This window comes from Bradyrhizobium sp. CCBAU 45394, assembly GCF_028128655.1.
Taxonomy (GTDB): Bacteria; Pseudomonadota; Alphaproteobacteria; order Rhizobiales; family Xanthobacteraceae; genus Bradyrhizobium; species Bradyrhizobium diazoefficiens.
In genome coordinates this window covers 39,629-94,621 of the sequence record NZ_LBIX01000008.1, presented here as the reverse complement: position 1 = coordinate 94,621, position 54,993 = coordinate 39,629, and the positions used below count along the sequence as shown (strand labels likewise).

At 64.9% G+C, this 54,993-nt stretch carries 59 protein-coding genes, 3 tRNA genes and 1 pseudogene (1 of these 63 running past the window's edge); 40 read left to right on the top strand and 23 right to left on the bottom strand.

Going from position 1 to position 54,993, the window contains the following annotated elements:
- Positions 1-395, top strand: the end of a protein-coding gene (locus WN73_RS04660; RefSeq protein ID WP_028175874.1) for a hypothetical protein. Its footprint begins 505 nt before the window's first position; only the last 395 of its 900 coding nucleotides appear in the window; its start codon lies beyond the left edge, outside the window; the stop codon is at positions 393-395.
- 117 nt (positions 396-512) lie between these two features.
- Here WN73_RS04660 and WN73_RS04655 read toward each other — a convergent pair whose 3' ends face one another.
- Positions 513-968: an iron-sulfur cluster assembly scaffold protein gene (locus WN73_RS04655; protein WP_011088271.1), complete on the bottom strand. Its 456-nt coding sequence runs from the start codon at positions 966-968 to the stop codon at positions 513-515.
- A 241-nt stretch (positions 969-1,209) separates the two neighbouring features.
- Here WN73_RS04655 and folE point away from each other — a divergent pair, with 241 nt between their 5' ends.
- From folE to WN73_RS04635, 4 genes are all read left to right on the top strand, one after another.
- Positions 1,210-1,899 carry a GTP cyclohydrolase I FolE gene (folE, locus tag WN73_RS04650; RefSeq protein WP_011088270.1) on the top strand — a complete coding sequence of 230 codons (690 nt, stop codon included), beginning with the start codon at positions 1,210-1,212 and terminating at the stop codon, positions 1,897-1,899.
- Positions 1,900-1,926: 27 nt separating this feature from the next.
- Positions 1,927-2,349: a phosphoribosyl-AMP cyclohydrolase gene (hisI, locus tag WN73_RS04645; RefSeq protein ID WP_271551812.1), complete on the top strand. Its 423-nt coding sequence runs from the start codon at positions 1,927-1,929 to the stop codon at positions 2,347-2,349.
- Positions 2,350-2,534: 185 nt separating this feature from the next.
- Entirely contained in the window at positions 2,535-3,614 is a 1,080-nt protein-coding gene (locus tag WN73_RS04640; RefSeq protein ID WP_271551810.1) for a lytic transglycosylase domain-containing protein, read from the top strand.
- A 171-nt stretch (positions 3,615-3,785) separates the two neighbouring features.
- The gene (locus WN73_RS04635) at positions 3,786-4,961 is read left to right on the top strand and encodes a DUF2336 domain-containing protein (protein WP_271551808.1); all 1,176 of its coding nucleotides are present in this window, start codon (positions 3,786-3,788) and stop codon (positions 4,959-4,961) included.
- 180 nt (positions 4,962-5,141) lie between these two features.
- On the opposite strand, the gene WN73_RS04630 is transcribed toward WN73_RS04635, so the two are convergent.
- From WN73_RS04630 to WN73_RS04620, 3 genes are all read right to left on the bottom strand, one after another.
- The gene (locus tag WN73_RS04630) at positions 5,142-5,720 is read right to left on the bottom strand and encodes an Hpt domain-containing protein (protein WP_011088266.1); all 579 of its coding nucleotides are present in this window, start codon (positions 5,718-5,720) and stop codon (positions 5,142-5,144) included.
- A 27-nt stretch (positions 5,721-5,747) separates the two neighbouring features.
- On the bottom strand, positions 5,748-6,293 hold the full coding sequence (locus tag WN73_RS04625) for a response regulator (RefSeq protein ID WP_008549760.1): 546 nt from the start codon (positions 6,291-6,293) through the stop codon (positions 5,748-5,750).
- 109 nt (positions 6,294-6,402) lie between these two features.
- Positions 6,403-7,182 (bottom strand): NAD kinase, encoded by a 780-nt coding sequence (locus WN73_RS04620; protein WP_038967522.1) that lies wholly within the window; start codon positions 7,180-7,182, stop codon positions 6,403-6,405.
- Between the two features lie 247 nt (positions 7,183-7,429).
- Here WN73_RS04620 and WN73_RS04615 point away from each other — a divergent pair, with 247 nt between their 5' ends.
- Positions 7,430-8,992 carry a S10 family peptidase gene (locus WN73_RS04615; protein WP_271551802.1) on the top strand — a complete coding sequence of 521 codons (1,563 nt, stop codon included), beginning with the start codon at positions 7,430-7,432 and terminating at the stop codon, positions 8,990-8,992.
- On the opposite strand, the gene WN73_RS04610 is transcribed toward WN73_RS04615, so the two are convergent.
- Both WN73_RS04610 and WN73_RS04605 read right to left on the bottom strand, forming a co-directional pair.
- Positions 8,982-10,367 carry a serine hydrolase domain-containing protein gene (locus WN73_RS04610; RefSeq protein ID WP_271551800.1) on the bottom strand — a complete coding sequence of 462 codons (1,386 nt, stop codon included), beginning with the start codon at positions 10,365-10,367 and terminating at the stop codon, positions 8,982-8,984. The genes WN73_RS04615 and WN73_RS04610 overlap by 11 nt on opposite strands.
- A 108-nt stretch (positions 10,368-10,475) precedes the next feature.
- Positions 10,476-11,018, bottom strand: coding sequence for a tetratricopeptide repeat protein (locus tag WN73_RS04605; RefSeq protein ID WP_028175881.1), 543 nt, complete (start codon positions 11,016-11,018; stop codon positions 10,476-10,478).
- Positions 11,019-11,269: 251 nt separating this feature from the next.
- On the opposite strand from WN73_RS04605, the gene WN73_RS04600 reads away from it, so the two are divergent.
- The 4 genes from WN73_RS04600 to WN73_RS04585 all read left to right on the top strand — a co-directional run bounded on the left by WN73_RS04600 (position 11,270) and on the right by WN73_RS04585 (position 13,758).
- Entirely contained in the window at positions 11,270-11,638 is a 369-nt protein-coding gene (locus WN73_RS04600) for a His-rich protein BRANT (RefSeq protein ID WP_028175882.1), read from the top strand.
- Positions 11,639-11,834: 196 nt separating this feature from the next.
- Complete coding sequence (locus WN73_RS04595; protein WP_186363043.1) at positions 11,835-12,269, top strand: hypothetical protein; 435 nt, start codon at positions 11,835-11,837, stop codon at positions 12,267-12,269.
- Between the two features lie 286 nt (positions 12,270-12,555).
- Positions 12,556-13,263, top strand: coding sequence for an outer membrane protein (locus WN73_RS04590; RefSeq protein WP_028175884.1), 708 nt, complete (start codon positions 12,556-12,558; stop codon positions 13,261-13,263).
- A gap of 252 nt (positions 13,264-13,515) precedes the next feature.
- Positions 13,516-13,758, top strand: coding sequence for a DUF6719 family protein (locus WN73_RS04585; protein ID WP_011088257.1), 243 nt, complete (start codon positions 13,516-13,518; stop codon positions 13,756-13,758).
- Between the two features lie 21 nt (positions 13,759-13,779).
- Here WN73_RS04585 and WN73_RS04580 read toward each other — a convergent pair whose 3' ends face one another.
- Together WN73_RS04580 and WN73_RS04575 are read right to left on the bottom strand one after the other, a co-directional pair.
- Positions 13,780-14,034, bottom strand: coding sequence for a hypothetical protein (locus WN73_RS04580; RefSeq protein WP_011088256.1), 255 nt, complete (start codon positions 14,032-14,034; stop codon positions 13,780-13,782).
- Between the two features lie 305 nt (positions 14,035-14,339).
- The gene (locus tag WN73_RS04575) at positions 14,340-14,729 is read right to left on the bottom strand and encodes a hypothetical protein (RefSeq protein WP_028175885.1); all 390 of its coding nucleotides are present in this window, start codon (positions 14,727-14,729) and stop codon (positions 14,340-14,342) included.
- A 103-nt stretch (positions 14,730-14,832) separates the two neighbouring features.
- On the opposite strand from WN73_RS04575, the gene WN73_RS04570 reads away from it, so the two are divergent.
- The 6 genes and pseudogenes from WN73_RS04570 to WN73_RS04540 all read left to right on the top strand — a co-directional run bounded on the left by WN73_RS04570 (position 14,833) and on the right by WN73_RS04540 (position 20,183).
- The gene (locus tag WN73_RS04570; protein WP_028175886.1) at positions 14,833-15,012 is read left to right on the top strand and encodes a hypothetical protein; all 180 of its coding nucleotides are present in this window, start codon (positions 14,833-14,835) and stop codon (positions 15,010-15,012) included.
- Between the two features lie 261 nt (positions 15,013-15,273).
- Positions 15,274-15,793: pseudogene (locus WN73_RS04560) on the top strand (methyl-accepting chemotaxis protein); the annotation flags it as partial.
- Between the two features lie 245 nt (positions 15,794-16,038).
- The gene (locus tag WN73_RS04555; RefSeq protein WP_011088254.1) at positions 16,039-16,758 is read left to right on the top strand and encodes a class I SAM-dependent methyltransferase; all 720 of its coding nucleotides are present in this window, start codon (positions 16,039-16,041) and stop codon (positions 16,756-16,758) included.
- An 80-nt stretch (positions 16,759-16,838) separates the two neighbouring features.
- The gene (locus WN73_RS04550) at positions 16,839-17,552 is read left to right on the top strand and encodes a class I SAM-dependent methyltransferase (RefSeq protein WP_028175889.1); all 714 of its coding nucleotides are present in this window, start codon (positions 16,839-16,841) and stop codon (positions 17,550-17,552) included.
- A 102-nt stretch (positions 17,553-17,654) separates the two neighbouring features.
- Positions 17,655-19,493: an outer membrane protein assembly factor BamB family protein gene (locus WN73_RS04545; protein ID WP_028175890.1), complete on the top strand. Its 1,839-nt coding sequence runs from the start codon at positions 17,655-17,657 to the stop codon at positions 19,491-19,493.
- Positions 19,494-19,769: 276 nt separating this feature from the next.
- Complete coding sequence (locus WN73_RS04540; RefSeq protein ID WP_028175891.1) at positions 19,770-20,183, top strand: GFA family protein; 414 nt, start codon at positions 19,770-19,772, stop codon at positions 20,181-20,183.
- A 19-nt stretch (positions 20,184-20,202) separates the two neighbouring features.
- Here the strand turns inward: WN73_RS04540 and WN73_RS04535 are convergent.
- Positions 20,203-20,277, bottom strand: a tRNA-Thr gene (locus tag WN73_RS04535).
- A gap of 163 nt (positions 20,278-20,440) precedes the next feature.
- Entirely contained in the window at positions 20,441-20,893 is a 453-nt protein-coding gene (locus WN73_RS04530) for a hypothetical protein (RefSeq protein WP_011088250.1), read from the bottom strand.
- A 306-nt stretch (positions 20,894-21,199) separates the two neighbouring features.
- Between WN73_RS04530 and WN73_RS04525 the strand changes: the two genes are divergently transcribed.
- Entirely contained in the window at positions 21,200-21,685 is a 486-nt protein-coding gene (locus WN73_RS04525) for a hypothetical protein (protein ID WP_011088249.1), read from the top strand.
- A gap of 44 nt (positions 21,686-21,729) precedes the next feature.
- A complete protein-coding gene (locus WN73_RS04520) occupies positions 21,730-22,209 on the top strand; it encodes a hypothetical protein (RefSeq protein WP_028175994.1) in 480 nt (159 codons plus the stop codon).
- A gap of 109 nt (positions 22,210-22,318) precedes the next feature.
- Here WN73_RS04520 and rlmB read toward each other — a convergent pair whose 3' ends face one another.
- Positions 22,319-23,149, bottom strand: coding sequence for a 23S rRNA (guanosine(2251)-2'-O)-methyltransferase RlmB (gene rlmB / locus WN73_RS04515; protein ID WP_028175995.1), 831 nt, complete (start codon positions 23,147-23,149; stop codon positions 22,319-22,321).
- Positions 23,150-23,355: 206 nt separating this feature from the next.
- Here rlmB and WN73_RS04510 point away from each other — a divergent pair.
- Positions 23,356-23,441: transfer RNA gene (locus tag WN73_RS04510), tRNA-Tyr, on the top strand.
- A gap of 121 nt (positions 23,442-23,562) precedes the next feature.
- On the opposite strand, the gene WN73_RS04505 is transcribed toward WN73_RS04510, so the two are convergent.
- Both WN73_RS04505 and WN73_RS04500 read right to left on the bottom strand, forming a co-directional pair.
- Positions 23,563-24,594, bottom strand: coding sequence for an LLM class flavin-dependent oxidoreductase (locus WN73_RS04505; protein ID WP_271551784.1), 1,032 nt, complete (start codon positions 24,592-24,594; stop codon positions 23,563-23,565).
- Positions 24,595-24,734: 140 nt separating this feature from the next.
- A complete protein-coding gene (locus WN73_RS04500) occupies positions 24,735-25,658 on the bottom strand; it encodes a LysR family transcriptional regulator (RefSeq protein WP_011088245.1) in 924 nt (307 codons plus the stop codon).
- Between the two features lie 113 nt (positions 25,659-25,771).
- Between WN73_RS04500 and WN73_RS04495 the strand changes: the two genes are divergently transcribed.
- The 3 genes from WN73_RS04495 to WN73_RS04485 are packed head-to-tail and all read left to right on the top strand — an operon-like array spanning position 25,772 to position 28,891.
- Positions 25,772-27,130: an MFS transporter gene (locus WN73_RS04495; RefSeq protein ID WP_161534519.1), complete on the top strand. Its 1,359-nt coding sequence runs from the start codon at positions 25,772-25,774 to the stop codon at positions 27,128-27,130.
- Positions 27,127-27,630: a GAF domain-containing protein gene (locus WN73_RS04490; protein WP_161534520.1), complete on the top strand. Its 504-nt coding sequence runs from the start codon at positions 27,127-27,129 to the stop codon at positions 27,628-27,630. Before WN73_RS04495 ends, WN73_RS04490 begins: the two co-directional genes overlap by 4 nt.
- Positions 27,631-27,643: 13 nt before the next feature.
- Positions 27,644-28,891, top strand: coding sequence for a metal-dependent hydrolase family protein (locus WN73_RS04485; protein ID WP_110116418.1), 1,248 nt, complete (start codon positions 27,644-27,646; stop codon positions 28,889-28,891).
- Positions 28,892-28,897: 6 nt separating this feature from the next.
- Here WN73_RS04485 and WN73_RS04480 read toward each other — a convergent pair whose 3' ends face one another.
- Positions 28,898-30,955 carry an ATP-dependent helicase gene (locus tag WN73_RS04480; RefSeq protein ID WP_038967509.1) on the bottom strand — a complete coding sequence of 686 codons (2,058 nt, stop codon included), beginning with the start codon at positions 30,953-30,955 and terminating at the stop codon, positions 28,898-28,900.
- A gap of 128 nt (positions 30,956-31,083) precedes the next feature.
- Between WN73_RS04480 and WN73_RS04475 the strand changes: the two genes are divergently transcribed.
- Positions 31,084-31,674, top strand: a complete 591-nt coding sequence (locus WN73_RS04475) for a TMEM175 family protein (protein WP_028176002.1) — start codon at positions 31,084-31,086, stop codon at positions 31,672-31,674.
- Between the two features lie 14 nt (positions 31,675-31,688).
- On the opposite strand, the gene WN73_RS04470 is transcribed toward WN73_RS04475, so the two are convergent.
- A complete protein-coding gene (locus tag WN73_RS04470) occupies positions 31,689-32,063 on the bottom strand; it encodes a YciI family protein (RefSeq protein ID WP_028176003.1) in 375 nt (124 codons plus the stop codon).
- A gap of 201 nt (positions 32,064-32,264) precedes the next feature.
- Between WN73_RS04470 and WN73_RS04465 the strand changes: the two genes are divergently transcribed.
- Both WN73_RS04465 and WN73_RS04460 read left to right on the top strand, forming a co-directional pair.
- Complete coding sequence (locus tag WN73_RS04465; RefSeq protein WP_182871992.1) at positions 32,265-32,450, top strand: hypothetical protein; 186 nt, start codon at positions 32,265-32,267, stop codon at positions 32,448-32,450.
- A 39-nt stretch (positions 32,451-32,489) separates the two neighbouring features.
- Positions 32,490-32,693 (top strand): hypothetical protein, encoded by a 204-nt coding sequence (locus WN73_RS04460; RefSeq protein ID WP_011088238.1) that lies wholly within the window; start codon positions 32,490-32,492, stop codon positions 32,691-32,693.
- Between the two features lie 9 nt (positions 32,694-32,702).
- Here WN73_RS04460 and WN73_RS04455 read toward each other — a convergent pair whose 3' ends face one another.
- On the bottom strand, positions 32,703-33,416 hold the full coding sequence (locus WN73_RS04455) for a substrate-binding periplasmic protein (RefSeq protein WP_162603600.1): 714 nt from the start codon (positions 33,414-33,416) through the stop codon (positions 32,703-32,705).
- 334 nt (positions 33,417-33,750) lie between these two features.
- Here WN73_RS04455 and WN73_RS04450 point away from each other — a divergent pair, with 334 nt between their 5' ends.
- Together WN73_RS04450 and WN73_RS04445 are read left to right on the top strand one after the other, a co-directional pair.
- Positions 33,751-36,156, top strand: coding sequence for an ATP-binding protein (locus WN73_RS04450; protein ID WP_271551767.1), 2,406 nt, complete (start codon positions 33,751-33,753; stop codon positions 36,154-36,156).
- Between the two features lie 317 nt (positions 36,157-36,473).
- Positions 36,474-36,547, top strand: a tRNA-Gly gene (locus WN73_RS04445).
- Positions 36,548-37,261: 714 nt separating this feature from the next.
- On the opposite strand, the gene WN73_RS04440 is transcribed toward WN73_RS04445, so the two are convergent.
- Entirely contained in the window at positions 37,262-37,501 is a 240-nt protein-coding gene (locus WN73_RS04440) for a hypothetical protein (RefSeq protein WP_271551765.1), read from the bottom strand.
- Between the two features lie 295 nt (positions 37,502-37,796).
- Here WN73_RS04440 and WN73_RS04435 point away from each other — a divergent pair, with 295 nt between their 5' ends.
- Complete coding sequence (locus WN73_RS04435) at positions 37,797-39,089, top strand: c-type cytochrome (protein ID WP_271552082.1); 1,293 nt, start codon at positions 37,797-37,799, stop codon at positions 39,087-39,089.
- A 59-nt stretch (positions 39,090-39,148) separates the two neighbouring features.
- Here the strand turns inward: WN73_RS04435 and WN73_RS04430 are convergent, their stop codons facing one another.
- Positions 39,149-39,442, bottom strand: a complete 294-nt coding sequence (locus tag WN73_RS04430) for a hypothetical protein (RefSeq protein WP_244647574.1) — start codon at positions 39,440-39,442, stop codon at positions 39,149-39,151.
- Positions 39,443-39,446: 4 nt separating this feature from the next.
- Positions 39,447-41,417, bottom strand: a complete 1,971-nt coding sequence (locus WN73_RS04425) for a 4Fe-4S binding protein (RefSeq protein ID WP_271551763.1) — start codon at positions 41,415-41,417, stop codon at positions 39,447-39,449.
- A 151-nt stretch (positions 41,418-41,568) separates the two neighbouring features.
- Between WN73_RS04425 and WN73_RS04420 the strand changes: the two genes are divergently transcribed.
- From WN73_RS04420 to WN73_RS04375, 10 genes are all read left to right on the top strand, one after another.
- Positions 41,569-42,324 carry a biotin/lipoate--protein ligase family protein gene (locus WN73_RS04420; RefSeq protein ID WP_244651784.1) on the top strand — a complete coding sequence of 252 codons (756 nt, stop codon included), beginning with the start codon at positions 41,569-41,571 and terminating at the stop codon, positions 42,322-42,324.
- Positions 42,325-42,326: 2 nt separating this feature from the next.
- Positions 42,327-42,866 (top strand): DUF6505 family protein, encoded by a 540-nt coding sequence (locus WN73_RS04415; protein WP_028176011.1) that lies wholly within the window; start codon positions 42,327-42,329, stop codon positions 42,864-42,866.
- A complete protein-coding gene (locus tag WN73_RS04410; RefSeq protein WP_271551758.1) occupies positions 42,863-43,870 on the top strand; it encodes a DUF6352 family protein in 1,008 nt (335 codons plus the stop codon). Before WN73_RS04415 ends, WN73_RS04410 begins: the two co-directional genes overlap by 4 nt.
- On the top strand, positions 43,867-44,385 hold the full coding sequence (locus WN73_RS04405; protein ID WP_271551756.1) for a DUF3305 domain-containing protein: 519 nt from the start codon (positions 43,867-43,869) through the stop codon (positions 44,383-44,385). The genes WN73_RS04410 and WN73_RS04405 overlap by 4 nt, the downstream gene beginning before the upstream one ends.
- On the top strand, positions 44,382-45,008 hold the full coding sequence (locus tag WN73_RS04400) for a DUF3306 domain-containing protein (RefSeq protein ID WP_011088229.1): 627 nt from the start codon (positions 44,382-44,384) through the stop codon (positions 45,006-45,008). Before WN73_RS04405 ends, WN73_RS04400 begins: the two co-directional genes overlap by 4 nt.
- A 132-nt stretch (positions 45,009-45,140) precedes the next feature.
- A complete protein-coding gene (locus WN73_RS04395; RefSeq protein ID WP_011088228.1) occupies positions 45,141-45,920 on the top strand; it encodes a molecular chaperone TorD family protein in 780 nt (259 codons plus the stop codon).
- A gap of 29 nt (positions 45,921-45,949) precedes the next feature.
- Positions 45,950-46,168, top strand: coding sequence for a twin-arginine translocation signal domain-containing protein (locus WN73_RS04390; protein ID WP_011088227.1), 219 nt, complete (start codon positions 45,950-45,952; stop codon positions 46,166-46,168).
- Between the two features lie 2 nt (positions 46,169-46,170).
- Positions 46,171-49,113 (top strand): formate dehydrogenase subunit alpha, encoded by a 2,943-nt coding sequence (locus tag WN73_RS04385; RefSeq protein WP_161534527.1) that lies wholly within the window; start codon positions 46,171-46,173, stop codon positions 49,111-49,113.
- Positions 49,114-49,125: 12 nt separating this feature from the next.
- Complete coding sequence (fdh3B, locus tag WN73_RS04380) at positions 49,126-49,722, top strand: formate dehydrogenase FDH3 subunit beta (RefSeq protein ID WP_011088224.1); 597 nt, start codon at positions 49,126-49,128, stop codon at positions 49,720-49,722.
- Between the two features lie 43 nt (positions 49,723-49,765).
- A complete protein-coding gene (locus WN73_RS04375) occupies positions 49,766-50,779 on the top strand; it encodes a formate dehydrogenase subunit gamma (protein ID WP_097532314.1) in 1,014 nt (337 codons plus the stop codon).
- Between the two features lie 17 nt (positions 50,780-50,796).
- Here the strand turns inward: WN73_RS04375 and WN73_RS04370 are convergent, their stop codons facing one another.
- Both WN73_RS04370 and WN73_RS04365 read right to left on the bottom strand, forming a co-directional pair.
- Positions 50,797-50,919, bottom strand: coding sequence for a hypothetical protein (locus tag WN73_RS04370; protein WP_256380430.1), 123 nt, complete (start codon positions 50,917-50,919; stop codon positions 50,797-50,799).
- A gap of 114 nt (positions 50,920-51,033) precedes the next feature.
- The gene (locus WN73_RS04365; protein WP_028176016.1) at positions 51,034-51,348 is read right to left on the bottom strand and encodes a hypothetical protein; all 315 of its coding nucleotides are present in this window, start codon (positions 51,346-51,348) and stop codon (positions 51,034-51,036) included.
- Between the two features lie 238 nt (positions 51,349-51,586).
- On the opposite strand from WN73_RS04365, the gene WN73_RS04360 reads away from it, so the two are divergent.
- Positions 51,587-51,841 (top strand): hypothetical protein, encoded by a 255-nt coding sequence (locus WN73_RS04360; protein WP_271551738.1) that lies wholly within the window; start codon positions 51,587-51,589, stop codon positions 51,839-51,841.
- Between the two features lie 52 nt (positions 51,842-51,893).
- On the opposite strand, the gene WN73_RS04355 is transcribed toward WN73_RS04360, so the two are convergent.
- The gene (locus WN73_RS04355) at positions 51,894-52,274 is read right to left on the bottom strand and encodes a hypothetical protein (protein WP_244651782.1); all 381 of its coding nucleotides are present in this window, start codon (positions 52,272-52,274) and stop codon (positions 51,894-51,896) included.
- 105 nt (positions 52,275-52,379) lie between these two features.
- The gene (locus tag WN73_RS04350) at positions 52,380-53,471 is read right to left on the bottom strand and encodes a helix-turn-helix domain-containing protein (protein ID WP_271551733.1); all 1,092 of its coding nucleotides are present in this window, start codon (positions 53,469-53,471) and stop codon (positions 52,380-52,382) included.
- Between the two features lie 513 nt (positions 53,472-53,984).
- Between WN73_RS04350 and WN73_RS04345 the strand changes: the two genes are divergently transcribed.
- Positions 53,985-54,993: cadherin-like domain-containing protein (locus tag WN73_RS04345; RefSeq protein WP_271551731.1), on the top strand; the 1,009-nt coding region annotated here is incomplete at its 3' end.

The window sequence follows — 54,993 nt, the reverse complement described above, 5'->3', positions numbered from 1 at the left end:
GGATGGGCGATCGCGCCGACGATGCCAAGGCGGCGAGCTACAGCGCGCAGGACCTGATGATCGTGGAACGCGACATCGGCCGGCTCGCCAAATACACCTTCGACATGGGCGGCGCCGGCGATCTTTTGTCGCTCGCGCTCAGCGTCCCGCCCTGGGAAGATCTGCATGAGCTGGACACCGGAGAGCTCAAGCTCACCAATCTCGTGACGACGGATCTGGTGGCCGACGTGCTGCCGCATGTGGACGTCACAGCGCCGGCCATGGCGGAGCTGGCGCCGAAGACGCAGGCCAGGTTCGGTGTGGAACCGGAGCAGCCGGCCAAGTCGACCAAGACGGCGGAAGCCGTGGTGCCGACGGGTGGGGTGGCGACGCCGAGCGCGGCCTCGCCGAAGTAGGATCTTAAATCTTGGCAGTCATTCCGGGGCGCGCGTAGCGCGAACCCGGAATCTCGCGCTGTAATCTCCGGATTCCGGGATCGTCGCTTTGCGACGCCCCGGAATGACGCGGGCGGTTCAGCCCTGCGCCGTTGCCGGCTGCTTCGCCTTGGCCTCGATCTGACCGATGGCATCGACGACGGCATCGAAGGTCAGGAGCGTCGAGGCATGTCGCGCCTTGTAGTCGCGCACCGGCTCGAGGAACTTGATCTCTTCCCATTTGCCTTCAGGAGGCGCGCCGTTCTCCTTGAGCATCTTGCGAACGGTTTCGCGTAACTCACGGAGTTCGCTCGCAGTCGAGCCGACGACGTGACTTGCCATGATGGATGAGGAGGCCTGTCCGAGCGCACAGGCCTTCACGTCATGGGCGAAGTCGGTGACGGTGTCGCCGTCCATCTTGAGATCGACCTTCACGGTCGAGCCGCACAATTTGGAGTGGGCAGTCGCGGTGGCATCGGGGGCGGACAGCCGCCCGAGGCGCGGAATATTCCCGGCCAACTCGATGATCCGCTTGTTATAAATGTCGTTCAGCATGTGATGGAGTCCAACACTTCCGCACCGGATCGGCCTTGGCGGGCGCCGTCCAGGGTCCTATATAGGGTCGGAACGGGTGGAAAAACAGTCCAGCGGCCCGGCAGTGGTGATCCAGGACCACGCGGGCGACGCCAGAGATTGCGGACCTTTTTCGCCAAAACTGTAGTCTTCAGGCGTCCGGCGGCTTGCCGCCCCGTCTGCCGGTGACACTCCGGCCGCAAGGCCGTCGAACGGAGTCGATATGGACGCTACGATCAAATCCATCCGCCCGAGCAAGCCCTCCGACCGGCAGCCCGAGAGCCGCCCGGCCGAGCTTGACCCTGCCGAATTCCTCGCGGCCGCCGTCCGCGCCGACCAGCCGCGCCCCGCGCGCGCGCAGGCGGAAGCGGCGGTGAAGACGCTGCTCGCCTATATCGGCGAGAACACCGAGCGCGAGGGTCTCTTGGACACGCCGCGCCGCGTGGTCGAGGCCTTCGACGAGCTCTATCAGGGCTACCACCAATGCCCGGCCGAGGTGCTCGACCGCACCTTTGGCGAGACCGCCGGCTATGACGACTTCGTGCTGGTGCGCGATATCGAGTTCACCTCGCAGTGCGAGCACCACATGATGCCGTTCTACGGCAAGGCGCACATCGCCTATACGCCGGTGGAGCGCGTCGTCGGCCTGTCGAAGCTTGCCCGCCTGACGGATATCTTCGCCCGCAGGCTCCAGACCCAGGAGCATCTGACGGCGCAGATTGCCGCGGCCATCGACGAGGTCTTGAAACCCCGCGGCGTTGCCGTGCTGATCGAGGCCGAGCATACCTGCATGTCGGTGCGCGGCGTTGCCAAGCATGGCGCTTCCACGTTCACCAGCCGCTTTACCGGCATGTTCCGCGACAATCCGGCGGAGCAGGCCCGTTTCCTGTCCCTGGTGCGAGGCACGCGCTGACCTCGCGAGTTGACTGGCGAGGTTCCTGTGTCCGCTCACTCCCATGAGATCGAGGAAGGGCTGTCCTTCCAGCCGCGCTTCGACGCAAGCGGCCTCGTGACCTGCGTGGCGACCGACGTTGCCACCGGCGACGTGCTCATGGTCGCCCACATGAACGACGAGGCGCTGCGCAGGACGATTGCGACCGGCGAGGCCTGGTACTTCAGCCGCTCGCGCAATGCCTTGTGGCGAAAAGGTGAGACATCGGATCAGACCCAGCGCGTGGTCGAGATGCGCACCGATTGCGACCAGGACGCGGTCTGGATCCGCGTCGAGCAGATCGGCGCGGCCTGCCACACCGGCCGCCGGTCCTGCTTCTACCGCAAGGTCGAGGCCGAGGACGGGGGAGCGAAACTGGTCTTTGTCGACGCCGACAGGCTGTTCGATCCGGACGCGGTCTACAAGAAGTAGCTCCTCTTTCATTCCGGGGCGTGCGCAGCACGAGCCCGGAATCGATCGTGCGGCATCACGCGGGGGTGGATGGATTCCGGGCTCATCGCTTAGCGATGCCCCGGAATGACTCGGGGAGGGGGCGATCCCGGAATTAACCCCGCATTAACCATACCTGTCTCACGGTGAGACGACAGGACGCCGAATTGCCGGCGTCGCTCAACGCCGCGCGGGGCGGGCACTTCATCATGTCGGTCGACAATTCCAGTGCCTCTCAGACGGCGGTTCTCGATCCGTCGCGGGCGCGTGTCGCCGGTGCGATCAAGCAGGCCTCGAACATCAGTGGTGTCAGCTTCCAATACATGCTGACCACCGCGAAGATGGAATCGGATTTCGATCCGACGGCGGGGGCCACGACCTCGTCCGCGCACGGGCTCTACCAGTTCATCGACCAGACCTGGCTCGGCACGGTGAAGGAGGCGGGGACGCAGCTCGGCTATGGCAACTACGCCGACGCCATCACCAGGACCTCGTCGGGCACCTACACCGTCGATGATCCCATGATGAAGCGGTCGATCATGAAGCTGCGCGACGACCCGGAGGCTGCCTCGAACATGGCGGCGGCGCTGACGCAGTCGAACAGCTTCAAGCTCACCGGCCTGCTCGGCCGCAGGCCGTCCGACAGCGAGCTCTACATGGCGCATTTCATGGGCGTCGGCGGCGCCGCAAAACTGATCGCCAATGCCGAGGACAATCCGCAAGCGGTCGGCGCGCGGCTGTTTCCCAACGCGGCATCCGCCAACCGTTCGATCTTCTACGCCAGGGATGGCCGCGCCCGCAGCGTCTCCGAAGTCTATTCGGTGCTGGACGCGCGCTATGCGAGCGCTGCAAATTCGAAGACCACGCGCAGCGCGATGGCGATGTATGGCGGCACGCCGTCGACGACGCAGGTCGCGAGTGCAAATGCCGTGCTGCCCGCCACGCCGGTGATCGACAACGCCGCTTATCTCCAGACCTTTCCGGATGCGCGCGGCGTGACGCCGGTGAGCGCGACATCCTCGACGACGGTCGCGGACAATGCACCGGTCGCGCCGGCCTTCCGTTCAATCTATCAGCCCGGCGATGCCACGCAGCCGGTCTCGACGACGGTGCAGAAATTGTGGGGCAACAACGCCTCGCTCACCTCGGTCGCGCCCGCGACCTCGGTCGCATCCGCGACGCCGGATGTGCGGCCGCCGCAGCCGCTCGATCTCTTCAGCGATCGCAGCGGCACGTTCTCGAGCTGACATTTCGCCTTTCGCGTCCGGGGCACGTCAACAGGCCGCCTTGGTTCCCTTAACAAAACGTCAATAAAACCAGCCAGTTATGGTGAACGCTTTGTTAAGCGTCGTGGTTTATTTTGTGTTGCAGGTGACGAGCCGTCACCATTTTCGTTTGTTGTGTAAGCCGGAAGCAGCATGATTGTTCGGCAGTTCATCAATTGGATCAGGACGGCGCCCGCCGGTGAGCGGGCCGAGGCAACACGGGCACTGGCCCGGGCCTGGCTGATCTCAGACTTGTCCCATGACGATCGCGTCGCCGCCGAAGGCGCGCTTCTGATGCTGCTCGACGATCCCTCGCCGCTGGTGCGGCAGGCGATGGCGGAGGCCTTTGCGCGCAGCACGGATGCCCCGGCGGCAATCGTGCGGGCGCTGTCGGCGGACCAGCCGACCGTCGCGCTGCCCGTGCTCGAACATTCTCCGCTGCTGATCGATGCCGATCTCGTCGACATCGTCGCAACCGGCAACGACGAGGTGCAGTGCGCGGTCGCGCGCCGGATCGCGCTGCCGGTGTCGGTCTGCGCTGCCATCGCCGAAGTCGGCTGTGCAGCGGCAGCGCTCGAGCTGATCGAGAATCCCCACGCCGAGCTCGCGCCGTTCTCCTGGAACCGCATCGTCGAGCGTCACGGCCATCTCGCCGCGATCCGCGAGGCGATGCTGGTGCTGGAGGATCTGCCGGCCGTAACGCGCGCGGCGCTGGTGGCAAAGCTCTCCGAGACGCTGGCGCAATTCGTCGTCGCGCGGAACTGGCTGAGTGCCGATCGCGCCGACCGCATCACCATCGAGGCGCGCGACCGCTCCACCATCAACATCGCGGCGCGCTCGCGCGGCGAGGACATGCAGGGGCTGGTACATCACATGCGCGTCACCGGCCAGCTGACCGCGGGCCTGATCCTGCGCGCGCTGCTGTCGAGCAATCTCGACCTGTTCGACGCCGCGCTGGCTGAACTCGCCGATTTGCCGCTGGCGCGCGTCACCGCGCTGCTGCACGACCGCGGCGGCAACAGCCTGCACGCGCTGCTCCGCCGCGCCGGGCTTCCCGAGGCGACGTTTGCGGCGTTCCAGGTGGCGCTCGATGCCTGCCACGAGCAGGGCTTCGTCGACAGCGACGACGGCGCGGTGCGGCTGCGCCGGCGCATGGTCGAGCGCGTGCTCACCCATTGCGAGACCGACCGCGGCGCCACCGAGCCGCTGATGGTTCTGCTCCGCCGCTTCGCCACCGAGTCTGCGCGCGAAGAGGCAAGGCTGTTCTGCGACGAGCTGGTCGCGGACGACACGGTCGATCCGGTTTACGACGATCTGATCGCCGCGTAACGAGACGCCGCAGGGTGGGCAAAAGGCGCGTAGCGCCGTGCCCACCATCTCTCCACGCAGCTCATGTTGATTGGTGGGCACGCTTCGCTTTGCCCATCCTTCGTTCTGGTCGTGTCGATGGAGCAGCCTGAGGCCCCGTCATTGCTTCGCTGAGCTCGCAATGACAAGACGCGAGAGTGTTTACTCCGCCGGCACGATGCTCGGCGCCAGGATCACCTCAAGGTGCTCGGGGCGGTCGCGGTTGACGTCGGCGAGGTAGTCGTCGGCGACCTTGCGCAGGCGCCGGCTGAGCTCGGCGGAGACGCTGATGCTGTCGAGCTTGGTGTTCTCGTGCACGATGGCCAGGATGGCGTTGATATGGTGCGTGAACAGCTCGGCCGGCACCCTTTCGAGATCGGGCGCGTGCTCGATGACGCGGCACAGGCTCTCGGCGACGCCCGCCGCGGCCGGATAGCCGAATGTCGCAGCGTCGCCCTTGATGTCGTGCGCGGCGCGGAACAGCTCGTCGCGCCTGTCCTTGGTGAAGCCGTCATGGCGGATAGCGACGTAGGCGGCGGACAGGCGGTTGACCTCTGTCGTCATCCAGTCCTTGAACTCGCCGGCGAGGCCGGCGAGCGCCTGCTCGGCGCGGCTGACCGGATCGTCCAGGTCCTTTTCTTCGACACGACGCAGAACTCTGCGCAGCGGATTGGGCTGCGTGATGATTTGATGCGTGGCGAAGGCCGTGACCTCGATGTCCTTTGCGCTGTTCTTCGCCATGATACCTGCCTCGCGTGAGACGTTGCGCTAGATGGAGGAGCGGGCCTTGTCGAGCAGCGAGGGCTGCTGCAGCACCTCGTGCTTTTCGCCGACACGGCGCTCGGGGCCCATATAGGCGGAGTTCGTGTTGCGGCGCCGGTCCGGACCGAAATAGGTCTTGGTCTTGATGAAGGGCCGGGGATTGGCGACCACGTTGAGGATGCGCTGATAGAGCCCCTTGGCCGAGATCGGCTTGGCCAGGAATTCGGTGACTCCGGCATCGCGCGCGACCGTGACGCGGCGCTTCTCGGAATGGCCGGTCAGCATGATGATCGGCGCGTAAGGATTGCCCTTGGATTCCGGCTGCCGGATCATCTGCGCGAGCTCGAGCCCGTCGAAGATCGGCATCGCCCAGTCGGTGATGACGATGTCGGGCACGTAGTGGCTGTACATTTCCAGCGCCGTGGCGCCGTCCTCGGCCTCGTAGACTTCGCGCGCGCCGAAGGAATGCAGCAGCGTCCGCAGGATGCGGCGCATGTGCGGATTGTCGTCGCAGACGAGGAAGCGCAGCTTGTTGAAATCGATGCGGAACATGACGCCTGGGCCAGAGCGGTCAACCTTCGTTAACCATATCGTGGCGGGGGTTAACGAAGGGTTGCGACCGGGCGTCCCAAAGCGCCGGTCAAGGCGCCGGGCAGGGGGCTCAGTAGCCGAACTGCTCGCGCAAAATACGCTCTTCCAGGCTGTGGCCGGGGTCGAACAGCATGCGCATCGAGATGGTCTTGTCGGACAGCACCTCGACGCGGCGGACGTCGCGCACCTCATCGTGGTCGGCGACCGCGGCGACGGGGCGCTTGTCGCCCTCCAGCACCTCGATCACGACATAGGCCGTGTTGGGCAGCAGCGCGCCGCGCCAGCGGCGGGGGCGGAAGGCGCTGATCGGGGTCAGCGCCAGCAGCGCGGCGTTGATCGGCAGGATCGGTCCCTGGGCGGACAGGTTGTAGGCGGTCGAGCCTGCCGGCGTCGCCACCATGATGCCGTCGGCGATCAGCTCGGGCATCCGCTCGCGCTCGTCGATCAGGATCCGCAAGCGTGCCGCCTGGTAGGTCTGACGGAACAGCGCGACCTCGTTGATGGCGTGGTGCAGGTGGACGCGGTCGTTGACGTCGGTCGCGCGCATCAGCAGCGGATTGATCTCGGACTCCTGTGCCGCCTCGAGCCGCGCACGCAAATCGTGCGTCGAGTATTCGTTCATCAGGAAGCCGACCGTGCCGCGGTGCATGCCGTAGATCGGCTTTCCCGTGTGCATGTTCTGGTGCAGCGTCTGGAGCATCAACCCGTCGCCGCCGAGCGCGACCACGATGTCGGCTTCGTTCGGGTCGCAATTGCCATAGTCGCTGGTGAGCTGGCCGAAGGCGGCCTGCGCCTCGCTGCTCGGGCTGGCGACGAAGGCGATCCGGTCGTAGCGCGCTGGCTTGGTCATGGCTTCCGGGCAGGGCCGCTGGCTCGAGTAAGTTCCGCCGGGCTCGTCTATACACCCGGGCCTGCATTGTCGAGGATGACCGCCCTTCAAGGCAAACGGGCGGCTGCCGATTCGGGACGAAACCCGGTCGTTTCGAGCCCGATCGGCCTCCTTGGGCGCCCTCGAGTCCACAATCCCCCAAACCGTCGCAATTTTGCGCTAGGCTTTTGGCCTCGCCGGGCTCTCACAGCCGGCAGGGAGAACGATCATGACCACGAGTTTGCCGAGCCGCGCGATCCTGGTGCTGGCGGTGTCGGCCTTCGCGCTTGCGGGCCTTGCGCGTGCGGACGATCCGCCGCAGCCGCGATCTGAGACGGCGGCGCCGGCCGGACAGAAAGGCGGACGCGGCGGCGGCACGCAAAGCGCGCCGCAAGCTTCGCCGTCGGCCGCCGAGCCGCACCGTCTTCCCTCGGATTCGACCACGAAGCAGACGCTCGATCTGCCCGGTCGCACGCTCAACTTCGCCGCAACCGCCGGCTCGATCCGCGTGTTCGATGGCAAGGGCGAGCCGCTGGCCGACATCGCCTACACATCCTATGAGCTCGACGGTTCAGACCGCGCGACGCGTCCCGTGACGTTCCTGTTCAACGGCGGACCCGGCGCGTCCTCGGCATGGCTGCAGTTCGGCGCTGCGGGCCCGTGGCGGCTGCCGCTCGATGGCGAAGCCCTTTCGCCATCGGCCTCGCCCGACGTGAAGCCGAACGCGGAGACCTGGCTTGATTTCACCGATCTGGTCTTCATCGATCCCGTCGGCACCGGCTACAGCCGGTTCGTTGCGACCGGCGAGGACGCGCGCAAGTCCTTCTATTCCGTCGACGGTGACGTCAATGCGATCGCGCTGGTGATCCGCCGCTGGCTCGAGAGGCATGACCGGCTGGTCTCGCCGAAATACGTTGCAGGCGAGAGTTATGGCGGCATTCGCGGGCCGAAGGTGGTGCGCCAGTTGCAGGTCCAGCACGGCGTCGGCGTCAGGGGATTGATCCTGGTGTCGCCGCTGCTCGACTTCCGCGAGTTCACCGGCACCAGCCTCCTGCAATATGTCGCAACGCTGCCGAGCTATGTGGCGGTGGCGCGCGAGGCCAAAGGACCGGTCAAGCGCGCCGATCTCGCCGACGTCGAGGCTTACGCGCGCGGCGAATTCCTGGCCGACCTCGTCAAGGGCGAGGCCGACAGGGAGGCCACCAATCGCCTTGCCGACAAGGTCGCCGAGCTCACCGGCATCGACCGGGCGGTGAGCCGCAGGCTCGCCGGCCGCTTCGACATCGGTGAATTCCGCCGCGAGTTCGACCGCAAGAACGGCAAGGTGACGGGACGCTACGATGCCTCGGTCCGCGGCCTCGATCCCTACCCGGATTCGGGCAATTCGCGTTTCGGCGATCCCTCGGGCGACGCGCTCCAGGCGCCGTTGACGAGCGCCGCGGTGGACGTCCTGACACGCAAGCTCAACTGGCGGCCGGACGGCTCCTATGAAGTCCTCAACGGCGCCGTCGAGGGGCAGTGGGATTTCGGCCGCGGCATCAACCCGCCGCAGTCGGTGTCGGATCTGCGGCAGGTCCTCGCCGCCGACGCGAAGCTGAACGTGCTGGTCGCGCATGGCCTGTTCGATCTCGCCACGCCCTATTTCGGATCCAAGCGGGTGCTCGACCAGTTGCCGGCCTTCGCGACGCAGCGGATCAAGTTCGTCGTCTATCCCGGCGGCCACATGTTCTATTCGCGCGACGGCTCGCGGCAGGCGCTTCGTGGCGAGGTCGAGGGATTGATCAGGGAGTAGGCCGACGCTTGCGCGGTGGATATTGGCGCGCGATCTCGCGGGCGACGACGCTCGCAGGCTTGACGTTGGCGCCGGCGAGCCAGATGTCGCTGACCTTGCCGCGAGCATCGCGGACGCGGCGCACCGGCTCGCCATGACTTGAATGGCCGGCGGCGGCGGCAATCCTGCCGGTATCGCGGCCGGTCACCTCGATCTCGCCGGCATCCATGAACGGATTGTTGAACTGCGGGTTGGCGATGAGCACACGGTCGCCCATCGGCACGAGGTCAGTCGCGCCCCAGATCGTCCACCAGCGGCCGGTCCAGTCGCGTACGCGCCGGTCGGGTGCGCCGCGGGTCTTGAACGTTCGCAGGATCTGCATCGCGCCGTCCATCCAGAACGGCGCAGCGCCGTCGATGGAGTTGCTGATGATGCTGATCGCGAGCTCGCAGGCGGGAATGGCGCAGGTCCGCGAGATATAGCCCTGGAAGTGACCGCCATGGCCGAGCCAGTCCCAGCCGTCGAGCTTGCCGGCGCCGATGCCCAAGCCGTAATAGGCCTCGAAACTCTGCGGGATACGCCAATGATGTCGTGTCATCTCGCGGCGGCTGGCGACCGACAGCACGCTCTTTCTTGCGTTGGGCGCGAGCTGCGCGAAGAAACGCGCCGTATCGGCGGCGGTGGCGGCGAAGCCCGTGGCGGACGCCATCGCGTGTGTGGGATTGTCGCCGGGGATCACGCAGCGCTCGCCCAGCGGCACTTTTCGCGTGTGACCGCGTGCGAACGCCGCACCTTTGGGGAGCGGCGCGTCCGGCTCGGTCTCGCGCAAACCCGCGGGTTCGATGATCTCGCGCTTGATCCAGGCGGTGTAGGGCTGCTTCGTCACCGCTTCGATCACGAGACCGAGCAGGCCAAAGCCGTGATTGGAATATTTGAAGCGCGTGCCGGGCTCGATCGCGGTCGGTAGCTTCAGCTCCGCGAGCAACTCGTCCGCGTTCAGATACGGACGACGATCGATGAACTGGCCGGAATCGGCGCCGTCGCGCGTCAGCCCGGCGCTGTGCGAGAGCAGTTGCGCGATCGTGGTCTCGGCGACGCGCGGATGCAGGCCGCCGACATACTGCCCAACGGAATCGTCGAGTCGGAGCTTGCGCTGCTCGCGCAGCTTCATGATGCCAGCCGAGGTAAAACTCTTGGAGTGCGAGGCGATGCGGCAGCGGTGGCGCGGCGTGAGCTTCTCGCCGGTGTCGAGATTGGCGAGGCCGAAGGCGTGCTCGGCAACGACATCGCCGCGATAGACGAAGGCGACGATCACACCAGGCTGCTGGATTGTCGTCTGCTGGAATTCGATCCAGGAGCTGATGTAGTCGATCGCGGATCGCAGCCACGTGTCCATTGCGCACCGATTTGCGAGGGAAGGATTGGTGCGCGAGGCTAGCCGAGAAAGCAGAACCGGCACAACCCCTAGGTTGTGCCGGTTCGCGTCGTTCGGAAACGGGATGGCTTAGTAGACGAGCGTCGCGCCGGTCGGCTTGTCCAGCGCCGCGGCAAGCGAGCGATACTCGGAGCTGTCGGTGCCGGCGAGCGAGGCGATCTTGTTCAGGTGATACTGCGCCTGCTCGCGGTTGCCCTGCTCGAGCTGCCAGAGGCCGTAATACTGCCAGGTGCGGACGTGGTTCGGATCGTCCTTCAGCGCCAGCTCGTAATAGACCTTCGACGACTGGTAGTCGCCGAGCTTGCGATAGGAATAGCCGATCAGATTGGCAACGTCGGCGACGTCGTCGCGCTTGAGCGACTTCAACTGATCGATCGCGCCGGTGTAGTCATGATTGTCGTAGATCGTGGTGTAGGCGGTGCGATAGGCAGCAAGGAATTTCGGATCGCTGACGGACGAGCTCTTCTTCTTGCCCTTCTTGGTCGAAGTGTCCGACTTCGGCGGCGACGAGGGCTCGTCGCTCCCCGCGGCATAGGCGCTGGTCAGCACCGGCCCGGCTGCGAGCGTCATGGAAACGAGCCCCGGCAGCAGAAGCATTGAGAGTTTGCGCATCTAAGTTCTCCCGTATGGAACGTGGCGATCCTACACGATTGCCCGAAGACCGGAACACCCAACGGGCGAAAACATTCCCGCTTCGCACGATCTATTCGCCCTGGGCAGATGACAAACTTGTCATCCAGATGAACGGAAGCCTGCAACCGGCTTCAGACTGGGTTCAGCGCGCGAGGCCTAGGCTCCCACCTACGATCGAAGGGTTGGCGAGAGGGCGCCCGCCTGAAGATCCTTCCAAGAGGAGACCAACCATGTTGAAGACCATTTCCGCAGCCTTGCTCGCAGCTTCCGTGATCGCAGCCCCGGCCTTCGCCGCCGAGGCCGGCAAGACCACCACGACCGCGCCGGTGATCAAGGCGGACCAGAGCCAGACCAAGGTGTCGAACACCGCCGCGAAACCGGATGCCGGCGTCAAGGCCGACACCAAGGCCGCCGACGTCAAGGCGGACGCCAAGGTCGACACCAAGTCGAAGACGATGAATGCGAACGCCGCGGTCACGCCTGACGAGCACAAGACCGTGCGGACGCATCGCCATCACCACAAGCATCTGTCGGCCAAGAAGTCGCTGAAGGCGCAGCCGGACGCGACCAAGCCGGTGACGACCGAGAAGCGCAGCTAACGACTGATCCCGCGCGGCGGCATCCCTGGCATTGCCCCGCCGCCGCGTGCGGAATTCAGGCCCGGTCCGCTGTCTCGGTGCCTTGCGCGAAAGCGCAAGGCACCGGCGGCGGGCCGGTGCGCCTGCAAGCGAATTCCCTTCGTGCAACCTTGGGGCTAGAACATCTCCGAGTCTGAGCGAGCGGAGAGCGTGACCTGTGGGGCGATTGGCGAAACGTGCGGTGAGCCTGCTATTGATCCTGGCATTGCCGCTGGCGCTCGCAGCGTGTTTCGGCAGCGACGGTGACCGTCCAACCCTGATGGATGGGACCCAGGCTGGAGGTCCTCAGCCTTTTCCCGACAATTTCCGCGGTGACACGCTCGCCCTGATGCGCGCCTATCTGAACAATCCGGTCGGCGTGCGCGAGGCCAGCATGGCCGAGCCGGTGTTGCGCGAGCTCGGCGGCCGGCAGTTCTACGTGAGCTGCCTGCGCTTCACGCCCCGCGAGACCGACGGCAGCTACAAGGGCATGCGCGAGCGCGCCGTCGTCTTCGTCAACGGACGGGCCGACCGTGTTCTCGATCGCGCCAGCGAGCTCTGTACCGGTGCGGTTTACGCACCCTTTCCGGAACTGGAAAAGATGATGCGGTAGCGCAAAGCCCGTCTTCATCGGCTGGTGCTAGGACTGCAGTCGCCGGAGCCGCTGGATCACATTTTGGCGAGCTTTGAACGGGGCGGGTTCGCCTTGCGACAGATTGTTACGGCAAGCCTTGCGCAGGCGACAAAACAGCCGGTGCAGGGCAACGTGACGGAACAAAATCGCGATGTTGCCACCCCGTCACAGTAGCGAACGATCAACGTTCCGGCATCGCCGCGAAGCAACCTAATTCACGCCACGTTGTTTCCTGAGTGTCGAATTTGAAAGAACGGGGATGATCATGAAAACGATCTTGCTGGGCGCAGTCGCTCTGCTTGCGCTGGCCGCGCCGGCCGCAGCGGCCGACATGCAGCCGCGCGCCTATACCAAGGCACCGGCCTATACGCCGCCGCAGGTGATCTACAACTGGACCGGGTTCTACATCGGCGGCCATGTTGGCGGCGCGTTCGCCGGCGACAGCAGCTTCCAGTCGAGCGACGCCCGCTTCCTCGGCGGTGTGCAGGGTGGCTTCGACTACCAGTTCGCGCCCAATTGGGTCGTCGGTGTCGAGGCCCAGTATTCCTGGCTGCCGACCAACAACAACGGTGTCACGTTCCCACTGGGAACGCAGGTGACGTCCAATACCGACCAGCTCGGGTCGGTGACAGGCCGGATCGGCTACACTTGGGGTCCGGCGCTGGTCTACGCCAAGGGTGGTTACGCCTGGCGCAATGGCGGCCTTGGCGTCAACGTCGCCGGCGTGCCGCAGGGCTTCACCGCCACCGGTAACAACAAGGACGGCTACACCGTCGGTGCCGGCCTCGAATACATGTTCGCGCCGAGCTGGTCGGCCAAGGCCGAGTACCAGTACTACAATTTCGGTAGCACCACCTTCACCTCCGGGCCGGCCGACATCGTCGGCGTCCGCGGCCGGGAGGACGAGCATACCGTCAAGGTCGGTGTGAACTACCGCTTCGGCTGGGGTGGTCCGTCAGCCTCGCGCTACTGACCCGCCAGCGGCAATCGCAGTTCCGACAAAGGCCGGCTCCCGCCGGCCTTTTCGTATGCCGGCCCGTGCTGGCGGCCGGTTCTTTGCTTTGCGTGAACCATCTGGCGCGTCATTTGCAAGCAAACATTCCGGCGCGCGCCTTCTCACGCGTGTCATGGGGCTGGCGTAAAGCAAAAATAATTTTTGCCGCTTACGGAACTCGCGCTCCGGAACGCGTTATATGAGAATTATCGGGCTGGTGGGACGACGGTCATGCGTATCTTGGTGTCGGCAGCGGTGCTCGTGTGCTTCGTCGGCGGGCCGTGCACTGCTCAAACAATCCTCAAATCCGAGCCTCTGATGCTGGCACCTTACGAGGTGGCCTTCGTCAAGGACGCGTCCTGTCCGTCCGGCAAGGTGTTGAAGGTCACCGGCGCGATCCGCGGGCTGCACCGCCGCAAGGCCTGCGTGGCGCTGGCCGGCGAGCAGGCATCGCTGGCGACCGCGACGCCCTGAACCCCGGCTTCCGGCCAGACCTCACAAATTCAACTGAAGCTCTATCCTGGACTGGCGCTCGGCCTCCGCCTTGTTCGTGGCGGGGTCCTCGCCCTGCGCTGCCCGGCAGGGCTTAATCTCGTAGTCGTTGTCGAGCACACGCCGCGGCCCGGCACGGTTGTCGTCGGCGCTGACATCCACGACGAGACCGCTCCGCTGCGCCAATTTCCAGACGTCGGACTCATCAGGATAGGCCTTGCTGATCTGGGCATCGTTGCAAAACAGGGCGTAGGGCATTCTTCCCGCTCCCGGAAAGCGCGTTAACGACTTCAATGGCGAGGGGTTCCGGCCGGCGGCTGATCACGGCGCCGTGATCGCGGTGCCCGGGGTCCTTGAGTCGTAAACGAGTCCTGAATCTCCAAAAAAAGAATCCCTGGGACTCTCCGGCCGGAATCAGCGGATGTTTTCGGCCATGACGAGCGACCTGAAAACCTCCTGCGGGCACATGCTCCTGCCGCTGACAGTGGCGCTGCTCGGCGCCTGCGCAGCCAATCTCTGGCTGGTTTGGTCCTGGCTGTAGGTCGCCAGACGGACGGCCTGCCTTACTTGGCGGCCGGTGGAGGAGGGCCGCCGTCGCGGATGGCGGCGCGGACTTTTGTCAGGGTCGCCGCGCAATATTCCTCGCGCTCGCGCTCGAACCGCTCCTGATGCTTGCGGAAATTTGCGATCCTGGCCTGCATCTCGGTACGGAAATCGCCACCCGTGCGGGGCGGCGGGACCTGGACGGGCCGAGCTTGAGGGGCGGGCGGAGATACGGCCGGTGGCGGGTCGGTTTCGATCGCGATGGCCTGCACGGTCACGATTTCCGTGGTCACCGCGAATGCAGCAGGCGGGCTTTCCGGCGGATGGAGGTCATCCTTCTTGCCGGTTACCGATTGGACGAAGGCCAGTGTCTGCGCGATCAATGCGTCGCGCTCTCGGATCCACTTCATGGGCCACCCCCGTTAGGGGTACTCCACCAAAGCTCGAGGGACGAATCAAGAAGATATCCTCCGAGGGATTGCATATTTTTCCCGGTCGCCCGACAGTGGGCGCATGGATGCCGGAAAAGAGCAGGCGGATGAAGCCGAAGGATTGAGGCTCGTTCGCGCGTTCCTGTCGCTGCCGCCCGACAAGCGGGCGGAGGTGATCGCGTTCGCCGAGGAATTGGCGCGGGCCCATGGCCAGCCCGGGGAGGGCGAGGGCACGTCTCCGAAGGGCACATCCCAGAGGTGAGTGCTATCGCTCGCGCGGGTTGACGTTGGGCACGAAGGGCGCACCGACCACCCGGACCGCCGCCGGGGCTGCGGCCTCGACCGGCCTGCTGTCGGCGACCTGCCTCTCCGGAGCCTGTCCAAAGACGGGCTCGTACAGCGCAAGAGCGCCGGCTACGACGACGCAGCACAGCGTCACCGCCCCCCGGCAAGAATATGTCTCGATGGTCTGCCCTGATCCGCATGGGGCAAGAACGAGCGACGTACGTGCTTGGTTCCGCACCAGATCGGCGACGTGGCCAGGACGGTCGAAGAGTTCAAGTCCAACGGACTCGAAGTGGAGCGGCTCAAGGCGGCGCAGGCCGAAGCCGAGAAGCAGGCGGCCGAGCAGCGTCGCCGCGACATGGTCCGTGCAGTCGGTTGCTACCGCCACGGAAGAGCTGTCCTCCTCGGTCAACGAGATCAGCCTGCAGATTTCCGGCATCCAGACCGCGACCCAGGAATCGGTGAACGCGATCCGCGACATCTCCGCGACGATCGAGCGGCTCTCGGAAGCGTCCTCGACCATTCCCGCGGCGGTCGAGGAGCAGGGCGCCGCGACCCAGGAGATCTCGCGCAACGTGCAGCAGGCCGCCCACGGCACCCAGCAGGTCTCCTCGAACGTCACCGACGTGCAGCGCGGCGCGGCCGAAACCGGCTCGGCCTCCTTGCAGGTGCTCTCGACCGCAAAGATGCTGGCGACCGACAGCAACCGGCTGAAGGACGAGGTCGGAAAATTCCTCCGGACGGTGCGTGCCGCCTGAGTCCGCGCGGCGGCATCCGCCGCGCCAAGAGTCTCTATTGCGGCAGCAGCAACGCTAGCGCGATGACGAACAGCATGGCCGTCATGACGACGGCCGTAATCGCGCCGGCGGCGATCCTGGCCTTCTCTTTGGGCGTGGTAGGGCGCATCGGGTGCGCATGCTACCTGATGTTGAATTCTGATCCAATCTGTGATCAGTAGCCGTCCCCGCGGCGTTCGGCGTCCGCGCCCCTTCGAAGGCAGCCCATGACCGACGATGTCGACGACGGCTGGGCCGCGTCCGCGGCCGCCTGGATCATCGAGCAGGGTGAGGACGGCGACTACGGCCGCCGCTTCGTGCTGGATGCGCCGATGCGCGCGCGGATCGAGGGCCGCGGTTTCCGCAATGCGCTCGACGTCGGCTGCGGGGAGGGACGCTTCTGCCGCATCATGCAGCGCGCCGGCATCCGCACCACCGGCATCGATCCGACCGAGGCGCTACTCGCGCGCGCTAGGGAGCTCGACCCCCGCGGGGATTATCGGCTCGGTCGTGCCGAGACGATGGATATCGATGCGTGTTTCGATCTGGTGGTCAGCTATCTCAGCCTGATTGACATTCCCGATCTCGGTACGGCGATCGCGAAGATGGTGGGGGCGCTCCGGCCGGGCGGCACGCTGCTCATCGCCAATCTGACCAGCTTCAACACCGCGGGCCAGCCCGACGGCTGGGCACGTGACCGCAAGGGCGAGATGCGCTTCGCCATCGATCACTACATGGACGAGCGCCCGATCTGGCTGAGCTGGCGCGGCATCCGGCTCCAGAACTGGCATCGTCCGCTCGGCACCTACATGACGCTGCTGCTCGACCACGGCCTCCAGCTGCGACTGTTTGTCGAACCGGAGCCCACAAGCGGCGACCCCCGCAGAAACGACCTTCATCGCCGGGTGCCCTACTTTCACATGATGGAGTGGCAGAAGCCGGCTTGAGTGGAAAGGCCTGTGATTTCTGACGCGACGTTTCGCGTGTAGACTGCGCTCGCGATGGAATCTGGATTTGGAAGCGTCCGATGATCCCCAACCGTCCGCCCGTGCTCGCCCACGAACGCTTTGCTGCCGATCGTGACAATTTCGCGGCCCTCGATCTCGCCGCGCGGTTCGAGCGGATCGAGAAGACGAACCTGTGGGGCGCGGCCGGCTCGGTCTCGGGCCTCGGCTCGGAGGATCCCGCCACGGCCGCGATCCGGGAGGCGCTTCCTGCACTGCTGCAACGGCTCGGCGCGCGCTCGCTGCTCGATGCGCCCTGCGGCGATGCGGGCTGGATCGGCCGCATGAAGCTCGATCTCGACTACACCGGCATCGACATCGTGCCGTCGCTGATCGAGGCCAATAGCGAGCGCGCGGCACGAGGTGAACTGGCCGGCCGCTTCCGCGTCGCGGACATCACGCGCGATACGCTGCCGGCGGCCGACTTGATCCTGTGCCGCGACTGCCTGGTTCATTTGAGCTTCGACAACATCGCTCGCGCCGTCACGAACTTTCGTGCGAGCGGCGCGCGCTTCCTGCTGGTCACGACGTTTCCCGAATGGGATGCAAATCGCGACTGCGAGGACGGCGACTGGCGCGCGCTGAACATGGCGACGGCGCCGTTCAACTGGCCGGCGCCGCGCGAACTGATCAACGAGCGCTGCGAGGAGGGCGGCGGTGGCTGGCGCGACAAGAGCCTCGGGCTCTGGCGGCTGGATGAATTGCCCGATCGCATCCGCATTGCCACGGGGATGTGACGGACGCACGCGGGACGCCCGTTGCCTCCGCGAATGCCGTCGCGCTACACTTTGGGTTGCATGAAGCCATCTCGCGTTGCGGTGACGATGCCGGAGCACGCCATGAGACCGAGTGTTGCGATTGCCGCCATGCTGATCTGGTACTGCGCGCCGGCGCTGGCGCAGCAGGAGGGCGCTGCGCTCTACGCAAGCCACTGCGCGCAATGTCACGATGGCGGCGATGGCCAAAGCCGTGTGCCGGGCCGTAGCGCCATGCAAGGAATGTCGTTCGATCATGTGCTGGGGACACTGACCACCGGCAGCATGGCAGCGATGGCGAAGGAGCGCAGCGACGAGGAACGCCGCGCGATTGCTTCCTTCGTCACTGGCAAGACTGCGACCGGCGGCGTCGCAGCCGACGCAGAAGGACGCTGCGCGCAGCAGGTCCGTGGCTTTCCAGAGCCGCTTGACGGTCCACGCTGGAACGGGTGGGGCGTCGACGCTGGCAACAGCCGCTTCCAGCCGGCCGACATGGCGGGGCTGACCGCGGAAGAGGTGCCGCGCCTGCGGCTGAAATGGGCTTACGCCTTTCCCGGCGCCTCGGTGTCCTTTGCGCCGCCGACGATCATGGGCGGCCTGCTGTTCATCGGCGGCACCGACCGCAAGGTGCACGCGCTCGATGCGCGAAGCGGCTGCACGCTGTGGACATTCGCGACCGATGCCGCGGTGCGCGCAGCGATCAGCTTCGCGCCGCTTCCCGGCACCGATCAGTTCGTGATCTTCTTCGGTGACTTGCGCGCCAATGCCTATGCCGTGAACGCGCTGACCGGTGCACTGATCTGGAAAACGAAGGTCGAGGAGCATCCGGCCGCGCGCATCACAGGCGCGCCGACGCTGCACTCCGGCGTGCTCTACGTCCCGGTGTCCTCGCTCGAGGAGGCCGCCGGCTCGCAAGCCAGTTACGAATGCTGCACATTCCGCGGCAGCGTGGTGGCGCTGGAGGCTGTGACCGGCAAGCCGGTGTGGCAGGCCTACACGATCCCGGAAGTGCCGCATCCGACCGGCAAGAATACGAAAGGTACGCAGCTGTTCGGCCCGTCCGGCGCCGCGGTGTGGTCGGCACCGACGGTCGATCCGAAGCGCAACGCCGTCTACGTCGCGACCAGCAATTCCTATTCGAATCCGCCGGCCGCAACCGCCGACGCGATCCTCGCGTTCGAGCTTGCGACCGGAAAGCTGCTCTGGAAGCAGCAGGCGACCCCGAAGGACGCCTTCATCGTGGCATGCTACGGCGCGGACAGGACCAATTGTCCTGACGAGCACGGCCCCGATCACGATTTCGGCCAGTCGCCGATCCTCGTGACCTTGCGCGACGGCAGGCGTGTTCTTGCCATCGCGCAGAAGTCCGGTGTCGTGCATGCGCTCGACCCGGATGATGGCGGCAAGATCCTGTGGCAGACGCGGATCGGGAAGGGCGGTGCGCTCGGCGGCAGCGAATGGGGCTCGGCCGCCGATCAGGACCGCATCTACGTCGCGAACTCCGACGTGCGTTTCCTGCACGATGGCACGCGGCGGCTGGATTCCACCCAAGGTGGAGGCCTGTTCGGTCTCGATCTCGCCAGCGGGAAAATTGCGATGGAAGTGCCTCCCGTCGCCTGCGGCGATCGCCTCCAATGCAGCCCCGCGCTGTCGGCGGCGGTCAGCCTGATCCCCGGCGTCGTGTTCTCCGGCGGCGTCAGCGGCGTCCTGCGCGCCTACGCCACAGCTGACGGCAAGCTGCTGTGGGAGTTCGATACCGCGCGAGACTATACGGCCGTGAACGGCGTCCCCGCCCATGGCGGCGCGATCGACGGCCCAGGGCCGGTCATCGCCGGCGGCATGCTCTACACCAATTCCGGCTACGGCCAGTGGAGCGGCGTGGCCGGCAACGTGCTGCTGGCGTTCGAGGTCGGGAAGGAGTGAGGGCGAGCATAGGTGCATCGCTCCACCAACTCGTCATCGCGAGCGTAGCGAAGCAACCGCAAAGTCTTTCCGCGATGACAGTCTGGATTGCTTCGCTGCGCTCGCAGTGACGGAGCAAGATGAGAAGTCATGGTCAATCCAACTCGCATCTCAAACACGGGCACAGCTCTTTCGTAGCGCGCTCCAAGCAGCGGAATGCGGGAACACCGTCCCGGATTGCGCTCCACTCCATCCGGGCCGCAGGACCCGTCGGCCAACCAAGAGGAAGGAACTTCGATGATCGACGCCCGATGTAATTGCGGCGCCCTTGCGCTGTCGCTTCCGGGGCCATCAAGCCTCGTCGCTGCCTGCCATTGCATTGACTGCCAGCGGCGAACAGGCGCGCCGTTCGGTGTCGGTGCCTTCTATCCGGCAGAGGCCGTCACGATCTCAGGCGCGTCGAAGGAATACGTCCGCACAGCCGCAAGCGGCGGCAAGGTCCGCAACTATTTTTGTCCCGACTGCGGTTCAACGGTCTGGTGGAAAGCCGACAAACTGCCTGCGATGATCGGCGTCGCCATCGGTGCCATCGCGGATCCAAACTATCCGGCACCGATCAGATCGGTTTTCGAGCAGTCGAAACATGCCTGGGTGGAAATCACCGGCGCCCAGCATTTCCAGCAGAGCAGCGCGCAGCAGAATTCGGACTGAGTGCTCCCGCCTCGAGCGCTGGTGCCGGCTGAGGGGATTGAACCCCCGACCTTCGGTTTACAAAACCGCTGCTCTACCGCTGAGCTAAGCCGGCGACGCGGGGCAGGGCTCGGCATGTGCCGGAGCTGTCCGCCCGCTCGGGCGTCGCAATATCAGACTTGGTCGGAAAGTGCCAGAACCTGGCAGTGGCGTTTCGCCGGCAAGAAACAGGCGGCCCGTCGGGCCGCCTGCAAGCTTTCAGCCTGATGGCCGGGGCCTTACTGGCAGAGGTGCCGCCGTCCGTCTTCGCCCTTGAACCATGTGCCGGGTCTGCACACGATGCCGTTGCGGGCTGCGTAGGCGTCCCAGTTGCCGTACCAGGCGGGGCCGCCGCTGTCATAGCGCGCGTAGGAATTGCCCCAGCCCTGGAACGGTGCAGCCGCAATCGTTGCGGCGGTGCCGACCGCCGCACCAGCCACCGCGCCCGCGGTGTCGAGCGGCCAGAAGCCCGATTGTGTTCCATCATTCGGATTCACTTGGCCGCGGGCCATGTGCCGGCGGCGATAGGCGCGGTCGGCGGTCGCATTGCCGGGACCGAGATTCTGGCAATTGGGATCCTGGAAGAGCCCCGTGCAGCGGCCCGAATTGTCGACTGTCGCTTGCGCGAAGGCCGGTGTTGCCAGCGTGGACGCGACGATCGCGGCCAAGCCAAGAAGCTTCAGGCTCGTCATGGCATTTTCTCCATGTTGTTGAGACCTGTGCTAAGTGCGGCATCTGGTAGTCGTTCCGCGGATTCTCGCACGCGGGGTCACATCGACGTGAGCCCGCCCAGGATGTGAAGTTTGTGCCACGCAACCTTGCGCGCTCCGGCACGTGCGGCGAGCTTGCGCCGCGTTAACGCTTCGCTAGCGCAGCTTGCGGCATTTGAGCGGCCCGCGCCCCTTGCGCGTTAGGCTTACCGGCATTTGGTGAGCCGGCCTTAACCCTCTGTGTGCCGCGATCGGTTAGGTTGTGTTCCAGACAACCGGGATCCCACCATGCGCGCTCTGGCGCTCGCAGCCTTTCTGATCGGACTGCCCGCGACGGCGTTTGCCGGCGGCGGCTTCGATATCGTCGTGCCCGGCCGCCCCGGCGTGCCGATCATCATCAATGGCATCGACGCGTCCTATAGCGTCGTCGAAGGTGTCTGGGGCCTCGGCAAGAACGTCCAGGTGCAGCCGACGATCTATGGCGGACGCTATATCGCCGAGCGGCAGCCCGACGACGTCGGCCATTATTATCCGACACTGGGCCTGCGGCCCGGCTACGGCCGGCTCGAGGTCGAGCCGCCCGCGAACCGCAGATTGCCGAAGCCGGCCGAGAGCTACCACCAGAGCTGGGGCGCGCAATCGGCGCCGCTGCCGCCGCAGATGGACGTGCCCGCCGATCCGCCGCCGGTGATCCTGGCGCCGGAGATCAATGTGAATCCGCAGCATCGTCGGCCCCGGCCGCGTGCCGAGGTGCCCGGCAAGCCGCCGGGTTAAGAAACGTCAAAAATCCGAGATACGGAAATCAACAGGAGAGAGTAATGCGTCAGATGATTTCGGGACTGGTCGCGGCGGCTGCCGTGATGTTCGTCGGGGCCGCGCCGGCCGCGGCTTGCGGCTTCAATCCGTGCCAGCCGGTTGCGCCCGTCTATTCCGGCTGCAACACCGGTTGCGGCGGTTACGGCTATGGCTATGGCGCCTATGAGCGTCTCGCCGAGCCGACCACGCAGTATTACTACGTCAACCAGGGTCCGACCTACACCGGCCCGGGCGCCTTCGCGCCGTATCCGACCTATCGTGAGGACGCGGTCGTCGCCCCCGCCAACTATGGTTATGGCTATCGCGCCGCCGCCTATCCCTATCACCGCCCGTACTACCGTCCGTATCGCTACGGCTATGGCCCGCGCTACGGCTATCTGCCGCGCGTGCATTACGGCTACGGCCCGCGCTATGGTTACGCCCATCGCCACGCGCCCGCGCCGTACTATGGCGGCCACCGCGTGCTGCGCCGCTACTACTGATCACTTGATCGGTTGAGTTTTTCGAAGCGCCCGTCCGCGTCATGCGGACGGGCGTTTCTTGTTTGTGTCTCTTCGCTTGCGGGGCGAGGGAGCGTAGTTGCGTCCGCGGCTACCGCTTCATCAGCCCGAGCCGGCTCGCGCCGACATAGAGCGAGAGTGCGGCTGCGTTGGAGACGTTGAGGCTCTTGATCTCGCCGGGCATGTCGAGCCGCGCCACGACGCTGCAGGTCTCGCGCGTCAATTGCCGCAGGCCTTTTCCTTCCGCGCCGAGCACGAGCGCCAGCGGTTCGCGCAGTGCGACGTTTGAGAGGTCCTCGCTGCCTTCGCTGTCGAGCCCGACGGTCTGGAAGCCGCGCTCGTTCAGCGCGGTCAGCGCGCGGGCGAGGTTTTGCACCGTCACGACGGGCACCAGCTCGAGCGCGCCGGAGGCGGCTTTCGCGAGCACGCCGGTCGCTTCCGGGCTGTGGCGCGCGGTGGTGACGATCGCCTTCACCGCGAAGGCCGCGGCGGAGCGCAGGATGGCGCCGACATTGTGCGGATCGGTGATCTGGTCGAGCACCAGCACCATGCCCTCCGGCGTCAAGGTCTCGATGTCGGGTGAGGGCAGGGGATCGGCCTCGGCGAGCAGGCCCTGATGCACGGCGTCGGGCGACAGCAGGCGGTCGATCTCCTGGGGCCGGACGATCTCGGGCGTGACGCGGGTCTCGATATTCTCTTCGGCGAGGCGCCTTGCGGCGTTCTCGGTCAGCGTCAGCTTGCGGATCCGCCGCGCCGGGTTTTGCAGCGCCATGGTGACGCTGTGCCAGCCATAGAGGATGACCGGCCCGTCGGATGCCGAATCACGGTCGCGCCAGGCCGGCCGGCCGGCCGATTTCCCGGGCCTGTTGAAGGGCTTAGCCCCGCCGCGGGAGCCCTTGGAGGTGAATTTTCGATCCTTCATGGGCTCGCTTGTGTCACGGGTCCCGTAATATGGCAATTTGAGCGCCTGCGAGGGCGATTTTAGCTGTTCGCCTCGGTTGACTTTGCCCCACCGCATCGCCCATAAACGCGCCCGGTCGCGCCCCCATCCGGGCTGTCGCGGCCTTCACGTTCCATGGCCGTTCTCGGTCGCCGGCAAGGTCCGGCCCGATTGTGCTGCCGTCGAGCGGGGGAGTGTCCCGAGTGGCAAAGGGAGCTGACTGTAAATCAGCCGCCTCATGGCTTCGCAGGTTCGAGTCCTGCCTCCCCCACCAGCCTTCGCTCGCTTCGCGAGCTACGGCTGGGCAAGCCAGCCCAAATCATCGTCACGCGAAGCTAGCGAAGGCTGTCACGCCGTAGCCCGGAGGGCGTAGGCGGACTGCCTCGGAGCGTAAGTCACCCCATCATCTCCCGCACCATCGGCACCACCTTGCGCCCATAAAGCTCGATACTCTTCATCAGCTTCTCGTGCGGCAGGGGGCCGGCCGAATATTTCAACTGAAACCGTGAAATCCCGAGCGCCTTCGCGGTCGCCGCGATCTTGCGCGCCACGGTTTCCGGCGAGCCGACATAGAGCGAGCCGTGCTCGGCTTCGTTCACGAACTCGTCGCGGCCCATCGGCGGCCAGCCGCGTTCCTTGCCGATGCGATCGCGCATGGCCTTGTAGTCGGGCCAGAGCTCCTCGCGCGCCTCTCCATCCGTTTCCGCGACATAGCCGGGCGAGTGCACGCCGATCGGCTGGGCCGGGCGGCCGAATTCCTTGAAGGCGCGGTGATAGAGATCGACGTAAGGCGCAAAGCGCGCGGGATCGCCGCCGATGATCGCCAGCATCAAAGGCAGGTCGTAATGCGCCGCGCGGACCACGGATTGCGGGCTGCCGCCGACACCGATCCAGGTTTTGAGCTGGCCGTTCTCGACAGGGGGATAGACCAGCTGATCCTTCAGTGGCGGGCGCAGCTTGCCTTGCCATGTCACCGGCTTCTGCGACAGCAGCGCCGCGAACAGATCGAGCTTCTCCTCGAACAGCGCTTCGTAAGAACGCAGGTCGAAGCCGAACAGCGGAAAGGATTCCGTGAACGAGCCGCGGCCGAGGATCACCTCGGCGCGCCCGTTGGAGAGCGCATCGAGCGTGGCAAAGCGCTGGAAGACGCGGATCGGATCGTCCGAGCTCAGCACCGTCACGGCAGAGCCGAGATGGATGCGCCTGGTGCGCGATGCGATCGCGGCGAGCACCGTCTCGGGCGAGGAGATCGCGAAATCGGCGCGGTGATGTTCGCCGAGCCCGATGAAGTCGAGGCCGAGCTCGTCGGCCAGCACCGCCTCATCGACGACGTTGCGGATCACCCGCGCATGGGAAAGCGTGGCGCCGTCGGCGTCCCTGGTGACGTCGCCAAAGGTATCCAGTCCGAATTGAAGCGGTGCAGTCATCGATCAGATCTCTATCGGGCGCGAGCGGCGCCCGTCATGTGGGAGGAAACACTTAGCTGCGCAGCTAGGGCGCGGAGGCCGCTTCGGCAATGCCGCTCCGGGAAAGGCACGGTTTCCGGTTTTGCATCACGCCGGCGGGTTCAATCGGATCTGGCGAACATCTCGACCAGGGTCTCGCGCAGCCAGCGCTGCGCCGGCACGGTGTCGTTGCGCTGGTGCCAGAACAGGCTGACGATGCGCGGCGGCGCCTGAAGCGGAAGCGGCATGGCGTGCAGCAACGGCGCATGCCTAGATTGCGAACGCAGGTCGCTCGGCAGCACGGCGATCAGGTCGGACTGGCGCACGACCTCGTAGGCGGCGCTGTAGTGATTGACGGTCGCGACCAGGTTGCGTGACAGCCCGCGCGAGGCGAGGAAGAGGTCGTAGGACGGCATGGTCTTGCCCGCGAGGCTCACATCGACGTGGCCCGCGTTGAGGAAAGTGCGGGTGCTGAGCCGCTTCATGCCCGCGAGCGGATGGCCGCGCCGCATGAAGCAGGCATAGTCGACGGTCCACAGCGAGCGCGAGCGAATGGCGGCCGGTTGTTGCGCCTCGTTGACATAGACGCTCATGACGCAGTCGACCCTGTTGTCCTCGAGCTGGTCGGCGATCTCCAGGATGGTGTTGGGGACGGTATGGACCCGCGCCTTGGGCGCGACCTTGCCGAGATGGCCGAGGAGGTCCGGCATCACGAGCGAGGAGACGTAGTCCGACATCGACAGGCTGAACTCGGTCTGCGCGCGGGCGGGATCGAACACCTGCTCGTCGAGCGCGCCACGCACGCTTTCCAGCGCTTCGCCGATCGGCTCCCACAGCACCACGGCGCGCTGGGTGGGACGGATGCCGGTGCCGGACCTCACGAACAGGGGATCGCCGAGCGCGTCGCGCAGCCGCGCCAGCGCGTTGCTGACCGCGGGCTGGGTCATCGTCAGCGCGCTCGCCGCGCGCGTGACGCTGCCCTCGGTCATCAGCGCCTCGAAGACTTTCAGGAGGTTGAGGTCGAGTGCACGGAACGACACGAACATTCACCACAGTGATATATTAGATCATGATTATAAATTATGACGATAATATCTCCTTGTCTATGGTTCCCTGAGGGACACGCGGTGCGCCGGGCCGCCAGACTGAGGGGACTTTCATGTCGATGATATCGGCGCGCATCGAGCGCCTTCCGTTCGCTCGCTTCCACAAGCATCTGCTGCTGATGGGCGGGCTCGGCTATATGTTCGACGCGATGGATGCGGCGGTGCTGGCCTTCATCCTGCCGGTGCTGCGCACCGCGTGGAATCTGTCGAGCGTGCAGATCGGCGTGCTCGGCAGCAGCACCTATATCGGCTTCCTGTTCGGCGCGTTGCTGGCGGGCACGCTGGGTGACCTGATCGGCCGCCGCGCCGTGATGATGTCCGCGCTTGCGCTGTATTGCGCGGCGTCCATCGTGAGTGCGATGGTCGATACATGGCCGTCCTTCTTTGCCGCCCGCGTCGTTGCAGGCATGGGCACCGGCGCGGAGAGCGCGATCATCGCGCCCTATCTCGCGGAGTTCGTCGCGCGGCGCTACCGCGGCAGCTTCACCGGCGCACTGGCCGGCTTCTTCTCCTTCGGCTTCGTTGCGGCGGCGCTGCTCGGCTACTTCATCGTGCCCGCCTATGAGAACGGCTGGCGCATCGTGCTGGTCATCACCGCGGTGCCGGTCGTCATGCTGTTGTGGTGGCGCAGGGCCTTGCCGGAATCGCCGCGCTGGCTCGAAAGCCGCGGCAGGGAGAAGGAAGCCGAAGCCTTGCTGGACACGATCGAGGCGGGCTTTGCGCGCCAGGGCCATGTCCTGCCGCAGCCGGTCGTCGAAGCCGTCGCACCGCAGGGCACGACCGGAACGCTGCTCGCCAATTTCGCCGCGCTCCTCGCAGGCCGGCAGGCGCGCATCACCATCATGACCTGGATCATGTGGCTGGCGATCACCTTCAGCTATTATTCGTTCTTCGTCTGGATCCCCGGCCTGCTGGTCCAGAACGGCATGAGCATCACCAAGAGCTTCGCCTATTCGATCGCGATCTATTGCGCGCAAATTCCCGGCTATTTCAGCGCCGCGTATTTCAACGAGCGTATCGGCCGGCAGGCGACGATTGCGACCTACATGGTGCTCGGCGGCGCCAGCGCGCTCGGGCTCGCCTTCGCGCAGAGCGACCAGCAGATCATGGCGGCGGGAATCTTCCTGTCCCTGTTCATGAACGGCACCTATGCGGGCGTCTATGCCTATACGGCCGAGGTGTTTCCGACGCCGGTCAGGACCACCGGTGCCGGGCTTGCCTCCGCGATCGGCCGCATCGGCGCGATCGTCTCGCCGATCCTGGTCGGCTATCTCTATCCCAATTTCGGCTTCGCCGGCGTGTTCGGCGTCACCACCACCGTGCTGCTGCTCGGGGCGGTGACCGTCGTGCTGATGGGCGTGCCGACGCGCGGCCGTTCGCTGGAAGAGATCGCGGCGGGTGAAGTTGCATGACGCGGACCAAACGCCAGGCCGATCCGCTGCTCTGTGCCGTCGCGGCGGCGCAGGGCACGGTGGATCAGCCGGATGCGCTGTTCGCGGCGCTGGACGAAGCCGTGAAGTCGGCGATCGGGCACAAGCTGTTCACGATCCTGACCTATGACGGCGACAGCGGTGAAGCGGCGCGAATCTATTCCAATCTCCCCGGCCCATATCCGACCGGCGGACGCAAGCGCCTCGCGCCGGGCCCGTGGACCGAGGCCGTGCTCGATCGGGGCGAGGCCTATATCGGCCGCACCCAGGCCGATCTGCGCATGGTGTTCTCCGACCACGAGCTGATCGCCTCGCTCGGCTGCGAGAGCGTGCTCAACATGCCTGTGCGCTGGCGCGGGCGTACGCTCGGCTCGCTCAATCTGCTTCACGAGGCGGACTGGTACGGCGAGGACGACGTCGCCGCGTGCCTTCCCTTTGCCCAGCTCACATTGCCGGCGTTGCTTGCGCCGGCCCACTTCTGACAGGACGCCCGCGATGCCCAGCATCCTCTTCAAGAACGCCGCTCTGCTCGATCCGCTCCAGGCGGACCTGATGGACGGACATCACGTGCTGGTCGAAGACAATTTGATCAAGGAGGTCTCGGACCGGCCGCTGCAGGTCACCGCCGACCGCACCATCGATCTGAAGGGCAAGACGCTGATGCCCGGCCTGATCGACCTGCATGTGCACGCGGTGGCGGTCGAGCTCAATCTGGCGCAGCAGGTGCACATGCCGAACGTGCTGGTGACGCTGCGCTCGACCCTGCTGCTGCGCGGCATGCTGCGGCGTGGCTTCACCACCGTCCGCGACGCCGGCGGCGCCGGCCATGCGCTGAAGCAGGCGATCGAGACCGGCCTCACTGACGGCCCGCGGCTGTTCGTCTCCGGCCGCGCGCTCAGCCAGACCGGCGGCCACGGCGACATGCGGGCGCGCTCGGATTATCTGGCGAGCGACGCACCATGTCCGTGCTGCGTGCGGGTTGGCGCGCTGGCGCGCGTCGCCGACGGCGTCGACGGCGTGCGCAGGGCCGCGCGCGAGGAGCTCCAGATGGGCGCCGACCAGATCAAGATCATGGCGTCCGGCGGCGTTGCCTCGCCGACCGACCCGGTCGGTGCCTTCGGCTACTCCGAGGACGAGATCCGCGCCATCGTCGAGGAAGCGCGCGGGCGCCAGACTTATGTGCTCGCCCATGCCTACACCGCCGCCGCCATCGCGCGCGCGGTTCGCTGCGGCGTGCGCACCATCGAGCACGGCAATCTCGTGGATGAGCCGACCGCGCGCCTGATGGCCGAGAAGGGGGCCTATGTGGTTCCGACGCTCGTCACCTATGAGGCGCTGGCCAACGAGGGCGCGCAGTATGGCCTGCCGCCGGAGAGCGTCGCCAAGATCGCCGATGTCCGCGACGCCGGCCTGCGTTCGCTCGCGATCTATCGCGATGCCGGCGTGAAGATGGGGTTCGGCAGCGATTTGCTCGGGCCGTCCCAGCGCCTCCAGAGCGATGAATTCCGCATCCGCGCCGAGATTCTCGGCCCGCGCGCCGTCATCGCCAGCGCCACGGTGATTGGTGCCGAGGTGCTCGGCATGGAGGGCAAGCTCGGCCGGATCGCACCCGAGGCTCTCGCAGACCTGCTGGTGGTCGACGGCAATCCGCTGCGCGATGTCGCCTGCCTGCTCGGCCAGGGTGAGCACATTCCGCTGGTGCTGAAGGCCGGCAAGGTCCAGTTCGACAGGCTGAACGCGTAGTCGGCCTTACCGCCACATCCCGCGCATGCGCGCGCCGATGTCGATCTTCGGCCCTTGCGCCGCGTTACGGGCTCCGCCGGCGGCGGCTTTGGGCCAGGCGGTGCGCTCGAACAGATAGACCAGCTGCTCCGGGATGAAGCGGGTGCGCGAGGCGTAGACGTGGCGGTCGCCCTTGGCGGCCTGGCCGTGGGTGAAGAAGCGCTGCGGCACGATGAGATGGAGATCGTCTTTGGCGCGCGTCATCGCGACATAGAGCAGGCGGCGTTCCTCCTCGAGCTCGGCGCTGGTGCCGGCACCGAGATCGGAGGGCATGCAGCCGTCGACGACGTTGAGCACGAATACCGACTTCCATTCCTGGCCCTTGGCGGAATGGATGGTGGAGAGGATCAGATAGTCCTCGTCGCGGAGCGGTGGCCCGGATTTGTCGCTGGTCGCGTCCGGCGGATCGAGCGTGAGCTCGGTCAAAAACTTCTCGCGCGAGGCGTAGCCGCTCGCGATCTGCTCGAGCTGCATCAGATCGGCGCGACGCGTCTCGGACTCCTCGTGGATGCGGTCGAGATGCGGCTCGTACCAGAGCCGCACGCGCTCGAGATCCGCCGGCCATTCCGAATAGCGCAGATTCTGGGTCGTGCGGACGAAGTCGGTCCAGTCCGCGCCGGTGCGCGGCGGCACCGGGAGCTGGCCGAGTGCAGCAAGCGGATCGGCGCTCTCCGCCATCTGGTCGAGCACGCGCTGCGCGGTCGCGGGGCCGATGCCGGGCAACAGATGCAGGATGCGGAAGCCCGCAACGCGGTCGCGCGGGTTTTCGGCGAAGCGCAGCATCGCCAGCACATCCTTGACGTGCGCGGCGTCGAGAAACTTCAGCCCGCCGAACTTTACGAACGGGATGTTGCGGCGGGTCAGCTCGATTTCCAGTGGTCCCGAATGCGAGGACGTCCGGAACAGCACCGCCTGGTGCTTCAAGAGCGCGCCTTGCTCGCGGTTGGCCAGCACCTCTTCGACGATGTAGCGCGCCTGGTCAGCCTCGTCGTGCACGGTGACGAGTTGCGGCTTTTGCGCGGAGGTGCGGTCGGTCCAGAGGTTCTTGGTGAAGCGCTCGCGTGCGAGGCCAATGACACCGTTGGCCGCCGCGAGCACGGCTTGCGTCGAGCGGTAGTTGCGGTCGAGCGTGATCATCTCGGCGCGGGGCGAGAAGCTTTGCGGAAACTCCAGGATGTTGCGCACGGTGGCGGCGCGGAACGAGTAGATCGACTGCGCGTCGTCGCCGACCACGGTGAGGCCGCGTCCGTCGGGCTTCAGCGCCAGCAGGATAGAGGATTGCAGGCGGTTGGTGTCCTGATATTCGTCGACCAGCACGTGATCGAAGCGGCCGCCGATCTCTTCGGCGATCAGCGCGTCGCTCATCATCTGCGACCAGTAGAGCAGGAGGTCGTCGTAATCGAGCACGTGCTGGGCCTGCTTGGCCTCGACGTAAGCCGCGAACAGGCCCTTCAGCTCGGCGGCCCAGCCCACGCACCAGGGATAGTGCTGTCCCAGCACCTTCTCGATCTCCATCTCGGCGTTGACGCAGCGGGAGTAGATCGACAGGCACGTGCCCTTGGCTGGAAAGCGGCTCTCGGTCTTGGACAGGCCGCGCTCGTGCCGAACCAAATTCATCAGGTCGGCGGAATCCTCGCGGTCGTGGATAGTGAAGGCGGGATCGACGCCGATCCGCTCGGCATATTCGCGCAGCAGGCGCGCGCCGATGCCATGGAACGTGCCGGCCCAGGTCAGCGCATCGCGCATGATCGCGGCGTTGTTCTCCCCGAGCACCTTTCGGGCGATCCGCTCGACGCGGCCGGCCATCTCGGCCGCGGCGCGGCGCGAGAACGTCATCAACAGGATGCGGCGCGGATCGGCACCCGCAACGATCAGATGGGCGACGCGATGGGCCAGCGTGTTGGTCTTGCCGGAGCCGGCACCGGCGATGACGAGCAGGGGGGCGCCGACGGTCGCGCCATCGGCCACGCCATGCTCGACGGCGCGGCGCTGCTCCGCATTGAGCGTGTCCAGATATGTTGCCACGAATCGCCCCGGTGAAACCGTGAGATTCGGCGATCTCCTCGCGAATCGCAATGCGGCTGGACGGAACCTTATTTAACACCTAGGGAAAAGACGGCCCAAGGTTCCAGCCCGAGAAGAGCGCGCCCGGCATGACCGAGCTCAAGCCCGACCAGTTCGAGATGCGGCGGCTGGAGTCGCTCAGCAACACCATCTTTGGTGTCGCCATGACGCTCCTGGCCTACGATCTGCCCAAGGCCGCCGTCTTCACCGGCGCACCCGGCTGGAGCGATCTCGCCCATGTCTATTCCGGCAAGCTTGCCGGCTTTGCGCTCAGCTTCATCATCGCCGGGGTGTTCTGGATCAGCCATCACCGGCGGTTGGCGCGCCAGCCGGTGGGCAGCCGCGGCGCGGTGATCCTCAACCTGTTCTTCCTGCTCTCGATCGTGCTGCTGCCGGTGACCAACGGCCTCTATACCAACTACGCCATGAGCAGCGCCGTTGCCGTGCTCTACGGCTTGCACCTAACCGCGATCGCCGGCCTCAATGCCTGGCTGTGGTGGACGATCCTGGGCGGCTGGCGCCATGAGATCATGGCATCGCTGTTTCCGCTGCTCGTGTTCATCCCGGGCACGATCGTGGCGGCGTTTGCGCCGCACGTCGCACCCTTCGTGTGGTTCATCGCCTTCGGCGGCCTGCTGATCCAGCGCTTCTACAGTGCGCAAACCGAACCGGATGCGTAAGGTGGTCGCTTCCCTTATGTCGCGCCGAACCCGTCGGCCGGCACATAAAGCTTGACCGGGCGGATTTCGTAGACCGCACTCGGATTGACCTGACGCAGCTTCCGTGCCGCCGCGATCGCCTCGTCATCCGTGTCGTATTCCACGAGGTGGAAGCCCAGAAGCTGCTCCTTGGTCTCGGCAAACGGGCCGTCCATCACCACGCCCGCGCCGGGGCCGCGCAAGGTGCGGGCCTTTCGGGTCTCGTCCAGACGGGCGGCCGGCCCAAGGTGTCCGCTTGCCCTGAGGGGCGCCTGAACCTCGATGACCTTGGCCACGACCGCGGCGTCCTCCTCCGGAGTCCAGGACAAGATCTCGTCTTCCACGTGATAGGCCAGGATGGCGTAGAGCATCGTCACCTCGTTTTTTTGCTGCGCGGGTCCAAAGGACGTATCACGACGGCCAGCGCCGACAATCCCCGTGCGCAAAATATTGCGTCGTGCAGGCATCGACGAAACCGTCCTGAAACCCGATTACCGCCTTGCGGCGTGAACGCTGCCTAAAGCCGAGGCGACTGATGGCCACAAGAACACGGAAGGCCATCGGAGGCGGCAATGTCGGGTCACACCATCAAGATCATCTGCGACGCACGGCGGGCGGCACAATCGGAGCGCGCCGATTTGCACGACCAGAGCGGTCATCACCGCTATTACGGCAGCTCGGCCGAGAACGGCGGCGAACGCATCGTGGAGAGCCGCCGCGGCAAACGCCCGCGCGCGGTCAATGTCTGTGGCTTCTGAAGCCTTTTCTGAAGCTTTGGGCGAGACCGGTCTCCGCTGATGGGTGTCCTGCAAATATCGGTTGCCGCGCTGCCGTTCCTGGTCTCGCTGGCGAGCCGGAGCAGCAAGGCGATCGCGCCATGCCTGCTCGCGAGCATCTTCACAGTGCTGCTTGGCGAGGAGCCTCACCGGGCGGTCTTGGCCTGGTGTGTTGGCGTGCTGATCGCTGCTGTGGCGTTACGCGAACGGCTTCGCGCGACCTGAGCGGCGCTGTTACGGCGCGCTCAGGACCTGCTTGACGAGGGCCTCACGCAGCGCCGCCAGCTCACCGCTCGCCTCCATCTGCGCGATCACCTTGCCGACCTTCGGCACCAGATCGCGATGACGTTCGTGCAGGTAGTGGTAGATGTGGATGCGCTCGAGCGGCGGGGAGAGCGGGTAGATCCTGGCCTGGAGATTGAGCTTCCTCACCGCGACGAGTCCACTGAAGAGGTCGGTGACCATCACGTCGAAACGGTCGGCATCGAGCATCTGGATCATGTTCTCGAGGCTGGTGGTCGCCGTGACACGGGCCATGTCGCGGGTGCCGGCCTCCGATGAGCCGACGCCGCGGACGATGCCGATGTTGTAGTCCCTGATCGAATTCCAGCCGGCGACGTCGAAACGCAGTTTCGTCGTGAACACCGTGGGCTCGATGTAGTTGATCGCCGGCGTGACCTGGATCAGCGTCGGGTAGTCGCGCGAGAGCGTTCCGATCCGCTGGATTTCGCCGTCGACCTCGCCGGCGCTCGACAGCGCGAGTGCCCGCTTGCCGGGGACGTCCTCGAATTCGAGCCTGATGTTGAGCTTGGCGTAGACGGCCCGCAGCATCTCGCCGCCGACATATTGATCGGGGATGTCCGCGATGCGCGCCAGCCGGATCAGCTCCTGCGCCTGCGTTGGACCGGCTGCGAGCAACGACAGGCAGGCGATGGCCATCCGCCACATCACGCGTCTCCTTGGTCGTGCCTTGCTACCACTGGATTCGGAGGCCCGCGCGATCTACCGGGAGTGGCGCGCGCCTGCGCGCCAGCCGCAACGGCCATCACTCGCCGCCATGCAGGCGACTCCGGACTTTAACCGATGTTATTCTAGCACGCGAAGTGATAGTTTGCGCCGGAATCCTGCTGCTGGGCGCAAGATATGACCCCGCCGACCTCAAGCCGCCCATGGGCCGACAGGAATCGCCACGCGCATCGCGTGGAGGGGAAGTCTCAACGATCGAATTGCTCGCGACCGCTGCCGGCCGGAGCAGGATGCCGCCATTCCGGGGACGTGGTGCATGGGCAACGCAGGCGACGAGGATTCCAAGCGCGGCCGCGCCGTTGCCCCGGCGGCCGCGAAGCAGGATTTGAGCGGGATCGGCGCCGCGTTTGCGCCGGCGATGATCGGTGCGTTGCTGTCGCGGATTTTCAACTGGTCGCGCAGCGGCGTCGGGCCGCGCCTTCTGGCCGCCGTGCTGCTGTTCTCCTCAATCGTCACGCTGATGCTGACCGCGCTTCAGCTCTATCTCGACTATGACCGCGAGGTCGGCGTCATCGAGACGCGGCTCGACGAGATCGGCCGGAGCACCACCGGCAGCCTCGGCGAAAGCCTGTGGAATCTCGACCAGAACCAGCTCAAGCTCCAGCTCGACGGCATCCTGCGGCTGCCCGACATCCGCGCCGCCGAGGTGCGCGAGATCGCTGATCGCCCCAATCCGGTCCGTATCGCGGTCGGCGAGCCGAACACCCGTTCGATCGTCACGCGCGATTACCCGCTGAACTACTCCGTGCAGGGCGCCGCGCGCCCGATCGGCGTGCTCCATGTCGAGGCGACGCTGAGCGAGGTCTATCAGCAATTGCTGCACCGTGCCCTGATCATCCTGGCAAGCCAGGCGGCGAAGACGTTCCTCGTCTCGCTGTTCATCATCTACATGTTCCATCTCCTGGTGACGCGGCACCTTGTTGCCATCGCCGACTTCGTCAGCAAGTACAGCCTGGTGCGGCCGCCGCCGCCTTTGCACCTGGAGCGCCGGCCGCCCTACGATGCGGACGAACTGGACAAGGTGATCGACGCCTTCAACGCCATGTGCGCCAATCTCGAGCGGGCCTATGGCGAGCTGCGTGAGGCCAATACGAATCTCGAGCGCGACCTGAAAATCCGCCAGCGCGCCGAAGGCGACGCGCGCGCGAGCGAGCAGCGCTTCCGCGACTATGCCGAGACCGCGTCCGACTGGTTCTGGGAGACCGGGCCGGATCATCGGTTCACCTACATATCCGACCGCGCAGGTGCCTTCGGCATGGACCATAAGGCGCTGATCGGCAAGCGCCGCACCGATGCCGCCTTCGACCACGACGCCGAGCCGGAGAAATGGCGCGCGCACATGGCGGTGCTGGATCGCCACGAGCCGTTCCGGAAGTTCGAGTATCGCGGCCGCGATATGACCGGACGCGTGCGCCATTTCAGCGTCAACGGCCAGCCGGTATTCGCAGCCGACGGACGCTTCATGGGTTATCGCGGCTCCGCCACCGACCTCACCGAGCAGCACGAGACCGAGGAACGGCTTCGCCAATCCCAGAAGATGGACGCGATCGGCCAGCTCACCGGCGGCGTCGCGCACGACTTCAACAACGTGCTCACCGTCATCACCGGCACCATCGAGATCATCCAGGAAGGGCTTGCGGACAGGCCCCAGTTCGCCGCGATCGCGCAGCTCATCGACGATGCGGCCGCGCGTGGCGCCGAGATCACCTCGCAGCTGCTGACCTTTGCGCGCCGCCAGCCGCTGGAGCCGCGCGAGATCGACGTCAACGCCCTCGTGGTAGAGACGGCGAAGCTGCTGAAGCCGATCCTGGGCGAGCATATCGAGATCGTGACCCGGCTCGCGGACGACGCCTGGTCCGCGATGGCGGATCCGTCGCAGCTCTCTTCAGCGATCGTCAATCTCGCCGTCAACGCGCGTGACGCGATGCCGGACGGCGGCAGGCTCACGCTCGAGACCGCGAACCGGGAGCTTGACGGCGTGCGCAGCGACGGCGACGTCATTCGCGGCGCCTTCGTGATGATTGCGGTGACCGACACCGGTCACGGCATCCCGGCCGACATCCGCGAGCGCGTGTTCGAGCCGTTCTTCACCACCAAGGGGGTCGGCCGCGGCACCGGGCTTGGGCTGAGCATGGTCTACGGCTTTGCCCGCCAGACCGGCGGCACCGTCGCGATCGAGAGCGAGGAGGGACAAGGCACGGTGATGCGGTTGTTCCTACCACGATCGGAGGGCGAGGCGGCAACCAGGACGGGACCGGCTCAGGCGGCCGCCGCGGCGCGCGGGCACGAGACGATACTCGTGGTCGAGGACGATCCGCTGGTGCAGGGCTATGTCATCGCCCAGCTCGGCAGCCTCGGCTATCGCACGCTCGTGGCCGGCGACGGCGCAGCCGCCCTCGCGCTGGTCGACCAGGGCGCCAGTTTCGATCTGCTGTTCACGGACATCATCATGCCCGGCGGCATGAACGGGCGGGAACTGGCCGAAGCCGTCCGGCTCCGGCGGCCGGGAGCGAGAGTGCTCTACACCTCCGGCTATACCGACAACACCATCGTCCACGAAGGACATCTCGATCCCGGCGTGGCGCTGCTTCAGAAGCCATACCGGAAGTCGGAGCTGTCGCAGAAGATTCGCGAGGTGCTTGCGGGCGAGCCGGCCGCCTGAGCGGCGCCCGCCCACGAAAAAGGCGCGGCGGGGAGGCCCCGTCGCGCCCGATTTTGTGCTCGCTGGTCCAGGGCTGAGAGCGCCCCGATGCCAAGCCTTGTTCAAAGCTTAGCGGGCGATCCCAGCGAGGTGACAGCGCTTGAGATAAGACACTGGATCACCTCCTTTCGTTGGTTTCGGGAGACTCAATATAGGGCGAAACACCCTCGCCGTTAAGGGTGGGGCCGGCGGCCGGGAACAAGCCCTTTCGCGAAGCGGGAAAGACCGATCCGGGGCAGTTGAGGCCGCCGCGCGGCCGTGTTAGGGGAACGCGAGATGCGGGTGTAGCTCAATGGTAGAGCAGCAGCCTTCCAAGCTGAATACGAGGGTTCGATTCCCTTCACCCGCTCCAATGTTTTCAATGGCTTAGCGCGTCAAGAGTTTTCCATTCTGACAAGTCGCGCATTCTCATTCTGACAAACGTCCACTCTCCTTTCGCTGGTCTTGCGCGGCCTTGATGCGTCTCATTTGCGCATCTGCTTGCCTTCATCGTCGTCATGCAGATCGTGCGCCATGGCCGCGGCGCGACGTGTGCATCGAGAGGTCAAGAAAGAGCTATTGGACGCAAATGTCGGCAGTCCTTCCACGGCGCACCAGATGACTGGAGTGAGGAACAGCCGCCCCGGCGATGATCGAGAGATGATCAAGAGAAAGAGAGATGTGAGAGATCTCACACGGGAACTTCGAGTCTTGCACTAGTCAGAGCTTCGACTCTCTCAGAACCAACGGAGGTTCGCGTGAAGCTCCTGATGATCTCTGGCTTGGCCGTGCTCGCGGTTTTCGTGGCCGCGACGAATATGTTGCGATCGCATCCATTACCGGTAAGTCGCACATCGGTAGCAGGGATGTCGGTGCAAGAGATGCAAAGACAAGCGCAACAAGGCAAACTGCCGGTTGAAGATTTCGTAGATCGATCTCTTGTGTTTCCAAGGGGAACACAGGAGTAGACGCGTCTTAACCAATCGTGGTCGAGCTGGACGTCTTGGACGGTTCGTATGTTCTCTGACGGCTCAATGCGCCAGCGGCTGGTCGGGTCGCGAGCGCAGCAATTGTCGCAGGCGCTGTCTCAAGGACCCAAGAAAATCGGGTTGATCCCGATGGGATCGCCGAGCAGTCCCAGGGATTGAAGCTGCGCGCTGTGGATGTCGATTTCAAGGACAGCCAAGAGCAGCGCTAACACGACGGCGATGTAGACGAGCAGTGCCGACGCGTCCTGGCTGTCGGGATCGCGATTTCGCGGCGGCGACGCGCGAAAGTGCCACAACCGCGCGATGAGCTGCAGATAGGCTTTCGGGTGTACTTGCATGTCCGGCCTCGCTCTCTGAGGCGCCTTTCGCAAGACTGCGACCACGTCGATCGCCAATCAAGGCGCCGCTTGTCGCACCTGGAACCGAATATGAGCTACCCCCGTTGAGCTGGATCAAATGGGTGCGCTTTTGCCCAGAGGCCAGGCCAGTCGGCCACGGACACGCCACGGAAGATCTCCACAGAACGATCGCCGGCAAGAAGCGCGGGACGTCACGGGACGGCATTTGGCCATGGTGCAAAGGCCGGGCAAAATGGCACGGTGGGTGCTTTGCTGTGAGTGTCTCCGACGGCCAATGGATTTGACCTTGCGTCTCGCCACCGCCCTTCTGACGGCATCGCTGCTTCTTCCACTGCGGCCCGCGCAGGCGCAATTGGCGGGGCACGGCGGGCCTGTCCGCGCAATCGCCGTTTCGAGCGATGGTAAGACGGTTTTGTCGGGGAGCTTCGACACGGCAGCGATCCGATGGTCCCTGGCAACCGAGTCGGCCGAGCAGGTCCTTCGCTTCCATTCGGGTGCGGTGAATGCGGCTGCCTTCCTCGGAGACGGACGAATGGCAACGGCTGGTGCGGACGGCCAGATTGCCATCTGGACGGCGGGCGGGCTGCAGCCGGACCAGGTTCTCGAAGGTCATACAGGACCCATTGTCGGACTCGCCGTTTCGCCCGATAGATCGAAGCTCGCGTCGGCCTCGTGGGACCACACCGTGCGGATTTCATCCCTGTCCGATGGTGGGACGCGCGTGCTGCAAGGTCACTCGCAAAGCGTGAACGGTGTGGCCTTTGCCCCCGATGGAAAATCGCTGGTGAGCGTTGGCTACGATCTGACGGTGCGGATCTGGCCCTTGGCAGGCGGCAGCGCCGAGATCGTTGTGATGCCGGCGCCGCTGAATGCCGTCGCCATCTCGCCTGATGGCGAAATCGTCACCGGCGCGGCAGACGGGAAGCTGCGCATGATGACCGCCGATGGCAAGGAGAACGGCGAGGTCATGGCTGGCGCCAGGCCGATCGTGGCCCTGGCGATCTCGCAAGACGGGGCTTTGATCGCCACGGGGGCAATTGACGGCACCGTTGCGATCGTCGATCGCAAGGCGCGCAGCGTGATGCGCACGCTCGCCGGGCTCGGCGCGCCGGTCTGGTCGGTCGCGTTCCTGCCCGATGGCGCGACGCTCCTGACGGGCGGTGCTGACGGCAAGATCAGGCGCTGGAACGCACTGACCGGCGCGGCGATCGGGTCGAACGTGCTGGGCACGCCGGCGGATCCGCTCGCTGCCTATGTCGGCGATCACGGCGCCGAAATGTTCAGGGCCTGCGTTGCCTGCCATACATTGTCGGAGAATGAGGTACAGCGTGCCGGGCCGACGCTTGCGGGGCTCTTCGGCCGGAAGATTGCCTCGCTGCCGGGCTATCGGTTCACCGACGCGCTCAAGGCGATGGATATCGTCTGGACGCCGGAGACCGTGTCAAAACTGTTCGAGATCGGGCCGAACGCCTACACGCCCGGCACCAAGATGCCGGAGCAGCGGATCGGCTCGGCCGAGGATCGCCGCGCGCTCACGGACTTTCTGGCGCGTGCGACGTCGAAGTAGCCCGCAGCAACGCCTTGCGCGTCTTCAAGCGAAGGTGGCAAGGTCTTGATGTCAACGCCCTAATAGCCCGGCCATCGCTCCACGGGAATATTCGTCAGATCCGGGTTCTCCTCGAGCATGCGAGCCACGTTGACGCTGGGACGTTCCTTGAGTGCCGTCACGACACACTGATTGACGTATGTCCGGCGTGACAGCCACTTGATCTTCTTGCCCTTTGCCTCGGCCTTGCAGGCGACGATCGCCTGCTTGAGCGCGACCTTTTCCGCCTTGGCGAGGGCGGCGGCCTCGACGGCTGTGCCAGCGAGCACCGTGATGACGAGGCATGTCCAAAAAACCATCATGAAACGAGGCATACGGCTAGTCCTTGTTCTCGCGTTGACGCAGATAGTCGTCCGTCGTCCGTGGTGGCGCGCGTTCCGGAACGTCCTGGATCGGATCGAACTGCTGTTCGCTCATGACAATGACGCGGCAATCGGCGCACATCCGCAAGGCCTCGGTCCGGCGGTCCCCGGTGGGATACATCCAATGGTGCCCCTCGAGCTTCGTCGCGATCCGATCGATCGTGCTCTTCACGCCGAAGGGCGTGCCGCAGCGGACACACAGGGCCGGTTCTTCTTCCTTGATCACTTGCGCCTGGGCACGCCTTGCCCGGAAGTCGATCTGCGGGGTGAGCGTGATGACCTTCTCAGGACAGGTGCTCTGGCACAGACCGCACTGCACGCAGGCGTCCTCCACGAATTTGAGGACGGGACGCTCGGGATCGGCACGAAGCGCGCCGGTCGGGCAGGCCGAAACACAGGACAAGCATAGCGTGCAACCGCCGGTGTCAACGGTGATCGCACCGATCGGTGCGCCCTCGGGCAAGGCGATCACGTCGACCGGCGTGGGCGCGAGGCGATGCAATTCACTCAGGCCAAAGCGAAGCAGGTCGCCGCGCTTGCCGACCGTCCGGAAAGTCGCAGGATTCTCGAGGCCGGCGAGGGGACCAATCCCCGTCAGTTGGTCAGCCAGAGTGTCGGGATCGTCGGTTTCGATCGCGGTCACGCGGCGGCCCTCAAATCCGAGCCCGGCGAGAATGGTCTCGGCCATGACGATCGTCTGCAGCAATCCGGTCACGCCGTGTCGCGGCTTGGCGCGCAGGAGAAACCGCACGGCCTCCGCGCCATACGCGAATGCGCCGATAACGGCCTCCAGGCCGACCTGCGTCAACTCGTTGACGGCGAGGGGCAGCACGTTGGCTGGCAATCCGTCGCCATGACGGGCGAGCGCATCGATCAGCGGCGTGCCGTGCGCGCCGTCATGCAGCAGCAGCACCGGATGCGTGCCGCCGGCTTCGCGATAGGCGAGCAACATGGCACGAAGCATCTGCAACTGGGTGTCGGCCGGCGGCAGCGCGTAGGATGCAGCGCCTGTGGGGCAGGCGGCCGCGCATTGCCCACAACCTGCGCAGACGTCTGCGTTGACAGCGACATGGTCGCCGTCCGGCGTAATCGCGCCGGTCGGGCATAGGTCAAGGCAGCGATGGCATCCGGTCAGCTTCGAGCGCGAATGCGCGCAGAGGCTGGGCGTGAAGTCGACATATCTCGGCTTGTCGAAACTGCCGACGAGGTCGCGGGCGGCCAGCACAGCGCGCAGCACCGCCGCCGGATCTCTCGGATCGGCGCGGAGATAGCCGTCCCGCAGGTCGTGCGCCGGAAACAGCGGTGGCTCGCCGGAGAGGTCGAGCACCAGATCGCAGCGCGAGGTCGCCCCGTTGCGCGGGGCCTCGAACACGAAGCGGTCGCGCGAAGAGGGGCGCGGTTGCGCGTAGTCGTCGATCGTGAGCTCGAATGCGCCAAAATGTCCCCGCGCGTTGCGGATCTTGCCTTTTACGATCGGAAACACTGCCGCGGCAGGCGGCGTAACGTCTGCCGGCTGCATGAGCATGACCGTGACGTCGAGATGGTCTGCGAGCAGCCGCCCGGCTTCGATCGCGGCCTCGTCGCGGCCATAGATCAGGATGATGCCGTCACTCGACAATGTGACCAGCGGAAAGTCCGGTGCGGGAATTGCGGCTGCCGCAAGCAGCGCCGCCATCTTCGCGCCCGCATTCGCACCGTCGCGCGACCAGCCCGCCGTCTCGCGGATATTGACGAAGGTGATCCCGCCAGGGCGTTCGCCGATCTCATGGGTGAATTGCGCAGCCTGCTGCGTGCAGGCCACCGTCAGCGGGCCATCGGCCTTTGCCGCGTTGCGGAAATGATCGAGCTCCGTGCCGCAGAGATGGCGAAAGCTTCTGATCTCGCAGTTGGGGCATCCTCGCCGGATCGCAGCCGTGTCGAGGCGCATCGTGTCTTCACACGAGCAGATCAGGACGGTCTTCGCTGGCTGCTCCAGGTGAATCCCTCCGTCAGTGCGGCGCCGACTTACGGACTCGCGCCGTTCCTGCACCTCGTATAGATTTTCACTATTGGGAAGAAAAGGAAAGTGGAGGACGGCCTTGCGGTCGACCCCGATCAACCACGTTTCCCTGGTAGAACCGATCCAGCTGCCGCCGCCCTTCACGCTCGTCCGGCTGCGGGAGAGCGGAGACGCCTTTGCCCACGCTTGCGGCATTGCACCCAAGTGCGGCGCCGGCACGCTGGTGTGCGTCGGGCGGTTCGATCTCGCCGAATTCGCCGTGGTGCTCGAGCCAGGCGAACTCTTGAGCACCGCGCGGCGCGCCTTCTACGCCGGCATGGTCGCGCTCACCGACGCTCTTCGCGCCTATGCCCCGCCCAACAAGACGGTTGCGATCGGCTGGCCCGGCTCCGTCGAGATCGACGGCGGGCTGGTCGGCGGGGGGCGGATGGGGTGGCCATCGTCCGCGCGCGAGAATGAGCCGCCCGCCTGGCTGGTGTTCGGCGCCATGATCCGGACGGTCGCAATGGCCGATCAGGGGCCCGGCGTTCATCCGCTCGCGTCCGCGCTGGATGAGGAGGGGTTCGGCGAAGCGGGCGCCGTGCAGGTGACCGAGAGTTTTGCCCGGCACCTGATGCGGGCGATCGATCGTTGGCAGGTCGATGGCTTTGACAGCGTCGCACGCGATTATCTCAGCCGGGTTCCCCGTGAGCGGCGAACCGTCCTCAGCATCGACGAGAACGGCGATCTCCTCACGCGCCAGGTCGGTACCGGCAAGGTTGAGCGGAGCGAGCTCGTCAAGGCGCTCGCCAGGCCATCCTGGCTCGATTCGAAGCTCGGAGGGCCAAGGACGTGACTGTGAAACTGCTGCGCGCCATCGCGCTCGATCCCTCCGACACCTTCGTGTTCGACGCGGCGGCAGAGCCCGGCGAATGGGCCGTCTCCGGCGCGTTCCGCTTCTGCGATCAGGATCCGGCGACGTTGAGCGGCAAGGCGCGCGCGGCGTTCCGCAGCGGCTTCCTCGGGGTGCAATCCTGGGGCTGGTCGACGCTGGTGCAGATCGTCCCGGCAACGGAGAGCGATTGCCGGGCGCTGATCGAGCTCCTCGCCGGACAACTCATCGATCGTTTCGGCGCGCCGGATCCGGCAACCGCGCGGACGGCCGCCGAAGAGGAGGTCGCCTTCGTGCGGTCGCTCTGCACGCATCCGATCAGTTCGCTCATTGCCGTCCACCGCTCGGTGAGCGACGGCGAAGTCCGCGAGTCGTTCCGCAGGCTGCAGCTGCGGCAAGGGCAGGGGCACGGCAAGGCGTTCTCGTTCATGGAAGCCGAGGATGATGTCGAACCCGACAGCAATGTCAGGCTTGCCGATATGAGCCAGGAGCCGCAGCATCGATGAATGATTTCTGGATCGCATGCGGCCACCATCTGCTCGATCGCGAGGTGGGCGGCGGGCTTTGCGTCACCGACGAGTTCCTGAAGGTCTATTTCGTCCGGCCCGAGCTGATTCCGCCGGACGAAGCATGCCCGGTCGAGCGGCGGCTGCACCGCGAGCTGCTGGCCGCTCCCCGCCGGGCGGTCAGTGCGGACGAGATCGCAGCGATTGTCGATGCGGATGCCCGGGAGAACTGGCAGTTCGTGCTTGCCGTTCGCGATCTCCTGGTGCGGCATCCGACCCTGGAGGCCGCCTATCTTGCGACCGTCCGGTCGGGGGGAAACGGATTGCCGCCGCTGTTCGTCAATCAACTCGTGCATGTCATCCTGCGCAATGCGCTGGATGGCTGCGATGACCCGTTCGTGCTGCGCGCCGCCGAGCTGTTCTTCCGCCCACAGCGCATCCTGCCGCATGAACGGGCCTTGCTGCTCGGCGATGAGGAGGTCGTCGGTGGGCAGAGCCCGACCCCGGTGCTCTCGCTGATGTCGATGCTCGGGGCCGTGACCGATGCCGAGCTGGACGTCTTGAACGAGGATAACGCCGACGACTATTGGCACCGAAGCGACCATTTCGACATGGCTTTCGATCTCACCGCGGGCGGGCGCGGGCCGAGGGCGCTGGCGCAGGCGATGGCGCGCTGGATCTCCCATCTGCTCGGGATCGACGTCGGCATTGAGCCGCTGCGCGAACTGCGTGATGCGCGGCTCACCTGGTATGTCGGGCTCGACGCCGATGCGACCAGGCTCGGCAACCGCCTCTGGCATGGCGAGCAACTCGACGACCGCAGCGCCGGCCGCGTGCTTTCATTGTTCCGCCTGACGTTTGCAGATGCGAGTGCGGTCGCAGACGAGATGCAGGGAGAGCCCGTCTATCTCATCCTGTCGATGAACTCCGATCAGAAGCTCCGGATGAAACCGCAGAATTTGCTGACGGGGCTGCCGATCAAGCACCTGGAGAGGGTAACATGAGCCCGGCTGCGCTGCCGCTTGTGCGCATCCCCGTCGGTATCGTGGTCGGGCGGCACAAGGCGGACTCGCCGTGGACCGACTTTGTCTGGCGCGCCGTCGCCGTGCTGCCGGACGAGCCGGACATAAAGTCCTGGACGGTGCTCCGTGACGAGGGCGGTGGGACGACGCTGTTCTATGCCGGCAGCACTATGGTCGATCTCTACAGTTCCGAGACGGCGCGCTATCGCGACAATCTTGCTTCGGGTCGTCCGAGCATCTGGACAGTGTTGTCGCCTGCGGAAGGCACCTGGCCCTATTCGGTGGCTGCCGCCACCGCCGATCCTGCGGAAGGCGAGGCGTTCACCGGGGCCGCTGCGAATCTGGTCGAGGCCGTTCCCATGCCGGACGTGCTGCGTGAGCAGATTGAAAGCTTCGTTGCCGAGCACCACGTCGAACGGGAGTTCTTCAAACGGAAGCGGCGGCAGGCCGATCCGGAGGCGCTGGCGCGCCGGCAGCATGAAGGCGGACACGAATGAGTGAGGATAGGTTCCTGACGCGCTGGTCCCGTCGCAAGCAGCACGCAAAGGCGAACCCGACGCAATCGGATCCGGCAAAGCGCGACGACATGCAGTCGGCACTGCCGCCCGCCGCGAAGGATGACGAAGCGGAGTTCGACCCCTCGAGCCTGCCTTCGATCGACTTGATTACGTCGGCGACCGACATCAAGGCGTTCTTGCGCAAAGGGATTCCGCAGGAGCTGACGCGTGCGGCGCTTCGTCGCGCCTGGAGCGCTGATCCCGCCATTCGCGACTTCGTGGGGCTTGCCGAAAGCGCGTGGGACTTCAACGATCCGACCGCGATGCCGGGCTTTGGTCCGCTGGATTGTTCGGAAGCAGAACTGGCCGCGTTCGTGGACAGAATCGTCGGCGGCCTCAGCAAGTCGGCCGAGACGCTGTCCGAGACTCCGGTTGAAGTCACGGATTCTTCGCGGGAATTGCGCCAGGCCGAGAGATCGAATGTCGAGGTCGTCGCCGAAGAAGCTGCGCCCACCAAGCCCGCACCTGTTCCTGCTGCAGCGCAGCTAACGGTCCCTGAAAGCACTGCAAGCGAACACCTGTCGCTTCCCCGTCGCCCGCATGGCGGCGCGCTGCCCCGCTAGGGCTCCCCGACGAAAGGCCATAGCCTCAGACTATGTGATGCGATTGACCCTCCGCTGGGCCGGGATTACGCTTCGTCTAGCGCTTTGTAGCAAAAGCAAAATCAGCACCCGGGACTTGGATGGGAGGTCCACGTGCGTGATGATGGCCTTGAGCGAGCCATTGACGCCGCCGGCGGCGTTGCTGGGCTTGCGCGCAAAATCGGCATTAGCCAACCCTCCGTTTCGAACTGGAACCAGGTGCCCGCGCAACGGGTGATTGCGGTCGAAGCGGCGACCGGCGTATCGCGCAAAGACTTGCGGCCTGATCTGTACGGCGAGCCGTTTGTGTCCAATGAGCTGATTGAACCCGTCGATGCGGCGCGTGCGCAGGAATATCTGCTGCTCGCGACGCTCTTGTCCGCAGCACCGTCAAGAAGGCTGCTCGATCAACTGGCCGCATTGACCGGTGATGCGACGCCACTCGGGCGCGCGCATGCTGGGCTGGCCGCGGCCGCCGCCAATGCAGTCGCAACCCAGGTCGAACGCGAATATTTCGATCTGTTCGTCGGTCTCGGCCGCGGCGAGCTCTTGCCCTATGCCTCCTACTATCTGACCGGATTCCTCAACGAACGGCCGCTGTCGCGCCTGCGCGCCGATCTCGCCGCGTCCGGGATCGAGCGCGCCGCGAATAATTCGGAGCCGGAAGATCACGCCGCCATCCTGTGCGAGATCATGGCAGGTTTCGCGGGAGGCCGCTTCCCTACGTCGTTCGAGGCGCAGCGCGCATTCTTTGTCAAACACGTCGAGCCCTGGATAGGGCGGCTGTTCGCCGACATCGAGGGCGCGGAGAGCGCCGTCTTCTATCGTGCGGTCGGCGCGCTCGGTCGCGCCTTTATCGAGATCGAGGCGGAGGCATTCACGTTCGCCAACTGACCTGCACCGGCGGGTCCAGGAGAGATGCGATGAGTGAAGACAGGAAAGCCACAGTCGGGCGTCGCGATTTCCTGCGCAAGGTCGGCGCCGGCACGTTGGGCGCCGGCGCGACGCTCGCGACACCGCTGGTCGGGTCCGCGCAGGCTGATAGCGAAACCAACGATGAGAAGCGCAAGGCGCGCTACAAGGAAACTGATCACGTCAAGGCCTTCTATCGCGTCAATCGTTATCCGGCCAAGGGAGGTTGACCGTGCTGATCAAGCGAGCAAACCAGCGTTCCCTGCGCCATGGCTCCGTTGCCGAGTCCCTTGCAGGGCAGGCCGGCGGTCTCGACCGCCGCAGCTTCTTGCGCAAATCCGGTCTCGCCGGTGGCGCGCTCGCCGTACTCGGCACGCTGCCGGTCGGCGGCGTGCGCAAGGCGGAGGCGGCGATGGCCGGTCCGCTCACCGCGGGTGCGAGCGTCCGCAAGAGCGTCTGCACGCATTGCTCGGTTGGGTGCACGGTGACTGCCGAGGTGCTGAACGGGGTATGGATCGGCCAGGAACCGAGTTGGGATTCTCCGATCAATCGCGGCTCGCATTGTGCCAAGGGCGCATCCGTGCGCGAGCTCGTGCACAGCGAGCGACGGTTGCGCTATCCGATGAAGCTCGTCGGAGGGCAGTGGACCCGCGTGTCCTGGGATACTGCAATCAACGAGATCGGCGACAAGCTTCAAACCGTACGTGAGAAGTCAGGCCCCGATTCCGTCTATTGGCTTGGCTCGGCCAAGATGACCAATGAAGGCGCCTACCTGTTCCGCAAGCTTGGCGCATTCTGGGGAACCAACAATACCGATCACCAGGCCCGCATCTGCCATTCGACCACCGTCACCGGCGTCGCCAACACCTGGGGCTACGGCGCGATGACCAACAGCTTCAATGATATCCGCAATGCGAAGACGCAGGTCGTCCTGGGCGGCAATCCGGCAGAGGCGCATCCGGTCTCGCTGCAGCACCTGCTCGAGGGCAAGGAACTGCAAAAGGCCAACTTCGTCGTCATCGACCCGCGCCTGACGCGCACCGCCGCGCACGCGACGGAATATGTGCGGATGCGGCCGGGCACCGACATCCCCGTGCTTTACGGCATGATGTGGCACATCCTCCAGAACGGCTGGGAGGACAAGGAGTTCATCCGGCAGCGAGTCTACGGGTTCGACGATCTCCGCAAGGAGGTGGAAAAGTGGAATCCGGAAGAAGTTGAGCGCGTCACCGGCATTCCCGGGGAGCAGCTCAAGCGCGTCGCCAAGATGTTTGCCACCGAAAAGCCGGCCACGCTGATCTGGGCCATGGGCCAGACCCAGAAGACCGTCGGCACCGCCAACGTGCGTGCCAGTTGCATCCTGCTGCTGATGACCGGCAATGTCGGCGGCGCGGGCATGGGAGCCAACATTTTCCGTGGCCACGACAACGTGCAGGGCGCGACCGACGTCGGGCTCGATATCGTCACGCTGCCGTTCTACTACGGCCTCGCCGAGGGCGCCTGGAAGCACTGGTCGCGGGTTTGGGAGGTCGACTACGACTTCCTGAAGTCGCGGTTCGATTCCAAGCAGATCATGGAAACCCCCGGCATCCCGCTGACCCGCTGGTTCGAGGCGGTGACGCTGCCGAAGGATCAGGTCGCGCAGAAGGACAATGTGAAGGCGGTGTTCGTGCAGGGACACGCCTCCAACAGCATCACCCGTATCCCTGAATCCCTCAATGGCCTGAAGGCGCTGGAGCTGCTCGTCATCGCCGATCCGCATCCGACGACCTGGGCCTCGCTCGCAGTCGAGGCGGGACGCAAGGATGGTGTCTACATTCTCCCGGTCGCCACCCAATTTGAGTGCAAGGGCTCTCGCGTCGCCTCCAACCGCTCCCTGCAATGGGGCGAGCAGATTGTGAAGCCGGTGTTCGAGTCGAAGGATGATCTCGAAATCATCTACCTGCTGGCCAAGAAGTTCGGCTTCGCGGATCAGATGTTCAAGAAAATCAAGGTCGAGAACAATCTTCCTGAAGCAGAGGATGTACTTCGCGAGATGAACCGCGGCAGCTGGTCGACCGGCTATTGCGGGCAATCGCCCGAGCGCCTCAAGGCGCACATGAAGAACCAGGCGAAGTTCGACATGCTGACGATGCGGGCGCCGAAGGACGATCCCGAGGTCGGCGGCGACTACTACGGCCTGCCCTGGCCATGCTGGGGATCACCGGAGGTCAAGCATCCCGGAACGCCGCTGCTCTACAATACCAATCTGCACGTGATGGATGGCGGCGGCACGTTCCGGCCGCGGTTCGGCATCGAGCGCGAGGAGAAGCTGCCGGACGGCACGACGCGTAAGGTGAGCCTGCTCGCGGACGGCTCGTACTCGCTGGGGTCGGGCATCCAGGACGGCTATCCGGAATTCACGCTCGCGAGCCTGAAGAAGCTCGGCTGGGACACCGAGCTCACCGAAGCGGAAATGGCCGTGATCAACAAGGTCAACCCCGCCACTCCGGACGCGGTGTCGTGGTCGCTCGACCTGTCGGGCGGCATCCAGCGCGTCGCGCTGGCGCATGGCTGCGTTCCCTATGGCAACGGCAAGGCGCGCATGAATGCCTTCGGCTTGCCCGATCCCATCCCGGTTCACCGCGAGCCGATCTACACGCCGCGCGTCGATCTCGTCGCCAAATACCCGACGCTGCCCGACGCCAAGCAGTTCCGGATGCCCAATATCGGCTTCTCCGTGCAGAAGGCTGCGGTGGAGAAGGGAATTGCAAAACAATTCCCGCTCATCCTGTCGTCTGGCCGCCTGGTCGAATATGAGGGCGGCGGCGAGGAGACCCGGACCAACCCGTGGCTCGCCGAATTGCAGCAGGACATGTTCATCGAGATCAATCCTGCCGACGCCGCCGAGCGCGGCGTCAAGGACGGCGGCTGGGTCTGGGTCACGGGTGCCGAGAACAATTCCCGGGCGAGGATGAAGGCGCTCGTCACGGAGCGCGTCGGCAAGGGCGTTGCCTGGATGCCCTTCCACTTCGGTGGCTGGCTTGCCGGCAAGGATCTCCGCGGCAACTACCCGAAGGGCACCGACCCGATCGTGCTCGGCGAAAGCGCCAACACGATCACCACCTACGGATACGATCCCGCGACGAACATGCAGGAAACCAAGGTCACTCTCTGCCAGATCGCGGCGGCATAAGGAGCAACGACGATGGCACGTATGAAGTTTCTCTGCGACGCCGACCGTTGCATCGAGTGCAACGCCTGCGTCACGGCCTGCAAGAACGAGCATGAGGTCCCCTGGGGCATCAACCGCCGCAGGGTCGTCACCATCGCCGATGGCAAGCCGGGCGAACGATCGGTCTCGATGGCTTGCATGCACTGCACGGATGCGCCGTGCGCGGCAGTGTGCCCGGTGAACTGTTTCTATACCACCGCCGATGGCGTGGTCCTGCACTCCAAGGATCTCTGCATCGGCTGCGGCTACTGCTTCTACGCCTGTCCGTTTGGCGCGCCGCAATATCCGAAGGTCGGCAATTTCGGCTCGCGCGGAAAAATGGACAAATGTACCTATTGCGCCGGCGGACCCGAGGCCGATGGCAGCAAGGAGGAATACGAGAAATACGGTGCGAACCGCCTGGCCGAGGGCAAGCTGCCGCTGTGTGCCGAGATGTGCTCGACCAAGTCGCTGCTCGCCGGCGACGGCGAGATCATCGCCCAGATCTATAAGGAGCGCGTGCTGAAGCGCGGCTACGGCTCAGGAGCGTGGGGCTGGAAGACCGCCTATCGCGAGACGATCGAGTCCTGAAGCAGGCCGCGGGCGACGCGGCACAGATGCCGAGGAGAAGTCCATGTCCTCATTTGCAAGGTTCATTCGACCAACCATCGGCGCGTGGGCGTTGCTTCTGTTGATCATGGCAGCTCCGGCACCGTCGCTGGCCCAGCAGATCAATCCGACGGCGAGCTCGGTCAATGAGCGCCAGTTGCTCCAGGAGATGGATCGGATCCAGGGACGCGTCAGCATCCCCGACCAGCGCTCCAGCGTGCTGATACAACCTGCTGGCCGCGAGTGGCGTGAATTCCGCAACGTTGTGCTGCGGTGGATCGGCGGCGTTGCTGTGCTCGGCATGCTGGCGGTGCTGGTGATCTTCTATTTGACACGCGGCATGATCCGCCTCGAAAGCGGACGATCCGGCCGCACCATCGTACGGTTCAACACTTTTGAGCGCTTCGTGCATTGGATGACCGCGACCTGCTTCGTTATCCTGGCGATCTCGGGGCTGAACATCACGTTCGGGCGGCCGCTGCTGCTTCCGCTGATCGGATTTGACGCCTTCTCCGATTGGTCGCAATGGGCGAAATTCGCGCACAACTACTTGAGCTTTCCCTTCACGATTGGCGTCGTGCTGATCTTTCTGATGTGGATCGGCGGCAATATCCCCAACAAGGTGGATCTGGAGTGGATCAAGCGCGGCGGCGGCCTGATCGGTCACGATCATCCGCCGGCTCGCCGCTTCAACGCGGGACAAAAGGGGATCTACTGGATTGTTGTGATCGGCGGTGGTCTCGTCGCCGCGACCGGGTATCAGCTCATGTTCCCCTTCTACGTGACGGGAATCGAGGGCATGCAGATTGCCCAGATCGTTCACTCCGTCGTGGCCGTGCTGTTTATCGCCGCGATGCTCGCTCACATCTACATCGGCACAATCGGGATGGAGGGGGCTTTCGAGGCGATGGGATCAGGTGAGGTGGATGTCAACTGGGCGCGCGAGCATCATAGCCTGTGGCTCGACCAGGAGTTGGCACGGAGCGGACCGAACGATTCTCAGCCGCGGCCTCGCCATGCTGCGTCGGCAGCCGAATAGAGCTGACGGAGCATTGCTTAGAGACGCACGCCTGTCGTCGCAAAGGCCTCTGCGACGGGTTGCTGTATGCTGTCGAGAACGGCAACTCCAGCCGCCGCGATTACGATCGTCGCAACACAGGCAAGGATGAAAGCCTTCATCGCGATCCCTCCTCGCGAGTATTATACAGGACGTCTGGCCGCGAATAAACGCTGTGGTTGGGCAGGTTCGCCTTGTTCACCTGTAGAACCCAAAACGCTCGCGGCGTCTTGATACTAGATGTTGGATTCGAAACCGGTGTTTCGTGTCTCCGCAGCTCGTTCGAGATCCCAGGCCCGCTGCAGGCGCTCGGCGCTTGTCGACTTCAATATGCCGGCCCAAGCGTTGCCGAGTGCCTTGATGCCGTCGTGCAGACTGGCAGCGTTTCCGACCGACCAATCAGGCAAGCCCATGGGAACGCTTATCGACCAGGACCAGCTGTCTCCGGACCGATGTACGTTGCCGATCACATGCCCCTCATAGATGACGACGTAGTGGTCCTTGACGTCCGGCCACCGAAGCTTGGCATTGAGGGAAATAGATTGTTTCATGAACAATGCTTGTGTGTAAGGCGAGTGGGCAAATCACTTCGAATGCAATGCTCTGAACGCGCTCGCGATCGACGCGTCCGGTCAACAACTTCCAAGAGAGGCCCACGCACCAGGCGAATGGCCTCGTGATATCGTGTCTGGCCGCTTGCCGAGGAGGGGAATGCCGGGACGACCGAAGTTTCCGAGCTTGATCCCGACCTGTCAGTTTGACACTATGCCGACATATTCGGAGAAAGTCATGTACAAGTCATGTTTTGTTGCGATCGCAACCACCGTCTGCTTGTACGCATCGCCCGTCAGCGCCCAGGGGCCGTACCCCTTCGGTGATGAACCGTATCGGCTGAACTGGTATCCCGATCCCGAGATCGCGGCTGGCTGCTGGAAATGGAATTGGCAGCAATACCAGTGGGACAACTATTGTCCGGTCTACGTCCGTCCCAAGGCTTACATGTACCCGCGAGCGCGGGCAGTGGCCGTTCGCGCGAAGGGCTAACGGGCGAGGCCGATGCACGGCGCCTTGCGGAGGCGCCGCTCGGTCCTATCGATCAGTAGTTCTCGATCGTGCAGGCGATCTGGCTGTGCTTGCCGAAATTGAGCAAGGCATTGCCGCGGAAGCCGTCGACCCAGACGCCGGGACCGGCATAGCGGTATCCGACTCCCATCGGGACCAGGCGCACATGCACGCCGCCGGAGTGGCTCGTATGCAGCGATGCGGTCACAACCTCACCGGCAATGGACACCGCGATCGGGCACAGGGGGTATTGCCTGCCGTTCTCGCAGGTGAAGACGAGTTCCGAGCAGCTGCCGATCGCGCTCGGTGAAGCCCGCAGGGCCATGTCGGCGGCGGTGGCTGCGCCGGGATTGGCGGCCAAGCCGCCTCCGATGAGAATGGCTGCAGTGAGACTCTTGGCCATCAAATTGCGCATCGTTGCCCCCAATGGATTCTTAAAATCACCGGCTAACAGAGCAAAAATCCCTAACAGCGTCAAACCGCGACGTCTTCGATGCTGCCGTCGGGGCGAGCTTGGCGCTCATCTGTTGCTTTCCCGTGACAGGGCGCGGTGGTGCATCTTGGCCCGCAACAGCGTATCCGAGGGCAATTCGCCGAACTCGCTGCGATAGTCGCGCGCAAAATGACCGAGATTGCCGAAGCCGCATTTCGCGCAGACCTTGGTGACGGTCGTCCGCGAACCGGCCGCTGCCAGCATGTCGTAGGCGTGAACGAGGCGGATCCGCTTCAGAAAATCAGCAGCCGTAATCCCCCGCAAGGCAAAATGCTTCTGAACGGTGCGCAGGCTGACGCCGTGCTGGCGGGCGACGTCGGCAATGACGAGCGGCTTGTTCCACTGGGTTTGCAGGTGCTGGATGAAGCGAAGCATGTTCTCGGACGTCTCGTTGCGTCCTCGTCTTTCGGTGATGTCGACGCTTATTCCGATCAAGTGCGTCACCTGTCCGTGGCTTTCGCTCACCGGGTTCACCGCCTGCTGGGTCCAGCGCACATGGCCGTCGCCGTCGAGTTGTCGGCATGTGAGCATGCCAGCCGCCCCACCGAGCCCGCGCCGCAGCAGGCCCCGCGCCTGATTGAGATCCTCGGGATGGATCGCCTTGGTCAGCGTTTCGATCGTGGCCTCCGGGGAGGCCGGTGCCGATCCAGTCAGAACGCGATATGCACCCGCTCCATCGGGCTGCCTGGGAACGCTCCAATGCCAGATCGTGACGCCCGCCGGAGTGAAGGCGGCTTCGTCCGACTTCGCAGGGGCTTCCTCAAGCAGACAACTGATCCACTCGACTGCACCGCATTCAGCCCTGATGCCGGACTGCACAGTCCTCATGCGCACGTACCGACCGTCCTTCGCCAGGTACGTGGCATCGAAGCGGCATTGATCGGTCATCCTGTTCAACAGGCTTCTCAGGTTCGCGAACCACACGTCGCGGTGTTCGGGATGCACGAGATTGTGCAGCGAAAGCTGAGGCAGTTCGTCCGCATCATAGTTCAGCGTCTTTTGCACTGCGTCGTTTGCACATGCGATGCGGCCTGAATGAGGGTCGAACAGCAGGGCGCCGATCGAAATCCCATCCAGCAACAATCTTGGCATTCCGTCGAGATTCTCCGGCTTGCTCATGTCCGCGCGCTGCTTCTGTTTGCACGCCTGCCTGGCGCACGCTCTGCGCGAATCGCGATGCGGACGAGGGGACAAGTGCTGTTTTTTCGAGCCAAAACCACGGCGGTACCATAATGCGGTTTAATAGAAACTGGTATCGGGATGCTGCAATGAGCCGCTCCGCGTTGAGCGAGGCGTGTCTTTTTGAGCGAACAAAATCGAGACGTCCGACTTTCAAACTATTGCCTCAACGCGAACGTGCACGATAGCCTTTGCCTAATAATTGGTTAAAGCGCTTTGTTGAGGGGCTGAGTGTTTTTTGAATCGAGTCGTCCCGGAGGCCTGATTTGCAGGCCACCCGCTTCCGGGCGTCACTTGCGTCTATCCATCACGTAGTCCCAACGGCGTGAAAAGCCGCTGGCGCAATGGCGCGCCCGCGGGTCGATCACCGAGCTGCCTTCTTTGCAATTGGAATGACTTTGGAACGTCGCTGTTGCGTCCGACGCGACCTTATTTTGGCGGAGTTTTTTTGATATGCCCAGCAATAACCCGAGCAACAAGGCCGTACTTTATTCCTACAACGTCGGCAACGTCGTCATCACCGTCTACAACGATGGCACCGAAACCGTATCGAACTACGATTCCGGCACCACCAAGACCATAACCGGCAATCAAAGCCAGACCATCGCTGACAACGACGACAAGGCTACGATCATTTACGCAAACAATGCCGGCGATACGATCGACGGCAGCAAGGGTTCGGGCAACGACGCCTACTTCGGCGGCAACGGCAAGGATGTTCTGTGGGCCGGTAGCGGAAACGTCTATCTGGATGGAAATAACGGCTCCGACATTCTGCACGGCGGCAAAGGCACGACAACGCTCGTCGGCGGCAACGGAGGCGATGTCCTCTACGGTGGGATCGACGGCAACAAGCTCGTCGGCGTTGACACCTTCCTTTACCGGGCTGCGGCCGATTCTCCCTACACGGTTGGTGGAGCTGCTCCGGTAAGTTCGCCGAACGGTTGGGACATCGTTCAGAACTTCGAGCACGGCAAGGACAAGATCGATTTCACGGTGCTCGAGGACACCCAGGTGGGAGCGGCGGGAACGACGCAGCTGACTGGGGCGGGCCCGGATCATCTGGTCTGGCGAGGGGCGGTTCAGAGTGATGCACAGTCGGGTGTGACCAATTCCGCTCTCGCGCACAGTGTCTGGACCGACAAGGCAGACAGTAACGGCAACACGCATTTCCTGTATGCCGATATCAACGGTGACGGAAAAGCCGACATCAAGATCCAGATCGACGATGCGCAACTGGGTGATTTCAACGGCGTAACCGGCAACCATGGGCCCACGACTGGTGCGGTGACGCTGGCGGCAATCGCGGAGGACAGCGGTACCCACCTGATCACCCAGGCGATGCTGCTGGTCAACGCCTCGGATATCGAGGGCGATCAGCTCACGGCCAGCGACCTGCAGATCAGCGGCGGCAGCGGCAGCCTGGTCAACAACGGCAACGGCACCTGGACCTATACGCCCG

Coding starts and splice junctions, on each gene's coding strand:
- WN73_RS04655 (WP_011088271.1), bottom strand. CDS start 968: ATGCTGAACGACATTTATAACAAGCGGATCATCGAGTTGGCCGGGAAT.
- folE (WP_011088270.1), top strand. CDS start 1,210: ATGGACGCTACGATCAAATCCATCCGCCCGAGCAAGCCCTCCGACCGG.
- WN73_RS04635 (WP_271551808.1), top strand. CDS start 3,786: ATGATTGTTCGGCAGTTCATCAATTGGATCAGGACGGCGCCCGCCGGT.
- WN73_RS04630 (WP_011088266.1), bottom strand. CDS start 5,720: ATGGCGAAGAACAGCGCAAAGGACATCGAGGTCACGGCCTTCGCCACG.
- WN73_RS04625 (WP_008549760.1), bottom strand. CDS start 6,293: ATGTTCCGCATCGATTTCAACAAGCTGCGCTTCCTCGTCTGCGACGAC.
- WN73_RS04620 (WP_038967522.1), bottom strand. CDS start 7,182: ATGACCAAGCCAGCGCGCTACGACCGGATCGCCTTCGTCGCCAGCCCG.
- WN73_RS04615 (WP_271551802.1), top strand. CDS start 7,430: ATGACCACGAGTTTGCCGAGCCGCGCGATCCTGGTGCTGGCGGTGTCG.
- WN73_RS04610 (WP_271551800.1), bottom strand. CDS start 10,367: ATGGACACGTGGCTGCGATCCGCGATCGACTACATCAGCTCCTGGATC.
- WN73_RS04605 (WP_028175881.1), bottom strand. CDS start 11,018: ATGCGCAAACTCTCAATGCTTCTGCTGCCGGGGCTCGTTTCCATGACG.
- WN73_RS04600 (WP_028175882.1), top strand. CDS start 11,270: ATGTTGAAGACCATTTCCGCAGCCTTGCTCGCAGCTTCCGTGATCGCA.
- WN73_RS04590 (WP_028175884.1), top strand. CDS start 12,556: ATGAAAACGATCTTGCTGGGCGCAGTCGCTCTGCTTGCGCTGGCCGCG.
- WN73_RS04585 (WP_011088257.1), top strand. CDS start 13,516: ATGCGTATCTTGGTGTCGGCAGCGGTGCTCGTGTGCTTCGTCGGCGGG.
- WN73_RS04580 (WP_011088256.1), bottom strand. CDS start 14,034: ATGCCCTACGCCCTGTTTTGCAACGATGCCCAGATCAGCAAGGCCTAT.
- WN73_RS04575 (WP_028175885.1), bottom strand. CDS start 14,729: ATGAAGTGGATCCGAGAGCGCGACGCATTGATCGCGCAGACACTGGCC.
- WN73_RS04570 (WP_028175886.1), top strand. CDS start 14,833: ATGGATGCCGGAAAAGAGCAGGCGGATGAAGCCGAAGGATTGAGGCTC.
- WN73_RS04555 (WP_011088254.1), top strand. CDS start 16,039: ATGACCGACGATGTCGACGACGGCTGGGCCGCGTCCGCGGCCGCCTGG.
- WN73_RS04550 (WP_028175889.1), top strand. CDS start 16,839: ATGATCCCCAACCGTCCGCCCGTGCTCGCCCACGAACGCTTTGCTGCC.
- WN73_RS04545 (WP_028175890.1), top strand. CDS start 17,655: ATGAGACCGAGTGTTGCGATTGCCGCCATGCTGATCTGGTACTGCGCG.
- WN73_RS04540 (WP_028175891.1), top strand. CDS start 19,770: ATGATCGACGCCCGATGTAATTGCGGCGCCCTTGCGCTGTCGCTTCCG.
- WN73_RS04530 (WP_011088250.1), bottom strand. CDS start 20,893: ATGACGAGCCTGAAGCTTCTTGGCTTGGCCGCGATCGTCGCGTCCACG.
- WN73_RS04525 (WP_011088249.1), top strand. CDS start 21,200: ATGCGCGCTCTGGCGCTCGCAGCCTTTCTGATCGGACTGCCCGCGACG.
- WN73_RS04520 (WP_028175994.1), top strand. CDS start 21,730: ATGCGTCAGATGATTTCGGGACTGGTCGCGGCGGCTGCCGTGATGTTC.
- rlmB (WP_028175995.1), bottom strand. CDS start 23,149: ATGAAGGATCGAAAATTCACCTCCAAGGGCTCCCGCGGCGGGGCTAAG.
- WN73_RS04505 (WP_271551784.1), bottom strand. CDS start 24,594: ATGACTGCACCGCTTCAATTCGGACTGGATACCTTTGGCGACGTCACC.
- WN73_RS04500 (WP_011088245.1), bottom strand. CDS start 25,658: ATGTTCGTGTCGTTCCGTGCACTCGACCTCAACCTCCTGAAAGTCTTC.
- WN73_RS04495 (WP_161534519.1), top strand. CDS start 25,772: ATGTCGATGATATCGGCGCGCATCGAGCGCCTTCCGTTCGCTCGCTTC.
- WN73_RS04490 (WP_161534520.1), top strand. CDS start 27,127: ATGACGCGGACCAAACGCCAGGCCGATCCGCTGCTCTGTGCCGTCGCG.
- WN73_RS04485 (WP_110116418.1), top strand. CDS start 27,644: ATGCCCAGCATCCTCTTCAAGAACGCCGCTCTGCTCGATCCGCTCCAG.
- WN73_RS04475 (WP_028176002.1), top strand. CDS start 31,084: ATGACCGAGCTCAAGCCCGACCAGTTCGAGATGCGGCGGCTGGAGTCG.
- WN73_RS04470 (WP_028176003.1), bottom strand. CDS start 32,063: ATGCTCTACGCCATCCTGGCCTATCACGTGGAAGACGAGATCTTGTCC.
- WN73_RS04465 (WP_182871992.1), top strand. CDS start 32,265: ATGTCGGGTCACACCATCAAGATCATCTGCGACGCACGGCGGGCGGCA.
- WN73_RS04460 (WP_011088238.1), top strand. CDS start 32,490: ATGGGTGTCCTGCAAATATCGGTTGCCGCGCTGCCGTTCCTGGTCTCG.
- WN73_RS04455 (WP_162603600.1), bottom strand. CDS start 33,416: ATGTGGCGGATGGCCATCGCCTGCCTGTCGTTGCTCGCAGCCGGTCCA.
- WN73_RS04450 (WP_271551767.1), top strand. CDS start 33,751: ATGGGCAACGCAGGCGACGAGGATTCCAAGCGCGGCCGCGCCGTTGCC.
- WN73_RS04440 (WP_271551765.1), bottom strand. CDS start 37,501: ATGCAAGTACACCCGAAAGCCTATCTGCAGCTCATCGCGCGGTTGTGG.
- WN73_RS04435 (WP_271552082.1), top strand. CDS start 37,797: ATGGATTTGACCTTGCGTCTCGCCACCGCCCTTCTGACGGCATCGCTG.
- WN73_RS04430 (WP_244647574.1), bottom strand. CDS start 39,442: ATGCCTCGTTTCATGATGGTTTTTTGGACATGCCTCGTCATCACGGTG.
- WN73_RS04425 (WP_271551763.1), bottom strand. CDS start 41,417: ATGCGCCTCGACACGGCTGCGATCCGGCGAGGATGCCCCAACTGCGAG.
- WN73_RS04410 (WP_271551758.1), top strand. CDS start 42,863: ATGAATGATTTCTGGATCGCATGCGGCCACCATCTGCTCGATCGCGAG.
- WN73_RS04405 (WP_271551756.1), top strand. CDS start 43,867: ATGAGCCCGGCTGCGCTGCCGCTTGTGCGCATCCCCGTCGGTATCGTG.
- WN73_RS04400 (WP_011088229.1), top strand. CDS start 44,382: ATGAGTGAGGATAGGTTCCTGACGCGCTGGTCCCGTCGCAAGCAGCAC.
- WN73_RS04390 (WP_011088227.1), top strand. CDS start 45,950: ATGAGTGAAGACAGGAAAGCCACAGTCGGGCGTCGCGATTTCCTGCGC.
- fdh3B (WP_011088224.1), top strand. CDS start 49,126: ATGGCACGTATGAAGTTTCTCTGCGACGCCGACCGTTGCATCGAGTGC.
- WN73_RS04375 (WP_097532314.1), top strand. CDS start 49,766: ATGTCCTCATTTGCAAGGTTCATTCGACCAACCATCGGCGCGTGGGCG.
- WN73_RS04370 (WP_256380430.1), bottom strand. CDS start 50,919: ATGAAGGCTTTCATCCTTGCCTGTGTTGCGACGATCGTAATCGCGGCG.
- WN73_RS04365 (WP_028176016.1), bottom strand. CDS start 51,348: ATGAAACAATCTATTTCCCTCAATGCCAAGCTTCGGTGGCCGGACGTC.
- WN73_RS04360 (WP_271551738.1), top strand. CDS start 51,587: ATGTACAAGTCATGTTTTGTTGCGATCGCAACCACCGTCTGCTTGTAC.
- WN73_RS04355 (WP_244651782.1), bottom strand. CDS start 52,274: ATGCGCAATTTGATGGCCAAGAGTCTCACTGCAGCCATTCTCATCGGA.
- WN73_RS04350 (WP_271551733.1), bottom strand. CDS start 53,471: ATGAGCAAGCCGGAGAATCTCGACGGAATGCCAAGATTGTTGCTGGAT.